At 66.6% G+C, this 41,799-nt stretch carries 43 protein-coding genes; 22 read left to right on the forward strand and 21 right to left on the reverse strand.

The genetic code is table 11. The annotated features are described in order from the left end of the window. Together HOV91_RS25685 and HOV91_RS25690 are read right to left on the reverse strand one after the other, a co-directional pair. The coding region (locus HOV91_RS25685; RefSeq protein WP_174187966.1) for a hypothetical protein at positions 1-236 on the reverse strand (236 nt) is incomplete at its 3' end. A gap of 269 nt (positions 237-505) precedes the next feature. Next, positions 506-973, reverse strand: a complete 468-nt coding sequence (locus HOV91_RS25690; protein ID WP_246350816.1) for a MarR family winged helix-turn-helix transcriptional regulator — start codon at positions 971-973, stop codon at positions 506-508. A gap of 114 nt (positions 974-1,087) precedes the next feature. Between HOV91_RS25690 and HOV91_RS25695 the strand changes: the two genes are divergently transcribed. After that, entirely contained in the window at positions 1,088-2,215 is a 1,128-nt protein-coding gene (locus HOV91_RS25695) for an NADH:flavin oxidoreductase (RefSeq protein ID WP_174187967.1), read from the forward strand. 182 nt (positions 2,216-2,397) lie between these two features. Then, on the forward strand, positions 2,398-3,423 hold the full coding sequence (locus tag HOV91_RS25700) for a hypothetical protein (RefSeq protein ID WP_174187968.1): 1,026 nt from the start codon (positions 2,398-2,400) through the stop codon (positions 3,421-3,423). A gap of 54 nt (positions 3,424-3,477) precedes the next feature. Here the strand turns inward: HOV91_RS25700 and HOV91_RS25705 are convergent, their stop codons facing one another. Next, positions 3,478-4,062, reverse strand: coding sequence for an isochorismatase family protein (locus HOV91_RS25705; protein WP_174187969.1), 585 nt, complete (start codon positions 4,060-4,062; stop codon positions 3,478-3,480). A gap of 109 nt (positions 4,063-4,171) precedes the next feature. After that, positions 4,172-5,452 (reverse strand): MFS transporter, encoded by a 1,281-nt coding sequence (locus HOV91_RS25710; RefSeq protein ID WP_312884770.1) that lies wholly within the window; start codon positions 5,450-5,452, stop codon positions 4,172-4,174. Between the two features lie 132 nt (positions 5,453-5,584). Between HOV91_RS25710 and HOV91_RS25715 the strand changes: the two genes are divergently transcribed. From HOV91_RS25715 to HOV91_RS25735, 5 genes are all read left to right on the forward strand, one after another. Continuing rightward, positions 5,585-6,553 (forward strand): LysR family transcriptional regulator, encoded by a 969-nt coding sequence (locus tag HOV91_RS25715; protein ID WP_174187971.1) that lies wholly within the window; start codon positions 5,585-5,587, stop codon positions 6,551-6,553. A 479-nt stretch (positions 6,554-7,032) separates the two neighbouring features. Next, positions 7,033-8,076, forward strand: a complete 1,044-nt coding sequence (locus HOV91_RS25720) for an ABC transporter substrate-binding protein (protein ID WP_174187972.1) — start codon at positions 7,033-7,035, stop codon at positions 8,074-8,076. Then, positions 8,073-9,110 (forward strand): FecCD family ABC transporter permease, encoded by a 1,038-nt coding sequence (locus tag HOV91_RS25725; protein WP_217441155.1) that lies wholly within the window; start codon positions 8,073-8,075, stop codon positions 9,108-9,110. Before HOV91_RS25720 ends, HOV91_RS25725 begins: the two co-directional genes overlap by 4 nt. Then, a complete protein-coding gene (locus HOV91_RS25730) occupies positions 9,107-9,916 on the forward strand; it encodes an ABC transporter ATP-binding protein (protein WP_174187974.1) in 810 nt (269 codons plus the stop codon). Before HOV91_RS25725 ends, HOV91_RS25730 begins: the two co-directional genes overlap by 4 nt. 317 nt (positions 9,917-10,233) lie before the next feature. Further along, the gene (locus tag HOV91_RS25735) at positions 10,234-10,980 is read left to right on the forward strand and encodes a hypothetical protein (protein WP_174187975.1); all 747 of its coding nucleotides are present in this window, start codon (positions 10,234-10,236) and stop codon (positions 10,978-10,980) included. A 38-nt stretch (positions 10,981-11,018) separates the two neighbouring features. Here HOV91_RS25735 and HOV91_RS40860 read toward each other — a convergent pair whose 3' ends face one another. After that, the gene (locus HOV91_RS40860) at positions 11,019-12,140 is read right to left on the reverse strand and encodes an RsbRD N-terminal domain-containing protein (RefSeq protein ID WP_174187976.1); all 1,122 of its coding nucleotides are present in this window, start codon (positions 12,138-12,140) and stop codon (positions 11,019-11,021) included. Between the two features lie 140 nt (positions 12,141-12,280). Here HOV91_RS40860 and HOV91_RS25745 point away from each other — a divergent pair, with 140 nt between their 5' ends. Further along, positions 12,281-12,658 (forward strand): nuclear transport factor 2 family protein, encoded by a 378-nt coding sequence (locus HOV91_RS25745; RefSeq protein ID WP_174187977.1) that lies wholly within the window; start codon positions 12,281-12,283, stop codon positions 12,656-12,658. Between the two features lie 17 nt (positions 12,659-12,675). Here the strand turns inward: HOV91_RS25745 and HOV91_RS25750 are convergent, their stop codons facing one another. Both HOV91_RS25750 and HOV91_RS25755 read right to left on the reverse strand, forming a co-directional pair. After that, positions 12,676-13,284, reverse strand: a complete 609-nt coding sequence (locus HOV91_RS25750; protein WP_174187978.1) for a pyridoxamine 5'-phosphate oxidase family protein — start codon at positions 13,282-13,284, stop codon at positions 12,676-12,678. Between the two features lie 2 nt (positions 13,285-13,286). Then, a complete protein-coding gene (locus HOV91_RS25755) occupies positions 13,287-13,661 on the reverse strand; it encodes a DsrE family protein (RefSeq protein WP_217441147.1) in 375 nt (124 codons plus the stop codon). Between the two features lie 131 nt (positions 13,662-13,792). On the opposite strand from HOV91_RS25755, the gene HOV91_RS25760 reads away from it, so the two are divergent. The 3 genes from HOV91_RS25760 to HOV91_RS25770 all read left to right on the forward strand — a co-directional run bounded on the left by HOV91_RS25760 (position 13,793) and on the right by HOV91_RS25770 (position 16,568). Then, entirely contained in the window at positions 13,793-14,368 is a 576-nt protein-coding gene (locus HOV91_RS25760; RefSeq protein ID WP_312884771.1) for a TetR/AcrR family transcriptional regulator, read from the forward strand. 224 nt (positions 14,369-14,592) lie between these two features. Beyond that, positions 14,593-16,098 (forward strand): DEAD/DEAH box helicase, encoded by a 1,506-nt coding sequence (locus HOV91_RS25765; protein WP_246350819.1) that lies wholly within the window; start codon positions 14,593-14,595, stop codon positions 16,096-16,098. Positions 16,099-16,316: 218 nt separating this feature from the next. Then, entirely contained in the window at positions 16,317-16,568 is a 252-nt protein-coding gene (locus HOV91_RS25770) for a WGxxGxxG family protein (protein ID WP_174187981.1), read from the forward strand. A gap of 51 nt (positions 16,569-16,619) precedes the next feature. Here HOV91_RS25770 and HOV91_RS25775 read toward each other — a convergent pair whose 3' ends face one another. Together HOV91_RS25775 and HOV91_RS25780 are read right to left on the reverse strand one after the other, a co-directional pair. Further along, the gene (locus HOV91_RS25775) at positions 16,620-17,519 is read right to left on the reverse strand and encodes a serine hydrolase (protein WP_174187982.1); all 900 of its coding nucleotides are present in this window, start codon (positions 17,517-17,519) and stop codon (positions 16,620-16,622) included. Next, positions 17,516-18,391, reverse strand: a complete 876-nt coding sequence (locus HOV91_RS25780) for a LysR family transcriptional regulator (RefSeq protein WP_174187983.1) — start codon at positions 18,389-18,391, stop codon at positions 17,516-17,518. The genes HOV91_RS25775 and HOV91_RS25780 overlap by 4 nt, the downstream gene beginning before the upstream one ends. A gap of 164 nt (positions 18,392-18,555) precedes the next feature. On the opposite strand from HOV91_RS25780, the gene bla reads away from it, so the two are divergent. Then, positions 18,556-19,485, forward strand: coding sequence for a class A beta-lactamase (gene bla, locus HOV91_RS25785; protein ID WP_174187984.1), 930 nt, complete (start codon positions 18,556-18,558; stop codon positions 19,483-19,485). Between the two features lie 310 nt (positions 19,486-19,795). After that, complete coding sequence (locus HOV91_RS25790; protein ID WP_174187985.1) at positions 19,796-20,800, forward strand: glycerophosphodiester phosphodiesterase family protein; 1,005 nt, start codon at positions 19,796-19,798, stop codon at positions 20,798-20,800. 238 nt (positions 20,801-21,038) lie between these two features. On the opposite strand, the gene HOV91_RS25795 is transcribed toward HOV91_RS25790, so the two are convergent. After that, positions 21,039-21,887: a hypothetical protein gene (locus tag HOV91_RS25795; RefSeq protein ID WP_174187986.1), complete on the reverse strand. Its 849-nt coding sequence runs from the start codon at positions 21,885-21,887 to the stop codon at positions 21,039-21,041. Between the two features lie 98 nt (positions 21,888-21,985). Next, the gene (locus HOV91_RS25800) at positions 21,986-22,930 is read right to left on the reverse strand and encodes a MerR family transcriptional regulator (protein WP_174187987.1); all 945 of its coding nucleotides are present in this window, start codon (positions 22,928-22,930) and stop codon (positions 21,986-21,988) included. Between the two features lie 111 nt (positions 22,931-23,041). Between HOV91_RS25800 and HOV91_RS25805 the strand changes: the two genes are divergently transcribed. From HOV91_RS25805 to HOV91_RS25815, 3 genes are all read left to right on the forward strand, one after another. Beyond that, complete coding sequence (locus tag HOV91_RS25805) at positions 23,042-23,296, forward strand: hypothetical protein (RefSeq protein ID WP_174187988.1); 255 nt, start codon at positions 23,042-23,044, stop codon at positions 23,294-23,296. A gap of 250 nt (positions 23,297-23,546) precedes the next feature. Next, positions 23,547-23,750 (forward strand): cold-shock protein, encoded by a 204-nt coding sequence (locus HOV91_RS25810; protein WP_040871014.1) that lies wholly within the window; start codon positions 23,547-23,549, stop codon positions 23,748-23,750. Between the two features lie 422 nt (positions 23,751-24,172). Further along, entirely contained in the window at positions 24,173-25,279 is a 1,107-nt protein-coding gene (locus HOV91_RS25815) for a class II histone deacetylase (protein WP_174187989.1), read from the forward strand. Positions 25,280-25,381: 102 nt separating this feature from the next. On the opposite strand, the gene HOV91_RS25820 is transcribed toward HOV91_RS25815, so the two are convergent. The 3 genes from HOV91_RS25820 to HOV91_RS40555 are packed head-to-tail and all read right to left on the reverse strand — an operon-like array spanning position 25,382 to position 27,074. Continuing rightward, complete coding sequence (locus HOV91_RS25820; RefSeq protein ID WP_174187990.1) at positions 25,382-25,978, reverse strand: TetR/AcrR family transcriptional regulator; 597 nt, start codon at positions 25,976-25,978, stop codon at positions 25,382-25,384. Then, a complete protein-coding gene (locus HOV91_RS25825; RefSeq protein ID WP_217441148.1) occupies positions 25,975-26,919 on the reverse strand; it encodes an NADP-dependent oxidoreductase in 945 nt (314 codons plus the stop codon). Before HOV91_RS25825 ends, HOV91_RS25820 begins: the two co-directional genes overlap by 4 nt. Before the next feature lie 32 nt (positions 26,920-26,951). Beyond that, positions 26,952-27,074 carry a hypothetical protein gene (locus tag HOV91_RS40555; protein ID WP_281370949.1) on the reverse strand — a complete coding sequence of 41 codons (123 nt, stop codon included), beginning with the start codon at positions 27,072-27,074 and terminating at the stop codon, positions 26,952-26,954. Between the two features lie 326 nt (positions 27,075-27,400). On the opposite strand from HOV91_RS40555, the gene HOV91_RS25830 reads away from it, so the two are divergent. After that, positions 27,401-27,943, forward strand: a complete 543-nt coding sequence (locus HOV91_RS25830) for a hypothetical protein (RefSeq protein ID WP_174187992.1) — start codon at positions 27,401-27,403, stop codon at positions 27,941-27,943. 926 nt (positions 27,944-28,869) lie between these two features. Here the strand turns inward: HOV91_RS25830 and HOV91_RS25835 are convergent. The 5 genes from HOV91_RS25835 to HOV91_RS25855 form a co-directional block, all read right to left on the reverse strand. Further along, positions 28,870-30,186 carry a ferredoxin reductase family protein gene (locus HOV91_RS25835; RefSeq protein WP_217441149.1) on the reverse strand — a complete coding sequence of 439 codons (1,317 nt, stop codon included), beginning with the start codon at positions 30,184-30,186 and terminating at the stop codon, positions 28,870-28,872. 285 nt (positions 30,187-30,471) lie between these two features. Continuing rightward, entirely contained in the window at positions 30,472-31,023 is a 552-nt protein-coding gene (locus tag HOV91_RS25840) for a dihydrofolate reductase family protein (protein WP_174187994.1), read from the reverse strand. An 88-nt stretch (positions 31,024-31,111) separates the two neighbouring features. Continuing rightward, a complete protein-coding gene (locus HOV91_RS25845; protein WP_174187995.1) occupies positions 31,112-31,882 on the reverse strand; it encodes a hypothetical protein in 771 nt (256 codons plus the stop codon). A gap of 31 nt (positions 31,883-31,913) precedes the next feature. Further along, entirely contained in the window at positions 31,914-33,059 is a 1,146-nt protein-coding gene (locus tag HOV91_RS25850; protein ID WP_174187996.1) for an FAD-dependent oxidoreductase, read from the reverse strand. Positions 33,060-33,327: 268 nt separating this feature from the next. Beyond that, positions 33,328-34,215 carry an alpha/beta hydrolase gene (locus HOV91_RS25855; protein WP_174187997.1) on the reverse strand — a complete coding sequence of 296 codons (888 nt, stop codon included), beginning with the start codon at positions 34,213-34,215 and terminating at the stop codon, positions 33,328-33,330. Positions 34,216-34,291: 76 nt separating this feature from the next. On the opposite strand from HOV91_RS25855, the gene HOV91_RS40560 reads away from it, so the two are divergent. Further along, a complete protein-coding gene (locus HOV91_RS40560; protein ID WP_174187998.1) occupies positions 34,292-34,993 on the forward strand; it encodes a TetR family transcriptional regulator in 702 nt (233 codons plus the stop codon). A gap of 196 nt (positions 34,994-35,189) precedes the next feature. Here the strand turns inward: HOV91_RS40560 and HOV91_RS25865 are convergent, their stop codons facing one another. Both HOV91_RS25865 and HOV91_RS25870 read right to left on the reverse strand, forming a co-directional pair. Further along, on the reverse strand, positions 35,190-36,128 hold the full coding sequence (locus tag HOV91_RS25865) for an alpha/beta fold hydrolase (protein ID WP_174187999.1): 939 nt from the start codon (positions 36,126-36,128) through the stop codon (positions 35,190-35,192). A gap of 272 nt (positions 36,129-36,400) precedes the next feature. Then, positions 36,401-38,458: an ATP-binding protein gene (locus tag HOV91_RS25870; protein ID WP_217441150.1), complete on the reverse strand. Its 2,058-nt coding sequence runs from the start codon at positions 38,456-38,458 to the stop codon at positions 36,401-36,403. A gap of 383 nt (positions 38,459-38,841) precedes the next feature. Here HOV91_RS25870 and HOV91_RS25875 point away from each other — a divergent pair, with 383 nt between their 5' ends. The 4 genes from HOV91_RS25875 to HOV91_RS25890 form a co-directional block, all read left to right on the forward strand. Continuing rightward, positions 38,842-39,582 carry an ABC transporter ATP-binding protein gene (locus HOV91_RS25875; protein ID WP_174188000.1) on the forward strand — a complete coding sequence of 247 codons (741 nt, stop codon included), beginning with the start codon at positions 38,842-38,844 and terminating at the stop codon, positions 39,580-39,582. Continuing rightward, positions 39,579-40,307 carry an ABC transporter ATP-binding protein gene (locus HOV91_RS25880; RefSeq protein ID WP_174188001.1) on the forward strand — a complete coding sequence of 243 codons (729 nt, stop codon included), beginning with the start codon at positions 39,579-39,581 and terminating at the stop codon, positions 40,305-40,307. Before HOV91_RS25875 ends, HOV91_RS25880 begins: the two co-directional genes overlap by 4 nt. After that, positions 40,304-41,185, forward strand: coding sequence for a branched-chain amino acid ABC transporter permease (locus HOV91_RS25885; RefSeq protein WP_174188002.1), 882 nt, complete (start codon positions 40,304-40,306; stop codon positions 41,183-41,185). Before HOV91_RS25880 ends, HOV91_RS25885 begins: the two co-directional genes overlap by 4 nt. 107 nt (positions 41,186-41,292) lie before the next feature. After that, on the forward strand, positions 41,293-41,799 hold a 507-nt coding region (locus HOV91_RS25890), incomplete at its 3' end, for a branched-chain amino acid ABC transporter permease (protein WP_217441151.1).

Consider the following 41,799-nt stretch of genomic DNA (forward strand, 5'->3'; position numbering starts at 1 on the left):
GGGGTGAGGTTGGTTTGGCCGCCAGGGGTGAGGTTGGTCTGACCACCGGGGGTCAGATTGGTCTGCGGACCGCACACCAGATTGGGCCAGCGACAGGTCGGCAGGTTGGGATCCTGAGAGGCTTGGGCGACGCCGGCCGTCACCAGGCCCACGCCCAGCAGGGCGGGTGCCGCGGCGAGCGCCACGGCGCGTGCGAACCGGTGGGTGCGGCGGGTCGAGCGCTGGTTGGTCGTCAAGTGAGGTGCTCCTTCGTTTCGTGTGGCGAGGCGGTCCCGCTCTCGTGGTGACGCGGTCAAGCCTCATCGACGCCGGGCCACGCCGAAAGGGCACCCAGGGTGCGCGGCAACCCACCCACAATGTGGTTCGATCCCACCAAGGTGGGCTTCGGTTCCGTCACCCCGACGGTGACAGCCATCGACAACTCGCTGCGCCGACCACGGTCGCGCCTCGCCGGGTACGGCGGTGTGCTACACAGTGCGGGCGATGGGACCGGAGTCGTCGGCGCCTAGCGACCGGCGACCGATGCAGGTGAGTCCGATCGGGTATCGAGCCGGGCCAGGAAAACCCGTTCCAGCAGTGCGTACAGACAATTCCGGTCCTGGTCGCTGAGCCTGTTCAGGCCGTCTTGGGTGGCGCGCATTCTCGCCCGGATCGTGTCGATCACCTGCTCGCCCTCGGGCGTGATGACGAGATTGGTGACGCGCCGATCGGATGTGCTGGCCTCCCGGCGCACGAAGCCACGCTTCTCCAGCCGGTTGATGATCCCGGTGACGTTGGAGGCGTCGCAGACCAAGGTCTCGGCCAGGGTGCGCATCGCGACGGGCCCCCGGCGCAGCACGGTCAGCGTCTTGCCCTGGCTCGCCGTGAGGTTCTCACTCGCCGCCGCGGCGGTGAAGTCACCGTAGTAGGTGCCGAGGGCCACCGAGAGCAGCTCCATGAGCTGGGCCGTGTCGACGCGGGGAGCTTCTGCCATGAGAACCACCCTATCCGCAGAAACTTGACCATCTCAAATATCTACCTCTACGGTGTCGGCATTGCTTGAAGTTCTCAACCATCGACCTTCTCGAGTACCACCAGGAGTCATCCAGTGAGCGTCACCGCGTCCCAGGCGTCCCGCACGGCCGAGATCCTGTCCCGGCCCGTCACGCTGAACGGCCTGACCGTCCCGAACCGCATCGTGATGGCACCGATGACGCGCATGTTCTCCCCCGGCGGCATTCCGGGTGACGACGTGCGGTCGTACTATGCCCGCCGCGCCGCCAACGGCGTGGGCCTGATCGTCACCGAGGGCACCTACGTCGGCCACGAATCCGCCGGGCAGAGTGACCGTGTGCCACGGTTCCACGGTGAAGAGCAGTTGGCAGGGTGGGCGAAGGTCGCCGAGGACGTACACGCGGCGGGCGGCACGATCGTGCCGCAGCTGTGGCACATCGGCATGGTCCGCAACCAGGGCGACGCGCCCTACCCCGACGCGCCCGCCGTCGGCCCCTCCGGTATTCGCGTCGACGGCACGGAGGGTACCGGTAAGGCGATGACCCAGCGGGACCTGGACGACGTCATCGGCGCCTTTGCCGAGGCCGCGGCGGACGCCGAGCGGATCGGCTTCGACGGCGTCGAACTGCACGGTGCTCACGGCTATCTCCTCGACCAGTTCCTGTGGGCGCGGACGAACCGCCGCGACGATGTCTACGGCGGTGATCCCGTGGCTCGTACGAGATTTGCGTCCGAGGTCGTGGCCGCGGTCCGGGCGGCCGTCTCCCCCAGCTTCCCGGTGATCTTCCGTTACTCGCAGTGGAAGCAGGAAGCCTACGACGGCCGGCTCGCCGAGACTCCGCACGAGCTGGAGGCGATCCTGGCTCCGCTCGCCGCGGCCGGCGTAGACGCCTTCCACGCCTCCACCCGTCGCTACTGGCTCCCGGAGTTCGACGGCTCGGACCTGAACCTGGCAGGCTGGACCAAGAAACTCACCGGCAAGCCCACCATCACCGTCGGCTCGGTCGGCCTCGACGGCGACTTTCTCCGCGCGTTCACCGGCAAGGGCGCCGAACTCGGCAGCCTCGACAACCTCATCGATCGCCTGGAGCGCGACGAATTCGACTTGGTCGCCGTCGGTCGCGCCCTGCTCCAGGACCCGCAGTGGGCGTCCAAGGTCCTGGCGGGGCGGATCGATGAGTTGAAGCCGTACGACGCGGCGGCTCTGAACACGCTGAGCTAGTGCCGCATCCAGAAAGGTTGATGCCGTAACTGCCCGAATTGGCGGTTGATCCGCGGCCGGTGACCGGTGAGACCGTTGACGCATCGGGATTTCTAGCCGTATCGCGCTGCGACGCAGACGTACTCACGTGCCTCCCTTCCTCAGCCACCTGGCACACGCGGACTGCTGGCAGGATGCACGCTATGCGCTTCACCGTCCCCGCCGTGATATCGATGATGGCGGTAATCCCGCTGACTGGATGTTCTATACCGGTGCATGGACCCGACCAGGCCGAGCGTGACAGCTGGTCGCAGGTGATCGAGACGGCCATCCAGGCTCTTCCGGGGGTGGTCGATGCGTCACATTTGTTCGATTACGAGGGCAAGTCCCGCACGTACCATTCCCAGCTGAATGTGCAACTCGAGGATGGAGCCACACCGGACGAGGCCGCGTCCGTGGTGCGTGCCATGGGAGCCCAGCAGCTTCCGCCGCGCTACAAAGGCGACCAGACCGAGGTCGATCTCGACCGGATGACGGACTCTTATTCTGCGAATTGGCGGTTCGGTCGGGACGTGAGCAGGGAAGCGAACTCGGCACACACCTGGGTCAGAGTCTCGGCCCCCGGCACACAGGTGGACTGGTCGTCACGCGGCATCGACGTAGACCAGATGAGCAACGTCATCAGCGTCTCGGCGGGCTCCGAGGCCGAACCCCACCATGCCACCGCGGCGATGCGCCGAGTCATCCAGGACTTTCCCGAACTGGCGCCCAACGATTGGACGGTGGCCACCCTTGCTGTGGAGAGCGGGTTCAAGAATCACTCGAGACTGGAAGCCGGGTGGCTCAACTCGGGCCGCCGACCCATCTTCCCGCCCAACCGACTCCGCTTCCCGTCCAATAGCGAACTCGAGATGTGGGAGTGGTTCCTGACCGATCAACCCACCCCATTCTTCGTCGAGATTTCCGTATACGACCCACCCGGCAAAGCAGGCCGCACCCTGGACGTCGCGATATTTCCTCCTGTCGGAAAGCAACTCACCGCTGCGCAGGCAACACAACTCGCCGAACGGCATCTTCCCTACTTGGCCCAACCCGGTGCCGTGGTCGACTACACGATCGAAACACGCAACGGCCCCGCTTTCGCGGTCTTCATCGGCGGTTGCCAGCCATCCTGGCGCGATGTTTCACCGGAGTCGCAGGCCTACGCGAGTCAGTATGAACGCTGCTAGTACCGCGTCAGGCAACCTTCCATTTCCGAGCTGCGCGTGCAGGGCGTCCGGGTCTCAGTTGCGGGTCTCGGCAAGCATTTCAACGATCTCGGTGGTGCAACCGGTCTCGCCGAGGAGAGGAAAGATCCGTTCGACGCTGTTGCGGTGCGCCTCCGCGTCCAGATCGGCCATGGCGTCCGTCGCGAGCGTGACGCGGTAGCCGTGTTCGTAGGCGGCGCGGGCGGTCGACTCCACGCCGATGCTGGTGGTGAGCCCGGCCAGCACGATCTGCGTGACGCCGCGGCGGCGCAGTTGCAGATCGAGGTCGGTTCCGTGGAAGGCGCCCCAGGTGCGCTTGGTGACTGTGATGTCGTCAGGGTGGCCGGCGAGGTCATCGACGACGACATCCCAGCCGTCGGGCAAAGAACCGGGCTGGCTACGGAGCTCGTTGCGACCCGGAGCTGCATACGATCCGTCCGCACGGGCCGTGACCCGCACCAGGACGACCGGAGCGCTGTGTTCGCGGAAGGCGTGGGCCAGCTCGACCGCCCGGGCCAGCACCTCGGGGCCGGTGTAGGGGACCGTGGGAGCGTCGATGATGGCGTTCTGCAAGTCGATGATGACCAGCGCGGTGGAGGAGTCGAGTGCGGTGACAGTCATGAATTGCGCCTTTCCTGCATGGGCGGCTCAGCCGCGGTGTCTGATGTGTGGCTCGGGGCCAGTTCTTGCTGTTGCGTGGCTTGGCATCTGAAAACAGTTGGCGGCCTCGCTATTCGGCCTCATTCGAGCCGCCGCCTGGCTGTGGTCGGGCAGAAGCTGTTGCCACCGCAAGATCGGGTGTAGGTGGGCAATCCTGGCGGTGGGGCAGCAGCAGCGGGCTGGCGAGGATCAGTAGTCCGGCGACCGTGATAGCGGTGCGTGGGCTGGTGGCGTCGGCGAGCAGTCCACCGAGCGCGCTGAGAATGGCGATGGAGGCGCCGCTGCTGATCGACCAGGCCGACAGGGTACGGGCGACGCGGTCCGCTGGTGTGTGCTCGAGTCGATAGGTGGCCAGTACCGGGTTGTACAGGCTCATGCTGATGATGATCGCGAGCTCGACAACGATCACAGTGACGAGGCCGACGACACCGGGCTGGACGAACACGAGGCCGATCAGCCAGACCGCGCGCAGCGCGCCGACGGTACGCAGGACCCGGTGTTGGCCGTACCGCGCCACCACACGGCCGGCGAGGCGTGAGCCGATGAGTCCGCCGAGGCAGGGGGCGGCGAAGGCGAGGCCGTACTGCCAGGGCGGGAATCCGAGCTGGCGCAGCAGCAGCACCGCCAACAGCGGCTCGGTGGCCATGATCAGTCCGCTGACGAGCAGCTGGTTGAGGTAGAGCGCCCGTAGGACGGGATGAGCCAGCAGGTGTCGCCAGCCATCGAACAACTCGCTGGTCCGGACCCGGTGCTTGTCGTTTCGCTGCGGGTGTTCCTCTCGTCCGCGAATCGCCGTGACGCCCAACGCGGAGAGCAGGTAGCTGACCGCGTCGGCCACCACGGTGGCGACCGGCCCGAACAGGCCGATCGCCGCCCCACCCAGTGGCGGCCCGACAGCGATGGAACTCCAGTTCGTGGACTCGAACCGCGCATTGGCCACGAGCAGATCCTCCGGCCGCACGAGTGCCTTCAGATAGGCGCCGCTCGCCGCATTGAAGGCGATCTTCGCAGCGGCAACCACGGCCGAGACGACCAGCAACTGGACGAAACCGAGCCGGCCGAAGGCGTAAGCCAGCGGGATCGTCGCCATGACCGCGAACCGCGCCAGATCCATCGTGATCATCACCGGCCGCTTGCGGCGAAACTCCACCCACGGCCCGAGCGGCAACGCGATCAGCGCACCCACTGCCGGCCCCACCGCTGACAGCACGGACACCTGCAAGGGGCTGGCGTGCAATACCAGCACGGCGATCAGCGGTATCGCACCGAACCCCAGCCCGGAGCCGTAGGCGCTGACTGCGTAGGACGCCCACAGCCATCCGAATCGCCGGCCCAGGGATCGTCTGGCCACCACGCTCCGTACCTCCCGTTTCGAACAACTCGCTGTTGATCGCTGTGATCCAAGCAAGGCCGAGGATGCGGAATCAAACAACCGCTGTGGCGGCGAGCCACAACCATATGTTGTGCAGGTAGGGTTTGCAGCGTGGATCTGGATGCCGTGCGCACCTTCGTCGTCGCAGCGGACGCCGGCCAATTCCAGGAAGCCGCCGCGCACCTGTCGATCACCCAGCAGGCGGTCTCCAAGCGCATCGCGACTCTGGAGAAATACCTGGATGTGCGCTTGTTCGCCCGCACGGCCCGCGGCGCCCAGCTCACGATCGACGGCCAGGCATTCCTGCCCCACGCCCGTGAAGTGCTTCGGGTCGCCGACCGCGCCGACGCCTCCGTACGCCCGGGCCGACGCGTGCTACGCGTAGATGTCGTCGCCCGGCGCGTCGTCACGGCCGTGCTCCTGCAGGACTTCCACCGCACGTATCCTGACATCGAGCTGGACGTCGTCACTCTCGATGCCGACGTCGACGCAGCGATCGCCGCTGTGGAAGCCGGAACGATCGACGCCACCTTCCACGCCGTCCCCCCGCAGCAGCATCTGCCCAAGGCGATCAGCACTGCCCGAGTGATCGACGAGCCGCACCAGCTGCTCGTCGGCCCCCGCCACCCACTCGCCAACGCCCGCGTTGTCACACCCGCGCAACTGGCCGGACACCGAATCTGGATGCCCGGCCTTCCTGCCCGCGGCGAGGTAGCCGACTACTACACCGAACTCACCACCACCTTCGGGTTCACCATCGACGTACTCGGCCCGGTCTTCGCCAAAGAGGCCCTGCTGGACGAAATCGCCGACTCCTCCGATCTGGCGACCCTGATCGGCGAACGCTCGCGATATCTGTGGCCCGACAGCTACGACCTGCGACGCATACCGGTGCGTCACCCGACACCGGTCTACCCGATGTCGATAATCTGGCGCGACGACAATCCGCACCCCGGCCTCATCAAACTTCGCGACTACCTCCACTCCAGACGAGCGGAAGCACCCGCTACCGAGGTCTGGATACCGGAATGGGCGCAGCGTATTCCGCGCACCACGGCCACGTTCGCTGATCGGCAGTGACCGCAGCCTATCCGCCGCCACTTCGCGGCGAAATCCGTCATCGTCTTCTCTTGAATGGGAGCCGCGGGCGGTCCTGAATCAAAAACGAACGTTCACGAGACACCTTGCGCGGCCGACAGTTTCCCCAGGCCGCATCGAAGATCGGATCTCTCGAGTCGAATCGGCGACCAGCGGATGCGAGCGGTCCAGGGCAAGCGCTACGTGCTGACCGGCTCGGAACTCGACCCGGTGATCCGCGAGATCGGCGCCATCGAAAAGCTGTCTGCTCAGCGCGCTGACACTGGCCTGCCTCGGCCCGTCCGTCGAGGCCCGGTCGTCCGGGTATCATCAGCGCAGCGATTGTCGAGGGAACACCGGTGTGAATCCGGGGCTGACGCGCAACGGTAACGGCTCGAGGGGGCCGAAGCCCGACTACTCGGCGATCGTCGCACCACTTTCGAGGCTCCGCGATCGAGCCCTGACGAAGGAGTTCACGCGCGATGCGCCTGGCCTTGCGGCACCTCTGTGTCCTATCGGTTCTCACCTCGACACTGGCCATCGCCGGATGCGGAAACGCCGACCCGGCTGCCGACACAGCGGGCGGTTCGCACGACGGCTTTCCGCTCACGCTGCAGAACTGCGGTCGCTCGGTCACCATCGACTCGCCACCGCAGCGGGCGGTCGCACTGAATCAGGGATCGGCCGAAATCCTGCTGTCTCTCGGTCTGGCCGACCGCCTCGTCGGCACCGCCACCTGGACCGACCCCGTGCGCGCCGACCTGGCCGACGCGAACACGAAGGTGCCTCGGCTCGCCGACAACAAGCCCTCCCTCGAGGTGGTGCTCGGCGCCGAGCCCGATTTCGTCTCCGCGTCCTTCGGCGGCACCCTGGGACCTGGAGGCGTCGCCGATCGTGACCGCTTCGACCAGCTCGGCGTGCCCACCTATCTGTCCCCGACCGACTGTGACGGCAAGTCCGCGGTGAGTGTGAATTCCGACGGCGCCCGCACCGAGCCGCTACGCATCGATTCCGTCTACACCGAGATCCGGCAGCTGGCAACGATCTTCGACGTCGAGGACCGTGGTGAGACTCTGATCGCTTCGCTGCGGCAACGGCTCGAGTCGGCGACGGCCACCGCCGGATCGCACGCAGGAACGACCATGGCGTTCTGGTTCTCCGACCTGCGCACACCGTATATGGCCGGTTGCTGCGGTTCCTCCGGCATCATCGCCAACGCGGTCGGCGCGAAGAACATCTTCGCCGACACGACCGACGAGTGGCCGCAGGTCAGCTGGGAAACCGTCGCCGACCGCGATCCTTCGGTGTTGGTGCTGGCCGATCTGAGCAGGCGCACCATCGACGGAGACGCACTCGACAGCAAAATCGCGTTCTTGCACGCCAACCCGGTGACCTCGCGAATGACCGCGGTGCGGGAGAAGCGCTTCGTCGTGGTCAGCGGCGCTGACCTGAACCCGTCACTGCGCACCGTGGACGGCGTGGAGAAGCTCGCCGCGGCGCTGGCGCAGTGGGGACCGGTCCGCTGACCGGGCTCGCCCCGCGACGCGGTAGCGCCGTCACAGCGGTCGGGCTGGCCGTGGGCTGCGTGGTGCTGGTGGGCTCGATCGCGATCGCTTTGACCATCGGCCCGGCCGAGCTGTCGGTGGGTGAGGTGTACGCGGTGGTGGGCGAACATCTCGGGTTCGGCCGGGCCGAGGTGAGCCGGATCAAGGACGGCATCGTGTGGGAGTTGCGGCTGCCCAGAACCCTGCTCGCCGCGGTGTGTGGCGCCGGGCTGGCGTTGTGCGGGACGATCCTGCAGTCGGTCCTGCGTAACCCGCTCGCCGACCCGTTCGTTCTCGGCATCTCCGCGGGCGCTTCCACCGGCGCGGTGCTGGTCGCGGTGCTCGGGCTCGGCGCGGGGGCGATCTCGCTGGCCGCCGGTGCCTTCGGCGGCGCGGTGGCCGCGTTCGCGCTGGTGCTGATCCTGGCAGCGGCGGCAGGCGGTGGCACCGCGCGGATCGTGCTCGCCGGTGTCGCCGGAACTCAATTGTTCTCCGCCCTCACCTCGTTCATCGTGGTCTCCAGCGCCGACGCCGAACAAACCCGCGGAGTGCTGTTCTGGTTGCTCGGTTCGCTCGCGGGCGCGGACTGGTCCGACGTGGTCGTGTGCGCCACAGTGACCGGTATCGGTCTGGTGATCTGCTTCAGCCGGGCCGCTGCCCTGGACGCGTTCACCTTCGGCGCAGCCTCCGCCGCGTCGCTCGGCATCCCGGTGCGGGCAACCAGGGCACTACTGCTCGGAGTCACCGCGTTGATGACCGCGGCACTGGTCAGCGCGGCAGGGGCGATCGGTTTCGTCGGGCTCGTGCTGCCCCACGCGGCCCGCTTCCTGGTCGGGCCGCGCCACAGCAGACTGCTGCCCACCGCCGTCGTCGCAGGCGCTGTGTTCACCGTCTGGGTCGACGTCGCGGCACGAACACTATTCGCGCCCACCGAGATCCCCGTCGGTGTCGCGACCGCTCTGATCGGCGTGCCTGCGTTCATCGTGCTGTTGCTGCGGAATCGAGCGATGACATGACCCTGCGTGCCGAGGAGCTCCGCTGGACCCGCGGCGGGCATCTGATCGTCGACGACATCACCGTCGAACCGGAACCGGGCGAGACCATCGGCCTGCTCGGCCCCAACGGTTCCGGCAAATCGTCGCTGTTGCGGCTGCTCAGCGGTATCGCCCGCCCCGACAGCGGCCGGGTACTGCTCGACGACACCGATATCGCGACGCTGCGCCGCAACCGGATCGCCCGGCGCGTCGCGGTCGTCGACCAACACGCCGACACCGAGGTCGACATCACCATCACCGACGTCGTGTCTCTGGGGCGGATTCCGCATCGCGGCGTCTTCGGCGGCGACGCTGCCGCGGACGCCGATGCAGTGCGACAAGCCCTGTCCCACACCGGTATGACCGGCAAAGCGAGCGACCGCTGGCACACACTGTCCGGCGGCGAACGCCAACGCACCCAGATCGCGCGAGCACTGGCGCAGCGACCGCGCGAATTGCTTCTCGACGAACCGACCAACCACCTCGACATCCGCCACCAGCTCGACATTCTCGCCCTGGTCGCGTCCCTCCCTGTCACCAGCTACATTGCGTTGCACGACCTCAACCTCGCCGCGATGTTCTGCGACCGGCTACTGATTCTCGCCGAGGGCCGCATCGTCGCGATGGGCCGCCCCACCCAGGTGATCACCACCGATTTGGTCGAACAGGTGTATCGCGTGCGGGCGCAGATCACCACCGACCCCGAGCACGGCTACCCCGTCGTGTCGTTTCGACCGCCTCTGCCCGAAAAGCCGAGCAGGTCGGAGGCCACCCTCGAAGCGCCGTGACCCGCGCAGCACTCAGTTCTCCGCTACGCACGATCACAGATGCGCTGGGCGTAGGGCAGGTCGTGGGTTCCCAGGACGAGTGTGGTTGGCAGGGGCGAGCAGGATGTCGGAAACAATTCGCCGGAACTCGCGGTGAGCACACCATTGAGATTCAGCATCAACGTCGACCGGGCTCCACTCATCGGTGTCGAACACTGCTCGCGTTCGGTGGGGCGCGGTTCGCGGCCGACCACGCTGTGGAACGATGACGCAAAGCGCTGGAATCGACGGTCTGCGTCAGTGTGCTTGCCGAGCACGAAGGCGCGGATAGGGTACCGATGGATGCAAAACGCAACGACCGCAAGGTTGTTGACCCAGGGCGCTTCGATCCGGACACACCGAAGCGACGGATCTCCCAGCAGTCCCATCAGTGGTTGCTGACGCGTATCCAGACCCCAGTCGTCCGCGAACGCGCAACGACGCTGCGGACAGTAACAGCGACGGTGGCGCTCATGCTGGTAGCGGCGGTCGCGCTAGCCGGGTCGATAGTAGCTATTGCCTACGCTCTCCCCCTGATCAACGAATTCAGCGATGGGTGCAAGAAGTTGTCGGAAAGGGACGTCATCGGTGCGCTCGGGGCCGGAACGACGGTTGGCAGCTTCGATTACGAGCCCCCGCCTTCCGCCGCTCCGGCCCCGAATACGGCCAGTAACGTGCTGGCGGAAGGGGACATTTGCGCTCGGTCTGTCAGCGGATGGAAGGACGGCGACCGCGTGCGCAGCAGCATAATGTTCGCCAGGACGCAGACTGGAAGCGATGCGACGGCTGTATTCCGACGTGAGCGGGAGAAAGCCCTCACCCGCGACCCCCAGGACACAGGAACGCTGAGAACCTTCTTCCTGAACGACACCCGGCTCGGCGATGAAGCGTTCTGCACTGTCACCAAGAACGCCTATCACCCCGCTCATGGCGTGCTGGTGCGTTTCGGCGACAAGGTGGTGTACGTCGATGTCCCCACTGTCAGCATCCTGACCGATAGGGAAAACTGCGATCGGGCACGACGGCTTGCCAACGAACTCCGCTAGCTCCCGCGTCCGCCCCGGCAGCGCGAGAAGCGTTGCCGTCAGGACTGGTCGTCCGGTGCCCGGAGCAGCCGTGCTTGCAGAGCCAGATACAACAGCGCCGCATCAGCGGGCACCGCGAATGCTGAACCGGTGAGCCGCTCTATCCGTTTGAGTCGGTGCAAGACCGTGTTGCGGTGCAGGTGCAGGTGCTCCCCGACCGCCGAGGTGGAACCGCCGAGCTCGTACCAGGCCAGAGCGGTCCGCACCAGAGCGGCGGCGTCACTGGGGTGGAGTCGGTCGAACGCGGTCAGCGTCTCGGCGAGGAGGTCCGCGGCGAGTGCGGGTTGGGCCGCGATCAAAGCACGGGCCGGTGACGAAGCGTAGGTGTGGATTTCGGTGTCCGACGGGCTCAGACACTGGAACGCGAGGCGGGCTTGGCCGAGTGCGGCAGGGGCTTGGATCAGGTCGGTAAACGGTTTGCTGGCGCCGCCGCGCGTCGTCGCGTCGTGGAGTGCCTGGACGAGCGTGAGCGGCGAGTGCGCGGCGGCGAGGGTGACGCGGTCGTCGGCGAGCAGCGTCCGCACGGTGGTCACTCCGGCCGCAGCCAAGCGAATGTCACCGACCAGGATGACGAACGTGGCTCGGGCGGGCAGGCGCATCCGGGTGCCCAAGTCCGCGCGCTGTGCGGGTGGGAGGTCGGGATCGAGCAGGGCGCGCAACAGCCGTTGATCGGGGTGGTCGCCCCCGGTGAAGGCGACGCGCCGATAGGTGTCGGCGGCTGCGACGGAGTACTCGTCGACAGTGGCCCATACCCGGGTGGACAGCTGGGGCAGCGCGGAACGGTCGTCGAGCCGAGCGCGTTCGACGATGACCTCCCAGAACGCCATGCCCGCGACGCGGAACGCGTGCAGCAAACTGTCCAGCGGAATGCCTCGCTCGGCTTTGAGGCGTCCGGCCCGGTGCGCGGGTTCGAGCGAGTACCGGCTGCCTGCGATGGCGTCCAGCAATGCCGCGAGACTGTCGGTGACGAGCGTGGCCAATTCGTGGTGAGCGAGGACGGCGTCGCCGTAGTCCTTCTCGTCGTGCTCGATTCTCGCGGTGATCATCTCGGAGATTGCGGCAAGGTCCGCCCGCAGCTCGCGGAGCAGGCGCGGGTGCGCGGGACGAGTGTCCTGAGTCACTACCGACAACCTAGCGCGCATTGTGCGTGGGCACAACGGGTTTGGGTGAAATGGAGGCGTGCGCCCGTCGCCGCGACGGGCGCACGCCGACGACACTGAGGTGGCATGATCCGCACGACGGAGTACCGGAGACCACCTTCATGACCACTGCCACGCGCGAATTGTTCGAGCGCTACCACGCCTGCTGGGTAGACCGCGACCCGGACCGAATCGTCGAACTGCACACCGCCGACTCGGTGTTCCACCTGCACTCGGGCCAGGAGCCCGCACGAGGCAGGCCCGCCATCCGCGAGGCCGCCGCAGGGACCTTCGCCCTGGTTCCCGACCTGACCTTCCACCTGGTGTCGCTGCGTGTCGGGGACGACTTCTGGGTGGTGCAATGGCGGCTGACCGGAACTTCCGCGACCGGCAAGCAGGTCGACGTCGACCTCGCGGACTATGTTCTGGTCGAGGACGGAGCGGTCAAAGAGAAGCACTCCTACGTCGACGGAGTCGCCATGCAGCAGGCCCTCGGGTAACCGGAGATATTCCCGGCTTACGCGTGTGCTGTCCCCTTCTGCCGCGCGGCCAGTTGTGTTTCCAGTTGCCGGATGCGTTCGCGCAGCGGTTCGGTGAGAACGCGTACTTCGTCCGCGGTGAATCGTGGAGTGATGAGTTTCGGGCAGTTCCAGTCGAAGGCGACGACTTCGACGGTTATGAGCCCTTCGAGTTTGCCATCGATGCCATGTCGGTCGAGTGTTTCGGGGTCCGGATCGGGGTCGAACCGTGCATGCCCGAGAATCTTGAGCCGCTTGCGGTTCGGGTAATCGACTGCGATGATCGCGACCCGGTCGTCGTTGTCGAGGTGACCGGCTGTGATGTATTGCCGGTTGCCGGTGCGCTCGGCCCATGCCAATCGAGTAGGGCCGAGCACCTTCACGAAGCCCGTCGGCCCGCCGCGATGCTGAACGTAGGGCCAGCCGTTGCGTCCCATTGAGGCGAGGTAGAAGCTGTCGCGACGGGTGAGGAACTCGGCTTCCGCCGCGCCCATGCCCTCGGGCACGGGCGCGGCGGACAGCGCGTGTTCGTAGCGGCCGTATGAACCTTGACGGCGTTGATGCGCCTGCTCATCCGGCCCGAACGTCAGGGCGAAGAAGTTCTCCATGGTCAGAACGAAAGGATGCGGTATCCGTCGTCAACCAGGGCGCGCAGGCTGGCCAGGCCGGAGGTGCCCGGCAGCGGGTTGTCCTTGATCAGGTCCATACCACTGGCCTGCACGCCCTGACTGCTGCCGAAGACATCGGCGCATCCGCATGAGGCACCGGCGATGGTATGGCGCACTGCTTGATAGACCTCGTACGCGGGATGATCGGGCGCGTTGAGCAGCTCAGGCCAGCGGGTGCCCGCCCCGTGGAACTGCACACGGACCTCGTTGCCGGCCTGATCGAAGTCGTAGGCAGCCGCGAGTGCGTTGAACAGCCGGCCGAGAGCTTCGTCGCCGCCTTTGGGGTCGCTCAGCACGAGTACCGCGGTCTTGGTCACAGCTTCTCCGATCATGAAGTCTTCTCCTTCAACTGAGAACGAGCGTTCTCGCTCGACACGGTTAGCATAGGAGAACGATGGTTCTCAACGCAAGGGAGTCGGCCGTGCAAGATGAATCGGATGCGCTACGGGTGCTTGCCGCCGCCGAGCGTTTGTTCAACGACCGCGGAATACAAGCGGTGGGCATGGACGCCATACGCGACGCGGCGGATGTACCGCTGAAGCGTCTCTATCGGCAGTTCCCCTCGAAGGCAGATCTCGTGCGTGCCGTACTGGGGCAGCGCGACTGTGCGGTGCGCGCGGCGATCGCCGATTTTGTCGACGCACATGCGGATACGCCTCGGGAGCGGGTGCTGGCCGTGTTCGACTTCTTGTTCGAGTGGTTCGCCGAACCCGGCTTCCGGGGCTGCCTGTTCATCAACACGGTCGGGGAACTGGGCGGCACCTCCGACGACGTCGGCCGGATCGCCAGGCAGCACAAACTCGCGGTGCGCGACTACCTGGCCGATCTCCTGGCCGACTGCTCGGTTCCGGAAGCGTTGGCCGACCAGCTGCTGATTCTTGCCAACGGCGCGATGGTCACCGCCGCCATGCATGACGATCCCCGAGCTGCACGCCGGGCACGCGACGCAGCCGAGATCCTCCTGTCGGCGGCCGAACTCCCGGCGGCCCAGCCCTGGCCAGAGGCGAGAAACATCACTCGATGAGTACGAACCGCCCATCACAGGCTATTGTTGATCAAGTGCGTGACATGTCACGCCAAGCGTCGTAGATCGCATTCGCTGCGCAACCAGCGCTTGCCGCATCCGCTCTTCTTACGGCGATCGATTTTGCCCATCGGCAATCTCGCCATTCGTGCCTCCGGCGCGGACCCGGAAGGTCCGCAGACGGCTCGGGCACCACCTGATGTCCGAAAGGCACCGCAACACCTATGAGTACTGCTGACATCTCCTTTGCCGCGCTCGGCGTGAGCCCACCGCTGGTGAAGGCGTTGACTCGCGCCGGGATCACCGAACCTTTTCCGATCCAGACCGATACGCTGCCCGATTCGCTGGCCGGACGCGACGTGCTGGGCCGTGGCCGGACCGGCAGCGGCAAGACGCTCGCCTTCACCATTCCGATGGTCAACCGTCTGGGCGGCGGCCTCGCCGGTAGGCGCGCACCGAGCCGCCCGACCGGCCTGGTGCTGGCGCCGACACGGGAATTGGCCACCCAGATCGCCGCCGCGCTGGAACCCCTCGCCGCGGCCTATCGCATGACCGTCACCACGATTTTCGGTGGGGTCCCGCAGAACCGGCAGGTCCGGGCGCTGCGCGCCGGTGTCGACATTGTCGTCGCCTGCCCCGGCAGGCTCGAGGATCTGATGAACCAACGTCTGATCTCCCTGGATGCCGTCGAGATCACCGTTATCGACGAGGCCGACCACATGGCCGACCTCGGATTCCTGCCAGGCGTGACCCGCATTCTCGCGGCCACCCCGAACGCCGGTCAGCGCCTGCTGTTCTCGGCCACTCTGGACAACGGCGTCAACAAGCTGGTCAGCCGCTTCCTGCGGGATGCCAAGCTGCATTCGGTCGATGAGGCGAACTCCCCGGTCGCCGCCATGACCCATCACGTGTTCGAGACCGCGAGCGTCGAAGCCAAGCGCGAGGTCGTCCACCGGCTCGCCTCGGGCTCGGGTCGGCGAATCCTGTTCATGCGCACCAAACATCAGGCTCGCAAACTGGCCAAGCAGCTGACCCTCGCCGGAATTCCGGCCGTCGATCTGCACGGCAACCTCTCGCAGGGTGCCCGCGACCGCAACCTCGCGGTCTTCGCCGCCGGTGATGCCCTGGTGCTGGTGGCGACCGATGTGGCCGCGCGCGGCGTGCACGTCGACGGTGTCGAGCTGGTCGTGCACGTTGATCCGCCCGCCGAACACAAGGCGTACCTGCACCGTTCGGGCCGTACCGCGCGCGCAGGCAACTCCGGTGAAGTGATCACCCTGGTGCTGCCCGGCGAACGACGCGACCTGGCCGACCTCATGCGCAAGGCCAAGATCACGGTGACCCCGCAACGTGTCACCGCCGACTCGCCCGTGGTGGCCGAGCTCGTCGGCACGATTGCCCCATTCGTCGCGCCCTCCTACAGCGAGCGGGCGGCACGGGAAGACGACCGCCGCAGCAGTGGCGGACCGTACCGCAGCAGCGGCGGACCGCGCCGAGGCAATGGCGGACCGCGGCAGGGCAATGGCGGGGTGCGCCAAGGCAGTGACGGACCGCGCCAAGGCAATGGCGGACCGCGCCAAAGCAATGGCGGACCGCGCCAGGGCAGCGACGGGATGCGCAAGGGCAGTGACGGGGTGCGCCAAGGCAGCAGCCGTCGCAACGGCGGCGCGGCGCAAGGGCAGTCGCGCACCAAGCCGCGCGCTCACTCCGCGCGCGGAACGGCCGCATAGGGCCCGTTTTCGGTCGCCTCCGAGACAACCGGCCCGGGGCCTTGTGGAGCGAGCGCGCTGGTCGATCCCGCCTGGCGCGCCGACCGCTGATTCGACCATGCCTTGATGTGGGAGCGCATCCGCGGCGGGTCGGCCGCAGGGAAACGATCATGTTGAGTTTCCGATCTTTCCCACCGGGTACCGCCGGGGGGTCAACCAGCGAAAGGGAGTGATGCACTATGCGCAAGACCATCGCGATCCCCTTGACAGCCCTGGCCCTCACATTCGGCGGAGTCGGGATAGTGGAAGCGACTCCTGCTGCCGCGACCACACAGACGGCCCAAGAAACCCACGTCGACGACGACCACAGTGACAAGACCGGCCTGTGGGGTTTGCTCGGTCTCCTCGGCCTGGCCGGCCTGGCAGGACTTGCTCGCCGCAAAGACAACCGCACAAGCCCCACCGCCGGAACCCGCCCCCGCCAGCCCTGACGCGGCGATCGGCCAACGGCCCCTGTCACGCGACAGGGGCCTTGGGTGACGTCACCCTTGCGGTAAGGGAAGGCGGAGTTCGGTGACGGCGATGCGAGCGGTTTCGGCGATGGCGGCGTCGACAACGGGCAGGTGCGGGTCCGCGCGGGCCGCCCGGGTGAATATCGCGACCGCGACGGGGTGCTCGCCGGGAAATTCGACGACCGCTACCTCGTTGCGGATAACCCCGATGGTTCCGGTTTTGCCTGCGACCGACACACTGCGGTAGGGAAATCCGGCGGTGACGCGGTGCGGCCAGACTTGGTGGCGCATGACGGTGCGGACGAATTCGGTCTGCTGGTCGGACAGCACCGTGCCGCTCCAAAGTGCGCGCAGGAGCCGGGTCATTTCCTCCGGGGTCGTCGCGCTCGTGTACGACGGGTCGTACGCCGACACCGACCATGCCTCGTCGTTCTCGGCGAGCACGGCGAACGCTTCGGCGGTGGTGTGGGTGTCGGTGTCGCGGACGAGGCTGCGGTGCAGATCCGCGGTACCGCCTACGATCCGGGTGCGGGTGAGGCCGAGATCGTCCAGCAGGCCCTCCACCGCACCGAGGCCCGTCGCGCCGAGCAGGACATCGGCGGCGGCGTTGTCGGAGACGGTCATCATCGAAGCCGCGAGGTCGCGCAGGCTCATGGTGACCGGGTCGCGCATGACGGCGATGCCGGTGGGCCCCGGCGTGCAATCGGAGGGTGTGACCGTCAACCGGGTAGCAGGATCGAGGCGCCCGGCGTCGACGAGTCGGCAGAACGCGACGAACAGCGGCAATTTGTACACCGACGCGAGCACCACCCGCTCGTCGCCGCCCACGGATATCTCGGTCGCGGAGCCGTCGCACCGGCGGGCGTGCAGCCAGCCGCTGCATCCGGCGTCGGCGAACACGGCGCGGATCCTGTCCTCGGCGGTGCTCATCGCAGCCGCTCCCGATACAGCACCCGGTCGACGGCATCGGCATGGGCATCAGCGCCCGGACGGTAGACGACGCGGACGCGCAGGGCGACCGCCTGTGGCGCGATGCGCAGCCAGGTCACGCCGGGCGTGGACGATGGGGGCACGGCGGTGAGCCCGAAGCTCGTTCCGGCCGCCACCGCCGCGAACACGGTGCGATCGTCGGGCGCGGGCACGATCGGTGCGTCCAGGCCCCGCTCGCGCAACAGATCCACCACGGTGTCGAAGGCAGGAGGATTGGTGGCGCGCGGCGGGCAGGCGAAACTCAGTCCAGCGAGCATGGGAAAGGTGGGGCGTTCGGCGCCGGCGCTGCGATGATCCGACGGCACCAGGAGCCAGCGCGGAATCTTGACGACCGGGCGGACCTCGACACCGTCGACCAGCGCGGGATGCTCGACCACAGCGACATCGCACAGCCCAGAGCGCACGTCGGCGACCAGGTCGACGCTGGCGCCCACCGTCGTGGACACCGCGGTATCCGGGACGACCGCCGTGCGCAGTGCGCCCACACACGCCGTGACCACGCGGTCGGGCAACGCCGCTGTCGCGCCCCAATGCACGGCGCCGTGGGCACTCGCGATGCGGTGCGACTCGGCGAGCAGGCGCTCGGCGTCGTCCACGAGCAGCCGAGCGCGCGGGAGCAGCTGCTGTCCGGCCGACGTGAGCACGGCCCCCTGCCGGGTGCGGTGGATGAGGTCGACGCCGAGGTGCCGTTCGAGCCGCCGAAGTCCCTGCGACAGCGGTGGCTGGGTCATGTCCAGCGCGGCCGCCGCCCTGCCGAAGTGCCCTTCCTCCGCGATGGAGACGAAGAACCGAAGGTGGCGGATCAGGTCCATGCGGTCATTGAACCAGCGGATTCGCGGGCATCGGTCCCGCTGTCCCACCGGGCACACCGACCGGCGCCGAACCGCGGGCGAACCTGCGACGATATCCAAGTCGACTCGCCCGCGCCGGGGCCGGATATTGGCGTCGGCGGCGGCGTCGATGATGGGGTGCGGCAGTGACTTTTTCCGACTTTGCTCACCGTGCCCCGCTCGGTCGTCGCCGGCTTTTCGCCGCTGTGGCGGTGTCCGCGCTGTCCCTCGCCACCGCCGCGTGCGGGTCCGGCGCCGATGCGCCGACGGCCTCGAACACCACACCCGCCGCCACGGTCCCGTCGTTCGCCGAGATGGAGACGACACACTCCGCACGGCTGGGTGTGTATGCGATCGACACCGGCACCGGCCGCACCGTCGTCCATCGAGACGGAGAGAGATTCCCGATCGCCTCCACGTTCAAAGGTCTCGCGTGCGGGGCCCTCTTGCGCGACCATCCTCTGGCAACGGGTTACTTCGATCAGGTGATCCACTACTCCCGGTCCGAACTCGTCGCCAACTCGCCGGTGACCGAGAAACACGTCGATACCGGCATGACCGTCGCCGAGCTGTGCGATGCGACGATCACCCTGTCCGACAACACCGCGGGCAACCAGCTGCTGAAGCTTCTCGGCGGCCCGGAAAGCTTCACCGCGTTCCTGCGGTCCATCGGCGACACCACCTCCCGCCTGGACCGCTGGGAGCCCGAGTTGAACACCGCCATTCCCGGCGACGAGCGGGACACCACCACAGCCGCCGCCCTCGCCACCGACTACCGCAACCTCGTCCTCGGCGACATTCTCGCCGAACCCGAGCGAGCGCAGTTGAAATCGTGGCTGGTCGCCGCCAAGACGGGGGACGCACGCATTCGTGCCGCGCTGCCCGACGACTGGACCGTCGGCGACAAGACCGGCAGCCCCGCTTACGGCGGCGCGCTCGACGTCGCGATCGCTTGGCCGCCCGGACGCGCCCCCCTCGTCATCGCCGTGTTGTCCACGAAATTCGAGCAGAACGCCGAAGCCGACAACCCTCTCGTCGCCGAGGCCGCCCGCGTCGCGGTTGGTGCGCTCGGGTAGACCGAGCGATGAGCACCGAGCGGACCGGGCCTGCCTCTCCGGGGCCGCGGCCACCGTGCACAGCCACCGGCACGCAGGCGCCGTCCCCGCCCACCGCGAGAGCTTCGCTACCTGCTGCAGTCGGGTGGGCCCGGTCAGCACCGTCTTCCGGGCGATAGCCGCCGTTCAGCTGCGGGTATCGACGTGGAACCCGGTCGGCTCCCACCCCGGGCCGGTTCATTCCGATGACCCGTAAAGCCGAGGCGCACACCATAATCGGCGTTCGATCCGTACTCGCCGGTTGCGTCGCAAACGTGCAAGGATACCCCGCATGCCCGAGCCCGAGAGTGTTTCGCTCGCCGCCCCACAGCGGCGCTGGAAGAAGAAGCGCTACTGGATGCCCGTCATAGTCATCGCGTTGCTGGCCGGGTTCCTGTTCGCCAACAACACAACGCTGCTCGCAGCCGAGGCCGCGGGCAGGCCGCTGGTCCTCGCACATCGCGGAATGGCGCAGACCTTCGCCATGGACGGCGTCGATGCCGACACCTGCACCGCCGCGCGTATCAATCCGCCCGTGCACGACTATCTGGAAAACACCATCGCCGGGATCGAGGCCGCCTTCGACGCGGGCGCGGATCAGGTCGAGTTCGACGTCCACTGGACCGCCGACGGCGAGTTCGCGGTCTTCCACGACTGGACGCTCGACTGCCGCACCGACGGCACCGGCACCACCCGCGACCACACCATGGACGAGCTGCGGCAACTCGATATCGGGTACGGCTATACCGCCGACGGCGGCAAAACCTACCCGTTTCGTGGGAAGGGCGTCGGTCTCATGCCCACGCTCGACGAGGTGCTCGCCGCCTTCCCCACCCAGTCGCTGCTGATCCATATCAAGAGCAACGACCCCGCCGAGGGCGCGGCCCTGGCCGAACGGCTCGCCGCTGAAAAACCCGACCGGCTCACCGTCTACGGCGGGGACGAGCCGATCGCGGCCGTCCACGAGCGCTTGCCGGACATGCGCGTCATGTCCAAGCGGATCATGATCGACTGCCTGGGCCGGTACGAGGCCATGGGATGGACCGGCGCGGCCCCCGGCGCCTGCCGCCACACCCAGCTGCACATCCCGGAAGGCTACGCGCCCTGGCTGTGGGGCTGGCCGCAACGATTCGCCGAACGCATGGCCGACGCGGACGCCCGGATCGTGCTGGTCGCCGGATCCGGCGGCTTCTCCGAGGGCTTCGACACTCCCGAAGCCCTCGGCCGCATCCCCGCCGGATTCACCGGCCTGATATGGACCAATCGGGTCGACACCATCGCGGCCGCACTCCGGTAAGCACCGGCGCAGCAACCTCCCTGCGGCGATCACACAACTCGAACCCGACGGCGTAGCTCGTGCGGGTAACCGTGGCGGGCGGTGCTGGTGTTCGACATCGACTTGAAGGAGTTACGAGTTCTGGACGCGGATTGGGGCGGCCCCTGGTTCAAACAACCCCGCGCGCTGGTGGCATGAGGAAGTCGATGAGGTTCGCCCGTTGCGATTCCTGGCACTGTCGGGTTCGCCAGGTCGACCTTCATCGCTTTTCGTAAAAAATGACGAACTTGCGTGTGGGCTCCCACAGAATACGGCGAGGGTAGCTGCAATCAGCAACTGATACTTGGTTGTTGCGGACCCATTGCCCGTAGGCTGTCCCCGCCGGCAGACCCCACAGAATGCAGGCGGCACCAGCGCGGTACTGCTTGGTCGTATGCGAGCATTGAGCGTACGCTCGGTTGTCGCTCGCTGCTTGAACGAAGCACCCGTCTCCGGCATTGGCGGCGGGGGCCAAGGCTACTGAGGATCCTGTCAATACAACTGCGATTCCAGCGGCCATCAGAACTCGGCGGGCTCGATCGTATGACGCCATCGTTTCATCCTTAATGCACAGCATCGAATATGAGCGCCGGCGCATCCGTTCGGTGGAGTTACTCTCATCATGCGGGAGCATGGCGATTTCTACGAACACGTTCTCGCGCAGCTCATTTAGAGTACATGAATCGTGACTTGTCGCCGCGCGATTGCGGCGGACAATTCTCGTCATCCTTCGGATTTGGGGGGCATAGGGGCGAAAGAATTGAAGGCCGCCCGGTATTGAACAGACCGTGTCCGGATTCTCGGAAAACCCGAAAGTTGCCGACCGACAGCGGCTGCCGCGCCCGCCTCGGCAGTGTCGAGCAGAGAGCAGCGGCGCGGACGCGGCCAATCGATCGGCCGTGCCGGTGTTGGCGTTGCACCCGGACGGTGTGTGATCCTTCTCGAGGTCACCGGTTCCGTCGGCCACCAAGATCGCGTCGTGGGTGCCGAGGTGCTCGACCACGAACTCGCGCAAGTCCTCCCGCAGGCTGTTGTCGTCAATGCGTGCTGTGACCAGCAGATGCTGCATCGGTCCCGGACCTGTGGCCGGCATGTTCGGTCAGTGTTCAGCAGTTCTTGCTCGGCAGTTTCGACACCATCTCAACCTCGGGTGTGACGCAGCGGAATTCAGTGCCGGTTGTCGAGATCGGTGCGCAATGCATGGCCGAACCAGGTGAACACCGGTTCCAGATCCGGGAGCGGGGGCCAGCCGTTGATAATGGCTACCAACTGCCAATACCGCGTGACGCGGGGATCGTTGGCGACCTCGAGCCGTTCAAGGATCCACCGCTTCAACTGGTTGTCATCGGCCCTGCCGAAAGTCACGGCGTAGCGTGCGGTGATCGTGGCGACGATATCGCCGCCCTGCTCGGAGTCTGGTGCGAGCCCCGCGGCCAGCGCTCGGCCGACATCCACACGCACGGTCTCGGTCAGGTCGTGATGCAGGCCGGTGGAGTCTCCGTCGGCGCGTTGGGCCGCCTGATACTCGGCCATCCGCCGGACCGACGCGCGGAAGTCGGTGTCTTGCACCAACTCCACCAGTTCCATCCACGCCTCGACCTGCTCGGGGGTGGCGTCTTCGGGTAGTTCCGGCAGGCTCGAACGCAGCAGTTCCACCATGGCCGGATTGGCGTCGACCCCACCGAAGGTGTCGTCGATGAAATCGTGGATGAAGCGGCGCCGTTCGGCGTCGGACAGGTTCACCAGTTTGTGCATCAGATCCATCTCCTGAGGGTTCGATTCCCGGTTCGCGACCGCCGTCAACACCGCACGCCGCAGGCGCAGCGCCCGGATCTGCACGTCGAGGGCCGCTGCGTGTGCTGTGGCGACTTCGGCCAGCGAGGTCTCACGAGCCAGCACACGACGGACCGTGGCCAGATCGATATCCAGCTCACGCAGCGTCCGGACCAGTTCCAGTCGGGCCAAGGCGTCCATGTCGTACAGGCGGTAGCCGGCCGGGCTGTGACAGGTCGCCGGAACGATCCCCTTATCGGAGTAGAACCGGATCGTCTTCACCGAAAGACCGGTCCGCGCAGCCACCGCCCCGATCGTGAAGAGGTTCTCGTCGTCCATGCCCACAACCCTGCAGGCTCCCCCTGATGGAAACTCAACCCGACACCGCGACCGGCAGCACCCACCCACGCGCCGCACTGCCCCCGATCACGCAGTCGGGCCGGAGTAGAAGTGATCGGCACCTGGCCCGTGCCGGTGCCCGCCGCCATCCGGCTACTGGCGCGCGAGATCGGCGAAATCTGGTTCGACGACTACGATCCGATCACCTTCGGACATCCAGAGAACTTCGAGCCCACGTTCTGCCGCGCCGGCGCCCCAGGGACCTGGTGGCCGCTGCACACCAAAGCCGCTGCGGAAAGTTATTACGCCGACATCGATTCCGAGACCGGCGCCTGGGGCCGGGTCTTCTATCACTGGGAGGAGTAGCGCACCTTCGACGGCGTGCAGGCCGACAGCCCTGTTCACGAACTGGTCGAGTGAGGTGGACTGCCGAGCCTGCCGCCGACTCGCCAAAAGCGGCCGGGCGGTGGGTATGTGTCGGCCTGGAGCGATGTCAGGTCCGTAGCGCTGGAGGCGGTAGCCGTGCTGAGGGGGAGCTGAGGGTGTGGCATGCTTGACGGTGAGCACGGGCTGTTGAAGTGATCGCTCGGCTTACTACAGGAAGTTCACAAAGTACATGACGCAAGGCAGTGTGAAGTGGTTTAACGGCGAAAAGGGCTTCGGGTTCATCGCGCAAGACGGTGGCGGTCCCGACGTTTTCGTCCACTACTCCGAGATTTCCGGCTCCGGGTTCAAGTCCCTCGATGAGGGGCAGCGTGTCGAGTTCGAGATCGGGCAGGGCCAGAAGGGTCCGCAGGCTCAGAGTGTCCGCGCCATCTGAGAGTTGACGAACCGGAAACCCGCGCTACGGCGCGGGTTTCTCGTTTTTCCGAGCTGCGCTACGCGAATTGGTCATGTCCATCTCTGGGTGGTTTGACTGTTCAGTATCCCCACCTCCCGGCACACCCGGCGTCAGCCGCTGCTCGCCGAGCCACCCGCGCGTGCGGGCGTGTCGGTAACGATCGACGGCGGGCGGCGGCAGCGTGAAGTCGCGTCGCCCCGTGGCGTCGCTGCCGCCACCGCAGGCGGTAACGGCGATCGCTGGCCTCCCCGCCAGCCGAAAGCTTATCGGCGCCGCCACCGGTGGTGATCTCCCCGGTTGCGGAGTGGTCGCTGCTGTGCTTGTAATGAGCCCGGTCACCCTCGAGACCAAGATCGGAACGAGCGGACGGTGTGGCAGTCCGCCGACTGCAAGGAGTCACCATGACAACTGGATACGTGTGGAACACCCTCTACGGGTGGGCCGACACGGGGAGCGGAAGCCTGTTCCCATCCGACGTCACGGTCGGTCTCCAGCCGATCGGCCACCACCTCGCGCACCCCGATACCAAACGACGATTCCACGAATTGGTCGCGGTGTCCGGCCTGTTGGAGAAGTTGCGTCCGATCGAAGCGGTGCCCGCCACCGAGGCCGACATACTGCGGGTGCACACGGCGCAACATCTGGAGCGGATCAAGGCCGAGAGCCTGCAACCGAAAGGCGGAGACGCCGGCGACGGCGTCTCGTCCTTCGGCAGGGGCGGCTACGAGATCGCCGCGCTTTCGGCGGGCGGCGCGATCGCGCTCGTCCACCAAGTGCTCGACGGGACCGTCGACAATGGTTACGCGCTGGTCAATCCGCCGGGGCACCACGCGACCCGTGCCACCGGCATGGGCTTCTGTCTCTTCAACAACGTCTCCATCGCCGCCGCCTACGCGAAAGACGTTCTCGGTGTGCGGCGCATCGCCGTAGTCGACTGGGACGTCCACCACGGCAACGGCACCCAGGACATCTGGTACGAGGATCCCTCGGTGCTGACCATCTCGATCCACCAGCACCTCTGTTTCCCGCCGGACTCCGGTTACCGGGAGGAGCGTGGCGCGGGAGACGGATACGGCTACGCGCTCAATGTGCCGCTTCCGCCGGGCAGCGGTGACGCCGCGTATTCGCATGCGATCGACCGGGTGGTGGAGCCGGCGCTGCGCGCCTTCGCGCCCGAACTGATCCTCGTGGCGTCGGGCTTCGACGCGAGCATCCTCGATCCGCTGGCTCGGCAGATGGTTACCAGCGCCGGCTTCCGGCACCTGACCCGCCGGATGCTGGAAATCGCGGACGAAACTTGCGCGGGCCGTATCGCCTTCGTGCAAGAAGGTGGCTACAGCCCGCACTATGTTCCGTTCTGCGGGCTCGCGGTGCTGCGCGAGCTGCTCGGTGAGGAATTCGTGGACGACCCGTACACGCCGATCGTCTCGACGCAGGGTGGCGACGTTCTCCTCGAGCACGAGGCCGCGGCGATCGAAGCCGCGGCGGGCCTGGTCGCCGAGCTCTGATCCGCTAGCGCGGCTCCAGCCGCGTGGTCGACAAGGCCGTACTGGTGGCGCTGGGCTGGCGTCCTGGTGACCCGTTGTGGTGGCGGATCAGCGACGGGTTGATCACACTGCTTCCGCGGTCGATTGCCTTATCAGGTCCTCGGCCAATGCTCGGAGCCGGAAGGCCGGTCCACCTTTCAGGTAGATTCCGCCGACTGCGAAGGTGCCGACGATAGCGAGATGGAGGTGATCGGCGAGTCGGTCGCTGTCGCTGACGCCGAGCCGTGCTGTCAGCGTGCGTAGTCGTCGCGCGAGCTCGTGTTCGTGCTCGGCGCAACGCTGCCGGATTCGATCCGATTGCTCACTGCTGAATTCCGCGGCTGTGTTGACGAAAGCGCAGCCGCGGTAGCCCTCACGTGTGGCCAGCTTCTGGATCCAGGTGAGCTGAGCATCGAGTTCTGCCCGAGCGTCGGTATAGCGCGCGGCGGTCTCGTCCCACCTGGCCCAGAAATCGTCGTCGCGTCGCTGCAGCACAGCGAGAACGAGGTCGTCTTTGGTAGGGAACCATCGATACAGGCTCGCTTTCGCCATTCCCGCTCGTCGCACGACCTCATCGACACCGATCGCGCGCACACCGTTGTCGTAGAAGAGTTCGGTCGCGATGCCAACGATCTTGTCGCGCACCGCGATACCGCGTAGCTGCTTGGGCTTTTCGCTCATGTGCGGTCCTGCGTGTTCACCACGATCGCGGCCTTGCCGAAGCCGCGCCGGTCCTCGACCCATCGCTGGGCATCGGCGGCATGGGAGAGGTCGAACTCGGCGCCGACAACGACGCGAACCGCGCCGGAATCGACCAGCTCCGCGATCGCCGTGAGTGCCACGGGGTCGGGTTCCACCAAGCATGAGGCCGCGCGGATACCCCGCTCTTCCGCGGCGGCCCGGTATCCCTTGATCGACCATGCGGTCGCCAGCGCGATCGTGCCGCCGGGCGTCACGCGGTCGAACAGCGAGGCACCGAATCCGTGCCCCACCAGATCGAGCACCGCGTCCACCTTGCCGACCGCCGTGACAGCCTCCGGATCGGTGTAGTCAACGCAGGTGTGCGCACCCAAGTTGTGCAGTGCGGGATGGTGACCGGGACGCGCCAGGGCGGTGACCGTGGCGCCGCGCGCGACCGCCAATTGCACCGCCAGGTGGCCCACGCCGCCGGAAGCTCCGCTGACCAGAATGTGCCGACCGGCACGTGCCTCGACGGCATCGAGCATCTGCCACGCCGTCAGCGCGGCCATCGGCAAGCACGCCGCCTCCGCGAACGACGCCGAGCGCGGCATCGGCACCAAGTGATACGCGGGAACGGTCATGTATTCGGCGTACGTGCCCGCGGGATAGGGAAACCAGGCCAGACCGTAGAGGCGCTCGCCCACGGTATAGCGGGTTACTCCATACCCCACCGCATCCACCACACCGGCGACGTCCCATCCCGGAATGCACGGCAAGCGCATGGACTGCTCATAGCCTGCATGACGACCGGTGTGCATGTCGATCGGATTCACGCTGGTCGCCTGCACGGCGATGCGGACTTCCCCGGCGGCAGGCTCCGGCCGCGCGACCTCGCCGATCTCGAGTGGCGATCCCCATTGCTCGTGCCGGGCCGCGCGCATCGTTGTACTGCTCGGCCGGCGAGCGCCGATGATCACAGCGTCTCACCATCGAGCCCGTGCGGCCGGACCTCGTAGTCCTTCGGTCGGCTCTTCGCCTGTGCCAACCGTTCGACGATCTCGACGGTTCCCTTCGCGTCCAGGGCCTGCGCAACCATGCACTCACCTCCAGCCAAAATCGAGACAGATCTGTCTCTATTTCGATAGTGGCGCGGCTGTGTGTGTACGTCAAGACACGGCTCGAACATCCTCGAACTGATTGCATCCGCTTCTCGGCGCGAGGCGGGTTCAGGCATCCTGTCCCCCGCTGCCGGCGCCGCACGAACCACGCCGCGATTCGCTGTGCACAGACTCGATAGGCAGTAGAGTCACACGCCGGGGATGGAAATAGCTGCGGTGCAAACCTATTCGATCGTGAATGGCTACGGGTCCGACACCGGACATCACGTTTGCTGTCCATGATCGGTGCCGGAAGGGGGACTCGGTGGACAACGGGTTCGGGCCGTTGCCGGATAGCAGGATCGTGATAACGGTGTTCGCGCGAACGGCCGAGTCGGGGCTGGACGCTGCCGGTGCTTTCGGTGGCGGGATGCTCGAGCCGCTCGCGGGTCTGGTCGAGGCACATCGACGTATGGCTACGGTGCAGCCGGACTGGGACGATGTCGAGCTGACGTGGACCCCGGGGCAGAAGGGCCCTGTGTTGTCCACGGCGGGCGGCAACGCCGAGCCATTCGCCAGTGCCTGGGAGGATGCGCAGCGGCATATGCTCGCCATCGACCTCGAAGCGTGCAAAGTTCTCGGGCAACCGGATGCCGGAGCGGTGGAGCATCACGAGGGTCTGGGAGCGGTCCTCGGCCGTATGGCCCACCTGTACACGATTTCGTTCAATCGGTTCGTACTCGACGGCCCGGAAGGTAGGAACCGCCAGCAGCTCGGCCGCGCATTGGTCTCCTATGACAGCTTGGCGCGCGATTTGGTGTGCGGCAAAAAGTGTTTGCCTTCGCCATTGACGCGTCCTGACTGGTGAGTCGGCCACGATCTCCGCCGACCCATTACGAGACTTCACCCGACCGGGGGTTTGCGGGACGATGAGGCCTCACCGAGTCTCGCGGCGGCGCGGGCATGGCTCCGGTGGTCAGCGGTTACCCATTGAGGGAGAATACGGACGTGAGCGGCCCGATCAGAAATAGGAGCAGACATCAACTCGGCGTACCAGCGGTGGGGGCGCCGAGGGACGTAGTAGCGCGCGACGGCTGCTAGCTTGATATCGGCGCAGGAAGTGCCGGGACAGGAATTCTTGCCAGCGCCCGGCGACAAGAGGTTCGACGCGCTGGAACGGTGCGCAGGAAGCTGGAAGAAGGAATGAAGGCTACCGAGCCCCCCGGGGCGGGAGACGGCATGTCGAAAGTCACCCGACTACCGCGTCGCCCGCGGCGCGTGACGGAAGAGGCCGGCGAGCGTCCCCACAAGACTTGGCGTTCAGAATTCGGCTCCGTCTATGATGCCGCACCGACCAAGCCCGTCATGCGATCGGAACTGCAGCGGGAGACAGGGTGGTGGCCGGTCGACCCCGGCGCGACGCGGCACCCCGCTCCGCAGGATGATCCGGGCAGCGCCGAGCCTGGTGGAAGTGTCGTCCACCTCGACGCCATGCGGCGGAAACGAGCTGGTGAGGATGGCCCGGCCGGCCGGCGCATGGTCAAACCGCGCCGAATCGGAAATAGGGCTGGTGAGAGATCCGGCACCGAAGGTGATCACGACAGTGGTCGCGGCGGTGGTCCGGATTCTCCACGGATGGACGGACCTACCGGGCGACACTGACTCTCCGAGGCCGCGGCGTACAGCGTTCAGGCCAGGGCCAGCGCGAACCAGGTGCAGGCGGCCAGCAGGACGACAGTGATCACCCATACGGCGCGGGTGGTGTAGGTGTGTCGCATATTCGTTGCTCCGGGGTCAGACGAAGGTGAAACGTTCGGTGTGGACGCGGTCGGCCGGTATGTCCAGCGCGGCGAGGGCGTCCTCGACCGCGGTGACCATGGGTGCGGGTCCACAGATGAAGTACTGCCGGTGCCGGTACCGGTCGGCGAGGTGGCGCTGGATCAGTGCCCGGTCGACGAACCCGATCTCGCCGTCCCATCCCGGTGGCGGGTCCTGCGGAACCAGGACGACGGTGAGGTCCAGCCGTTCGGCCGCTCTGGCGATCTCGTCGTCGAAGGTCTGCTCGCTCACGGTCCGGACCGCGTAGATCAGCAGGAAGGGGCGTCGGTCGCCGCGGTCGGCCATGGTGCGCAGGATCGAAATCATGGGGGTGATGCCGACACCGCCTGCGATCAGGACGAAACCGGGGCCTTCGTGGCGGTCGGGGGTGAAAACGCCGTGGGGGCCGTCGAGGAAGGCGCGGGTGCCCGGGGGGATGTCGCCGATGGTGGAGGTGAAATCACCGAGCGCTTTGATGGTGATCTGGACTCGGTCGTGGTCTTCGGCGCTGGAGGAGAACGAGAACGGGTGCGCGGTGATCGCGAACGCGGACCGGTCGACGGTCAGCCACCCGAACTGTCCCGGCGCGAAACGCATTCCCTCGTGTCCGTCCGGGGTGAGGCTCAAGGTGCGGGCGTCGCCGTGTTCGGCGGTGTTCTGCTCGATGCGCCACGGTCGCCGCAGCCGCCGGATCGGTGCGACGACCCGCACCCACACCAGCAGCCCGACCAGCGCGAGGGTCATCGCCAGCCACAACCCGACCTTCCAGGTCGCGTCCAGGTAGTAGCCGACCAGCAGCATATGCGCCAACGCCAGGCCCACTACCGCCACCGACAGTGCGCCGTGCAGCACCTGCCACACCTCGTAGCGGATCCGCAGCCGTCGCCGCCACACGGAGGTCGCCACCACGATCAACAGCAGGACCGTGGACGCGACCGCGCAGCGGGCCCGCCACGGCGCCTCGGCGAGGTTCAGCAGCGCCACGATGTCGATCCCCCCGATCTGCAGCAGGAGCGGGTGGGCGAGGATGAAGGCCAGCGCCACGTAGGAGACCTGACGGTGGAACTGCACCAGAGCGTCCTCACCGAAAGGCGCCGCGACGGCTCGGAACCGAGCGACCAGCGCGAACTGCGCGCCGAGCATCGACATACCCACGAATCCCAGCGCCACGGAGAATTCCACCCAGAATCCGCGGCCGCCGTCGACCGGTCCGACCACGGCGAATACCAGCGGCACCACCGCCACCGCCACATACAGCGCTATCCATCCGATCCCCCGGACCACCACAGACACCACTGACCTCCCGATTGAAGGCTGTTCGGCTACGCCCGGCCCACGCTATCCGCGCCGCGGACAACCACCCGGGTCCTGGCCATGCGTGTCGGTCACCGGCCTCAGCGACGACAGGGTGTGCGCAAGAGCGGCTGTCGCGGCCGGAGTCGGTGGTCCCGAGCCAGCGGCTGTGTCATATCCGGCGCCCAGCGCCTCCTTGACGCGTCCCAACCCCGCCGCCGCTTCCTCGGGATGCATCGTGGTGGCCTCGGGAGTGGTGGAGGATTGCTGCGGTTGCACGGATCCTCAGTCGGCGAGATAGCGCAGCATCACCGCAGTGTTGAAGTGCCTCGTCTCGACCAGTCGGAGCTGGATGCGCTTGTCCAGCAATGGGAACATCGGTGTGCCGCCGCCGAGCGCCACGGGCGCGAGGAACAGCTGGTACTCATCGATGAGCCCGTGGGGGATCAGCGAGGCCGCGAGGCTCGCCCCACCGACCTCCATGACCCCATCGCCCTCAGCCTTCAGCCTGCGGACCTCCTCGACCGCATTTTCGCTGATCAGGGTGCTGTTCCAGTGGACATCGGTGAGCGTGCGGGAGAAGACGACCTTCGGCTTCTCCGTCCAGAGCCTGGCGAACTCCCGCTCGATGCGCGGGGCGTTCTCGGGCACGTGCGGCCAGTACTCGGCCATCAGCTCGTAGAGGCGACGGCCGTGCAGCGAGACCTCGAGCTGGCGGTAGCGGTCGTTGTGGAACTGGTGCAGCTCCTCGTCCGGGCTGGTCCAGTCGATGCTGCCGTCACGGTCGTTGATGTAGCCGTCCAGGGACACGCTGAACCCGTAGATCAGTTTCCTCATACTCGGGTAGACCTCCTACACGTTCGGAACTCATCGGCGCTCGGACAAAACTGGTCCTAGCAGGACGTACTGCCGTATCGCGTACACCTCAACTTTCCACGTTCGCGGCGGTCGCTGTTGCGTTGATCAGCCGGTAGATGATCGGCTGGGCGGCGATATCGTTGGCGGCGAAGTTGGCAAGGACGAAGGTGCGGAAGCTCGGCCGGAACAGCAGGCTGGGCAGGAAGGCGCGCAGGGTGGGCCAGCCTGCGTGGTTGATGAGCGTGTAATCGTCCGGTTCGCCGGACAGTGGACGCATCGGAACCGAGTCCGGCAGTGCGGTTGCGCGCTGGAACCAGCCCGCGGTGTATTCCCAGATGTCGTAGACAGTGTCGCGGTTCGAGCAGTGGAAGAAGTTGAACAGGAACCAGTTACCCGGATCGTGGGACACATCGGCGATCCGGGCCGGACTGCTCGTCGCGATCTGGTGTACGTGCCGGGCGTTGCCGGTCAGCAGCGCCACAAGTTCCTGCCATGCCGGGTCGGCGCGGACCGCGTCGAGGCCGGCGACGGTGCGGGTGCGGACGAGTACGACGATGTCGTAGCGGGCGGGACGAACTCCGGCCCGGCGCAGCAGTTCGCCGCCCTCGCCGGGAGGCCGCAGTGCCGCCCGGAACGCTGTCGCCTCGAGGACATCGTCTCGGCGGGCCAGCCGCGCGCAGAGCGTACCGAGCTGGGCCGAGGCGCGGCGTCGCGATCGGGCAGGCAGGGGGAACGGCCCGGCCCAGCCGCCTGTTTCGACAGCCAGCAGCAAGAATCCGTTGTCGGTTGGCGTGCTGAGGCGCGCCTTGACGGCCAGGTGGTCATTGACGATCTTCACAGGGTTTTCCGTTCTCGCGTGGTTCTGGAGTTCAGCGGCGGTCGAGCCCGGACAGTCGCAAGGCCAGCCGGTTGCGCACTGCCGGAGCCTTGCCCGCCAGCGCCATGGCGGTGTTGCGCATCGGCCGGACGCGTGCCGATGCGGTGGCGAGGTCGGTGAGCCTGCTGGCGATGGAGACCACAGCCGCGGCAGTGCGGCGGCGGGCGTCGGCGTATTCGTCGAGCAGGCTTTCCGGTTCGCCGGAAAGGACTCGGGACAGGGTCGTCGCGGCCGTGACGGCGTCCTCGATACCGAGGTTCATACCTTGACCACCTGCCGGTGAGTGCACATGGCCCGCGTCACCGGCCAGCAGGACCCGGCCGTGACGGAAGGCGTCGGCGATGCGGTGATGGACTCGGAAGCGCGAACCCCACACCACCTCCTCGACCACGGCCGGGCAAGCCTGCGGGCCGCGTTCGTCCAGCAACCCCTGCACGAACGCGATATCGGGGTCGTGCGGTGCCGAATCGACGGTGGCAACGATCCGGTACCTACTGTCGGGCAGCGGCGCGACCACTACGAGCCCAGCCGGTGAAAAGTACAGGATGACCTCGTCGGTGGGCACGCCACCGGTGAGGCGGACATCGGCGAGGGTGAACGATTCGGCGTAGCTGCCACCGGTGAAGCCGATCCCGGACTGTTCCCGCGCCAGACTGTGCATACCGTCCGCCGCCAGCAGATAGCGAGCGCGGATCGGTTCGCCTTCCGCCAGAGTGGCGGTCACCGAGTCCGGTTCCTGCGTTATCCCGGTGACCGTGGCCGGGCGGGTCACCTTCCCACCGAGCTCGGTGAGCCGCTCCAGCAGGAATTTCTCGGTGTCGGCCTGGGAGATCATCAGCGTGTAGGGGTACGCGGTGGGCAGTTCGCTGAACGGCACCGCCATCAGCAGCCGATCCCGGTCGCGGATCGTGAACGTCGGCGTGTGCACACCGCGGGCGACCAGGGCGGGGACCACGCCGTACGGCTCCAGTATTTCCAGGGTGCGCGGATGTACCACCGCCGCGCGAGAGGTATTGGCTCCCTCGGCCTGCCGGTCCACGATCACCACCTCGCGACCGAGCTGTTCCAGCACGACCGCGGCGGCGAGCCCGACCGGGCCCGCCCCGACGATCAGCACGTCTGCGATGGGGTTCTTCATACAACTCCTCGAGGTAAACGCTTGTTGTTATTCGAGCTAGAAGGGGCGGAGTCGAATACCAACTCCTGTTGGCCTACGACTGTTGGCATCAGACGTGAACAAATGCGGCGCCGTCGACGCAGACCGCGTCACCCGACGGTTGCGTGTTCGCCGACGAATCGGCGTGATCGGCGCATTCATGCGGCGGAGAGCCGGTTGATCCGACACCGCGGCGGGTGGCGTAGCTTCCGATTCCCGCAAGGGGCGATAGCGTACCGGCGCGGGACTGTCAGCCGCCGGTCGGGACCTGCCGGAAGAAGTCGATCTGGTCGGCAACGACGGAGTCCCGCAAGGCCGGGTCGGTGTAGAAGGAGAAGTGGGTGCCGGGATATACCCGCAACTCGCCGCGCGGCGCGGCGTCGGCCAGCGCGCGACTCGTCTGCACCGGCGTCTCCCGATCCTCGGCGGCAGCGCAGACCAGCAATGGGCACGACAACCGTGCAGCAGACTCCGCAGGACGGTAGCGCATCATCGCCAGCAGCGCGCGGGGAGCAATGACGTTGCGCCACAGAGTTTCCCCACCCCCGGTGAGGGTCTGAATGTGACGCTCCGCTTCCGGCGTCGCGGTCACGGCGAGCTCCCCCGGCCGACCGACCATCGCGATGTAGTACGGGCGCATGCCCGCCGCGCCGCGCAGCCGATCCCAGATGATCGCGCCGAGCAGCTTCACGGTGTCCCGGACCTTCCTCCCCTCGACCCGCTTCGGAAAGCCGTTGAACGGGATCTGTGCCACGACGGCACCTATGCGTGGGTCGTCGGCCGCGACGGCGACAGCGTGTGCCCCACCGAGCGAGTTGCCCCACAGCAGAACCCGGTCGGCGTCGATGCGTGGGTGACCGCGGGCGAATTCGACAGCGGCGCGAAGATCGGCGAGCTGACCGGCGATCTCGGGTACCTGCCGCGGTTCGCCGGCGCTCTCGCCGAAGCTACGGTAGTCGAACACCAATGCCGCGAAGCCCGCGCCGGCGAAGCGCTCGGCATAGTCGAACAGCCGGTCCATCGTTCCACTGAAACCGTGGCAGAGCACCACACACGGCACTCGGCTGGAACCGGTGGGCAGAAAGAGGCGTCCGGCACATCGGACACCGGCGACGTCGAACGAGACTTTGGTACGCATAAGGGCCATCCCTGCGGCATAGACTGACTGTCGGTAAGCACAGTAGCGGATTTTTTGACCGTAGGTAAGTGATTGCATGACACCTGAGCGCATACTCGCGGCCGCGCGCGTCCTGTTCGCCACCCGCGGCTACCGAGCCACCTCCATGCAGGCCATCGCCGACGAGGTGGGCGTCACCAAAGCCGCCCTCTACTACCACTTCGACTCCAAGGACTCGATCCTGCACCAGCTCACGCTGCCGCTGCTGGACGAACTGGATGCGGTACTGGCCGATGCCGAGTCGGAACCGAGCGCCGAAGAGGTCCGGTGGCGGGCGATCGAGGGTTATGTCGATGTGCACCTGCGCCACCGGCACACCCTGACCATGCTGGTCAGAGATATGACACTGCTGGTCCAAGCCCCGGTGGCGGACCGTTTCCGAGCCGCGATCGCCTTGGCGAACGAGCTGGTGGCAGGTCCCGGGAGCGGGATCGAGCAGCGGGTACGGGCCTCTCAGGTGGTCGCGGGCCTGGCCGACCCCGTCGTCCTGTTCCGCGACGAACCGGTCGATCGGCTCAGGCAATTGATCCTGGACGGCGCTCGGGCGCTGCTGGGCGAACCCATCGAGCCCAGACCGACCGGACGCGCCAGGGGCCGCAACGGCGGACGGCCCGCGAAGCTCACCGGCGAGCAGATCGAACAGGCGCGCTCGATGCACGCCGACGGCCATGACACCGAGGACATCGCTACCCGTTTCGGTGTCTCCCGAGCGACCGTCTACCGCTATCTCAAAAACTAATGATTATGAGATTTGATTATGAGATTCTCCCGGCGTTCGCCCTCGTGCGATGGCGGCATGCCGGATTCCGCTCGTCGTCAGTTCACCCTTGGCGGCACCTGCTGTGAACCACGGGGCAAGCGAGCGACCGCGGTGCCGAGCTCTGATCGAGCTGATCGGTATCGCGAGCCGCCCGCCTGCCGGTGATCGTCGGGACTCAGCGGAGGAATGCGGTCAGCAAGGGGTTGGTTTGCGCGGGGCAATCCTCATGGACGGTGTGGCCGCAGTTCGGCAGGACGGTGGCCGTGGCGTTCGGGATGCGCGCCGCCAGTCCATCGGCTTGAGACGCGGGCAACCAGGCGTCCGCGCCGCCCCAGAGGATGAGTGTGGGTGCGGTGACCCGGGCGAGCCCCGCGTCGGTGACGCGGTAATCCAGGTTGCGCCACAGCGACAGGAAACCCGCGCGATTGGCCGGCCGGGAGAACGGCGCGTAGAGCTCATCGATCACCTCTTCGGTGACCAGGTGCTTGTTGTGGAAGGTGCCGCGGATATTGTCGGCGTAGACGGAGCGGGTGGTGAGGTCGGTGGCCAGCTCACCCAGCACCGGTGTGGTGAACAGGGGTGTGACCGGCGCCTTTTCGGCGTCGAGTCCGGGCGAGTCGAGTAAGACCAGACGCTCCACACGGTCGGGGTGCTGTTCGGCGAAGAACAGGCTCCAAGCACCGCCCCACGAGTGGCCGACGAGGGCGGTGCGCTGTAGGCCGACGGCGTCGAGGAAGGTGGCGATGGCCTGCGACATCGCGGGCAGGTCGTAGGCGAAGTCGCCGCGGTGCAGTTCGGTGAATCCCTGGCTGGGCAGATCGACGGCATAGACGGTGTGTTCGGCGGCCAGTGCCGGGATCACGTCTCGCCAGGAGAATCCCCACAGCCCGCCGCCCGCGACGAGCACCACCGGTGATCCGCTCCCGGTTCGGGTGTAGTGGAAACGAGCGAGGTCGGTGTCGACGTATCGCGCCTCCACTCGGGACAGGTACCGCGATTCGTAGTTCGAGGTCAGTGGCTGTCCGTAGGCAACAGGAGCGTCGAGGGCGGCGAATGCGCCGACCAGTACAGCGGCAACCGCGGCGAGCCGTTTGAACGCCGGTTTCGAAGTCATGACACAACTTTCTGGTCAGTGGTACCTGTGCCTCTTGGACGAGCCGGGGCCGACCGTTGTGACGGGACGTGGGACAGGTCACAGCGACTCATCGGGAAGGCGAGCACCGCTGTTCGGTGTGGCGCGGATCGGCGCACGCCGGTCGGAAGAGGCGCGATCCACCACCCGCCACGACATGACCGAACCGGCGCCGGACGACTCGGCACACATCGCGGTCGACGGCGACACATCGCGGCGATGTGAAGCCCCGCGCAGTGGCGCCGCCCTCGGCCTCAGCCCGCCCGTACTCCGCTGCGCTCGGTGTCGTCTTCTTCGCCGCGCATCGTGTAGACGCGCTCGAGGAAGTCGCGGTGGGCGCGTAGCGTCGAGTCCAGCAGTTCGCGCCAAGTGCGGCGGTCGATGCGGGTGTCGCTGTCCAGTGACGACAGTGAGGCAGGGCGCAGTCTGTCGATGTGATCGACGATGAAAGTCAGCCTCCGGCGGGGGAATTGGGTACCGATGCGCGGATTCTCGTTCAGGAAGGTGTCCAGGGCGTAGAGGTAGTTGATCGCGCGGTTGTACTCCTCGTCGGTGAGGTGGTAATCCATGCGCTTGATCTCGACGATCCACAGCTCACCGGAATCGTGCAGCAGGACGAAGTCCGGTTCGCGTTTCTCACTGCCGATCGTCGTCGTCACCAGCGTGACACCGAATTGCTGCGTATACCAGCGTTCGAAACTGGCCCGTACCCGCTTGAGGGATTCGTTCATGCCCAGCGGCGTCCACTCCGGCGCCAGCAACCACGGCGCGCTCTCGATCAACTCCTGGAACGGCCTCTCCAGCGACCGGTTGTCGTCGATCAGGCTGCGCAGGCGGTCCACCACCGCCACCCGTTCGCTGGCTATCTGGCCCAGCGAGTAGACCTCGGCCACCCGCGCCCGTTCGAACAAGGCGACGACCACGTCCAGCCGCGTGTCGGCGTCTTCGGCGATCTCCTTCAGCGTTTCCAGCAGGCTGCGCTGCGGCCCCAGCGACAGCGCCAGCCTGACGATGCTCTCGACGTGAGCGGGGTCCTCCAGTGCGGCCCGGTCCTTGTGGGCGACGAGGATGCGCGCGGCATCGATCACCGCATCGCGAAACATCCGGTCCCCGGGCGCGATCGCCTCGACGGTCTCGTGCAGCCGCGATTTCTCCACGAACTCTTCCCACACCCGCCGACGGATCGACCGCTCCCCCGTCCGGCCGATCTCCTTGATGAGATCACGCCCCCATACGGCCAATGCCTCACCGCGCGGCGAACTCCACATGATGTCCTGCCGGTCGGATCTGACCAGATCCTCGTCGTCGTCGAGCCAGTCCACGTGGATGGCGCCGACCAGGTACGAGCGCAATTTGAATTCGCCGGTGAAACCCGCCGCTATACCGAAATCCCGGCTCTGCGCGACGATCTTGCCGCGAGCGTAGATCCGGACACCAGCCATTGCCTCGTCCCGATAGGGCTGCTTGGAGTACGCCACCCATCCCGCTACCGGCAGGAACTGGTTGGCCACGCGGACGGGACGCTGCCGCACATCGATCCGGGTTTCCTCCATCACGTCGATCGGAAGATCGCTGAGAATGAAGCTCTCTCCCGCGCCTTCGACAGCGCTGTTGTGCACCTCGACCCGCCAATCCGGCCGCTCGATCCCGAACCGCGCGGCCAGTTGGCGGTTCAGTTCCGGGCCGGAATTGACGCGTTTGCGGAAGAAGTCCCGCAGAATCACCGTGGTACCGCGCTGCGGCGCGAAAGTGCCGTCGCGCACACCGATCTTCGGGTAGTAATCGCTTTCGGTGTCCGACAGCATGTCGTACAGGTCCATCACGATGTGCGACACCTGCCATCCTCGCTCGGTCTCCTCGGTCGGGCTGCCGCCCGCCGTGATCACCTCGATGGTGCGGCAGATGCCGAAGGCGGCGAGTTTTCCGATGCCTTTGCGGCCCATCACCGGACGTTTCCGGTCCCGGGACAGATCCGAGCCCATCCGCATCCGGCGATCCGACCCGACCATCAGATAGTGCTCGTTGACCTCCGCCGCGGTCATGCCGTGGCCGTTGTCGGTGACCACGATCTCGTATTGCGGTTCCTCGGCGGCACGAACCGTCCCCGCGAGCGTCACACCCCACGGCAGCGATACCTCCACGAGGGTGGCGTCGGCATCGTAGGAATTCGCGATCAATTCGGCCAGCACCGCCGAAACCCGGTCGTAGAGTTTGATTCCGAGCTTGTCGATGGCCAACCGGCTGATCCGCATCGTGTACTTGTGCTCGTTCGGATCACGTTCCAGATCGGCTACTCGAGCATGCATATCCATTGTCGGGCCCCATCCACCCCTCCGGCAGCCCATTTCCAGCTACCCGTAACACAATCCAACTCTGCGCTTCTGACCAGGGCCTGAACGCCAGAGGGCCAGACCATAACGGCATGATCCCGAAAACGCCCGCAGGTAGCCGACAACAGCGGACCGGTCCACTTCGGGGGCCTCTACACGATCCATCACACGCGAAACCCGATATTCCGGATTTTCCACTCGAGCTATCGCGGCTACGTACGAAGCCTTCCGGCCCGGTCGGTCCTCTGGTGTGATCTGTGCGCACAATGTGCGGCCTGACCTGCGAATTCAGGCGTCAGAAACCCGAACTCGCGTGGTCGTGACGCGGCCGGGGACCGGAGGAAGACTTGCTGGAAATACGGAACATGACTGTCCGGTTCGGTGGCGTCACCGCGCTGGACGATGTGAGCTTCGACGTCGGCGAGTCGGAGATGCTCGGACTGATCGGTCCCAACGGCGCCGGGAAGACAACCCTGTTCAACTGCCTGACCGGTCGAAGCAAACCGGATTCGGGCACCGTCACCTATCGCGGTATCGCGCTGCTGCGTCGGCGTCCAGATGAGCTGGCCGGGCTCGGTATCGCCAGAACGTTCCAGAATCTCGGCCTGTTCGAGCACATGTCGGTCCGCGACAACGTACTCGTCGGCGCGCATCACCGGGCCGAGGCGGGATTCGTCGCGGCGGCGGTTCGGCTGCCGCTGGTCCGGCGCGAGGAACGCGAGCTGCTCGCCGACGTGCGCCAGTTGCTCGACCGCCTGGAGCTGACCGAGGTAGCCGACCGCCCGGCCGCCGGGCTGCCGTTCGGCACCCTCAAACGCATCGAGCTGGCCAGAGCGCTGGCCTGCCGTCCCCGGCTGTTGATGCTGGACGAGCCGGTGAACGGCCTCAGCCACGGCGAGGTCGCCGAGTTCGCCGCACTCGTGCGCGACGTGCGCGCCGAACTCGGACTGACGGTGATCGTGGTCGAACACCACATGGGGTTCGTGATGGGCCTCTGTGATCGGGTGGTGTGCCTGGACTTCGGCCGGTTGATCGCCGAAGGCACTCCGGCGCAGGTGCAGCGCCACCCCGAGGTGATCGCCGCCTACCTGGGGAAGCCGGCATGAGCGAGTTCCTCGTCATCGATGACCTGTACGCCGGTTACGGTGCGGCGCAGATCTTGCACGGAGTGAGTTTGTCGGTGGGGCGCGGTGACGTTTGCGCCATCCTCGGACCCAACGGCGCGGGCAAAACCACGCTGCTGCGGACGTTGAGCGGGATGGTGCGTGCGCGCGCGGGCAGCGTGCGGCTGGACGGCGTCGTCCTGGGCAGGCGGAATCCGGAATCGGTGGCGCGGCTCGGCGTCGCGCACGTGCCACAGGGGCGCGGCACGTTCGCCCCGCTCAGCGTTGCCGACAATCTGCGTTTGGGTGCGTTCACCCGACGAGACGGCGCCGCAGTGCGCGCCGACTTGGCGCGGGTGTTCGACTATTTCCCGATCCTGAAGGACAAACTCCATCAGCAGGCCGGCGGACTTTCCGGCGGCCAGCAGCAGATGCTCGCGCTCGGACGCGCGCTGATGATGCGGCCGCGGTTGCTGCTGCTCGACGAGCCGTCACTCGGTTTGTCGCCTCTGGTCACTCAGGAGTTGTTCGGCATCATCGCCACCATCAACAAAGAGGAGAACACCACAGTGGTGGTGGTCGAGCAGAATGCCCACCTCGCGCTCGCCATCGCCGATCGGGCACATGTGCTCGAGACGGGCCGGGTGGTGCTGTCGGGCACTCCGGCACAGATCAATGCCGACGAACAGATCGCTCGCTCTTACCTCGGATATCAGGTCTACGCATGAATCAATTACTCGAACAAACTCTGGGCGGTCTCACCGCGGGCGCGATCTACGCGAGCCTGGCGCTGGGGCTGGTGCTCATCTATCGGTTCACCGGTGTGGCGAATTTCGCCCAAGGTGAACTCGCCATGTTCTCGGCCTTTCTGGCCTGGCAATTCGGTCAGACCGGAATGCCGTTGTGGCTGGCTATGATCACCGCCCTCGCGGTCTCGTTCGTCGGCGGCATGCTCATCGAGCGGCTGGTGATCCGGCCGGTCGAACAGGCGCCGGAATTGACGTTGGTGATCGTGACAGTCGGCCTGTACTTCTTCGTCAACGCCGCCGCGGGCTGGATCTGGTCGTTCGAGCTCCAGACGTTTCCCAGCCCGTTTCCCGACGGCGCGATCAGTACCGGCGGCGTGAGCGCGAGCTACCAGAGTCTCGGCGTGGTCGCGGTGGTCGCGGTGGTGATGGCGCTGCTGTTCGTGCTGTTCCGTTTCACCGAGATCGGGCTCGCGATGCGAGCGGTGGCCGCGAACGCGGAGTCGGCACGATCAGCCGGTATCCGGGTCGGCGTGGTGCTCGCGCTCGGTTGGGGATTGGCCGCACTGGTCGGAGCGGTATCGGGAATTCTCGCCGCGCCGATTCTTTTCCTCGAACCCAACATGATGGGCGGTGTGCTCATCTACGCCTTCGCGGCGGCGACGCTGGGTGGGTTCGACTCCCCGGTCGGCGCTGTCGTCGGGGGACTGATCATCGGTGTCACCGAAACGCTGGCGGGCGCCTACATCGACGCGATCGGCACCGAACTCAAGATCGGGGTGCCGCTGCTCGTCATTCTCATCGTCCTGCTGGTACGCCCGCAGGGACTTTTCGGTACAGCGGCGGTGCAACGAGTATGAGCGATACTGGAATTCGGCACCCTCTCCCAACCGCCGAGCCGGCCGGGACACCGGTCGCCGGACGTGCGAGTCTCGCCGCTTTCGTGACAAGGCACCGAACCCTTCTGATGTCGGCCGCACTGTTCGCCGTGGCTTGCGTGGCGCCGTTTCAGCTGGCGCCGTTCTACACCTTTCAGTTGTCGATGGTGCTGGTCTACGCGATCGCGCTGCTCGGACTGAACCTGCTGGTCGGTTACACCGGGCAGATCTCGCTGGGCCACGGTGCCTTCTTCGGCGTCGGCGCGTATGTGGCGGCAGTGGCGACGAGTCGGTGGGAGGCACCGTATTTCGCGGCTCTGCCGCTGGCGGCCGCGCTGACCTTCCTGCTCGGGGTGGCTGTTGGTATCCCGGCCCTGCGCTTGCGGGGCCTGTATCTAGCCTTGGTGACCTTGGCCATCGCGATCTTCACGGTGCCGCTGCTGAAACGATGCGACTGGATCACCGGCGGATCGATGGGCCTGACGGTGACCAAGCCGATGGCTCCCGTCTGGACCGGACTGGCCGAGGACCAGTGGCTGTACTTCCTGGCATTGGGCACGGCGGCACTGTGCTTCGTGCTGGTGGCGGGGTTGTTG

It is taken from the genome of Nocardia barduliensis, from assembly GCF_013315795.1.
GTDB classification, from domain to species: Bacteria; Actinomycetota; Actinomycetes; order Mycobacteriales; family Mycobacteriaceae; genus Nocardia; species Nocardia barduliensis.

Bases quoted from the DNA above. Each gene is read 5' to 3' on its own strand.
- HOV91_RS25690 (WP_246350816.1), bottom strand. From the start codon at position 973: ATGGCAGAAGCTCCCCGCGTCGACACGGCCCAGCTCATGGAGCTGCTC.
- HOV91_RS25700 (WP_174187968.1), top strand. From the start codon at position 2,398: ATGCGCTTCACCGTCCCCGCCGTGATATCGATGATGGCGGTAATCCCG.
- HOV91_RS25705 (WP_174187969.1), bottom strand. From the start codon at position 4,062: ATGACTGTCACCGCACTCGACTCCTCCACCGCGCTGGTCATCATCGAC.
- HOV91_RS25720 (WP_174187972.1), top strand. From the start codon at position 7,033: ATGCGCCTGGCCTTGCGGCACCTCTGTGTCCTATCGGTTCTCACCTCG.
- HOV91_RS25730 (WP_174187974.1), top strand. From the start codon at position 9,107: ATGACCCTGCGTGCCGAGGAGCTCCGCTGGACCCGCGGCGGGCATCTG.
- HOV91_RS25735 (WP_174187975.1), top strand. From the start codon at position 10,234: ATGGATGCAAAACGCAACGACCGCAAGGTTGTTGACCCAGGGCGCTTC.
- HOV91_RS25745 (WP_174187977.1), top strand. From the start codon at position 12,281: ATGACCACTGCCACGCGCGAATTGTTCGAGCGCTACCACGCCTGCTGG.
- HOV91_RS25750 (WP_174187978.1), bottom strand. From the start codon at position 13,284: ATGGAGAACTTCTTCGCCCTGACGTTCGGGCCGGATGAGCAGGCGCAT.
- HOV91_RS25765 (WP_246350819.1), top strand. From the start codon at position 14,593: ATGAGTACTGCTGACATCTCCTTTGCCGCGCTCGGCGTGAGCCCACCG.
- HOV91_RS25770 (WP_174187981.1), top strand. From the start codon at position 16,317: ATGCGCAAGACCATCGCGATCCCCTTGACAGCCCTGGCCCTCACATTC.
- HOV91_RS25775 (WP_174187982.1), bottom strand. From the start codon at position 17,519: ATGAGCACCGCCGAGGACAGGATCCGCGCCGTGTTCGCCGACGCCGGA.
- HOV91_RS25780 (WP_174187983.1), bottom strand. From the start codon at position 18,391: ATGGACCTGATCCGCCACCTTCGGTTCTTCGTCTCCATCGCGGAGGAA.
- HOV91_RS25790 (WP_174187985.1), top strand. From the start codon at position 19,796: ATGCCCGAGCCCGAGAGTGTTTCGCTCGCCGCCCCACAGCGGCGCTGG.
- HOV91_RS25795 (WP_174187986.1), bottom strand. From the start codon at position 21,887: ATGCAGCATCTGCTGGTCACAGCACGCATTGACGACAACAGCCTGCGG.
- HOV91_RS25800 (WP_174187987.1), bottom strand. From the start codon at position 22,930: ATGGACGACGAGAACCTCTTCACGATCGGGGCGGTGGCTGCGCGGACC.
- HOV91_RS25810 (WP_040871014.1), top strand. From the start codon at position 23,547: ATGACGCAAGGCAGTGTGAAGTGGTTTAACGGCGAAAAGGGCTTCGGG.
- HOV91_RS25815 (WP_174187989.1), top strand. From the start codon at position 24,173: ATGACAACTGGATACGTGTGGAACACCCTCTACGGGTGGGCCGACACG.
- HOV91_RS25820 (WP_174187990.1), bottom strand. From the start codon at position 25,978: ATGAGCGAAAAGCCCAAGCAGCTACGCGGTATCGCGGTGCGCGACAAG.
- HOV91_RS25825 (WP_217441148.1), bottom strand. From the start codon at position 26,919: ATGCGCGCGGCCCGGCACGAGCAATGGGGATCGCCACTCGAGATCGGC.
- HOV91_RS40555 (WP_281370949.1), bottom strand. From the start codon at position 27,074: ATGGTTGCGCAGGCCCTGGACGCGAAGGGAACCGTCGAGATCGTCGAA.
- HOV91_RS25840 (WP_174187994.1), bottom strand. From the start codon at position 31,023: ATGAGGAAACTGATCTACGGGTTCAGCGTGTCCCTGGACGGCTACATC.
- HOV91_RS25850 (WP_174187996.1), bottom strand. From the start codon at position 33,059: ATGAAGAACCCCATCGCAGACGTGCTGATCGTCGGGGCGGGCCCGGTC.
- HOV91_RS25855 (WP_174187997.1), bottom strand. From the start codon at position 34,215: ATGCGTACCAAAGTCTCGTTCGACGTCGCCGGTGTCCGATGTGCCGGA.
- HOV91_RS40560 (WP_174187998.1), top strand. From the start codon at position 34,292: ATGACACCTGAGCGCATACTCGCGGCCGCGCGCGTCCTGTTCGCCACC.
- HOV91_RS25865 (WP_174187999.1), bottom strand. From the start codon at position 36,128: ATGACTTCGAAACCGGCGTTCAAACGGCTCGCCGCGGTTGCCGCTGTA.
- HOV91_RS25870 (WP_217441150.1), bottom strand. From the start codon at position 38,458: ATGGATATGCATGCTCGAGTAGCCGATCTGGAACGTGATCCGAACGAG.
- HOV91_RS25875 (WP_174188000.1), top strand. From the start codon at position 38,842: ATGACTGTCCGGTTCGGTGGCGTCACCGCGCTGGACGATGTGAGCTTC.
- HOV91_RS25880 (WP_174188001.1), top strand. From the start codon at position 39,579: ATGAGCGAGTTCCTCGTCATCGATGACCTGTACGCCGGTTACGGTGCG.
- HOV91_RS25885 (WP_174188002.1), top strand. From the start codon at position 40,304: ATGAATCAATTACTCGAACAAACTCTGGGCGGTCTCACCGCGGGCGCG.